Source organism: Pseudomonas sp. B20(2017) (assembly GCF_002113125.1).
Classification (GTDB): Bacteria; Pseudomonadota; Gammaproteobacteria; order Pseudomonadales; family Pseudomonadaceae; genus Aquipseudomonas.
Genome location: NZ_NEJP01000024.1, coordinates 1 through 57671 on the forward strand (window position 1 = coordinate 1; position 57671 = coordinate 57671).

A 57671-nucleotide genomic window follows, 5' to 3' on the forward strand; every position below is an offset into this window, starting at 1 on the left:
CTCCTTGTATGTAGGCCATAACGAAAAATGCTCCGTATCTTTCGATACGGAGCATTTTCTTAAAGGGCCGGACAGATTGCTAGGTTTTCACACAGTCTGTTTCGGCGCCCTTCTTCCCGGTCGACTTATTGCAGGACCGGCTTCTCCGCCCCGTTGATCGGGATGCGCTTGGCTTTCGCCTCTTCCGGGATCACTCGCAGCAGATCAATGCTCAACAGACCGTTACGCAGGTCGGCAGCCTTGATCTCGATGTGATCGGCCAGGCGGAAGGACAGCTTGAATGCACGTTGGGCGATGCCCTGGTGCAGGAAAGTGACGCCTTCGTTCGCGTCACGCTTGCCGCCACTGATGGTCAGCACACCTTTCTCGACTTGCAGTTCCAGGTCTTCTTCCTGGAAACCGGCCGCCGCCACGACAATGCGGTATTGATCGTCACCGTGTTTTTCGACGTTGTAAGGAGGATAGCTGCTGCCTGGCTCGTTGCGCAGGGCGGTTTCGAACAGGTCATTGAAACGGTCGAAACCTACCGAGGAACGGAACAGTGGAGCGAGGGAAAATGCAGTACTCATGGTTCAAATCTCCTGAAAACAATCAGCAAGTTTTTTTGTCTCCGCGACCCGAATTCGGCATCGCGTAACCCTTAGATAGGGACCTGCATTTTGTTTTCAAGAGACGACTTGAAGATTTTTTTCAGGCCGCTTCGGCGACCGGCAAGCCCAGCAAACGCGAGACCTGATCCGGTTCGGTTTCGCGGCGAAGCACGGTAAACAGCTCGGTGGCTTCGGAGTAATTGCGGGTCAGCATCGCCAGCCATTGCTTCAGGCGGCCCGGCGATTGACGCGCGGTCATCTGTGCCTTGGCTTGCAGCCAGAAGTCCTTGATCAGCGGCAGCAGCTCGGCCCAGGTCATCTCGACGACTTCCTCGCCGGCACGGGCGGCGGCGATCTGACGGGCCAGATCCGGACGCGACACAAGGCCACGACCGAGCATGATGTCTTCGACGCCGCTGATTTCCCGGCAGCGACGCCAGTCTTCGACGCTCCAGATGTCACCGTTGGCGAACACCGGCACTTTGACCACGTCCTGCACACGCGGAATCCACTCCCAATGGGCCGGTGGCTTGTAGCCGTCCATCTTGGTCCGGGCGTGAACCACGATGTGCTCGGCACCGCCTTCGGCCAGCGCGGTGGCGCACACCAGCGAGCCGTCCGGACTGTCGAAACCCAGGCGCATCTTGGCGGTGACCGGAATGTGTGCGGGTACGGCGCGACGCACGTGCTCGACGATCTTGTTGAGCAGCTCCGGCTCCTTGAGCAGTACCGCACCGCCACGGGATTTGTTGACGGTCTTTGCCGGGCAGCCGAAGTTCAGGTCGATCACTTCAGAACCCAGCTCGCAGGCCAGCGCCGCGTTTTCCGCCAGGCACACCGGATCGGAACCCAGCAACTGCACACGCAATGGCACGCCGGAAGCCGTGCGCGCACCGTTGAGCAGTTCAGGGCCGAACTTGTGGAAATAGGCCGGGGTCAGCAACTGATCGTTGACCCGAATGAACTCGGTCACGCACCAGTCAATACCGCCGACACGGGTCAGGACATCGCGCAGGATGTCGTCGACCAACCCTTCCATCGGCGCCAGAGCAATTTGCATGGGAAACACACACTCAAGGAAAAACGTGCGGCAGTTTACTGGGTTTCGCGGGTTAAACCCATGTCCGCCGTCTGTATGGCCGGGCCGTAGCCTTCGATGAACTCGGCAGGCATGCGCTTGGGCCTGCCGGTGGACAGCTCGATACAGACGAAGGTGGTCTGGGCGCGCAGCAGCGTGGCGTTGTCGCTGGGGCGAATCAGCTGGAAGTGACGGGTCATTTTCAGGCGCTGATCCCAATCGACGATCCACGTCGCCAATTGCAGCTCGTCGCCTTCGTAGGCGGCGGCCAGGTAATCTATTTCGTGTCGCACAACGGCCATCGCCCGGTCCAGACGACGATACTCGACCAGATCCAGACCCAGGCGCTGCGAGTGGCGCCAGGCGCAGCGTTCGAGCCAGGTCACATAGACCGCGTTGTTCGCGTGGCCCAGCCCGTCGATGTCCTCGGCGCCCACTTGCAGATCAATGGTAAACGGCGTTGCCCGATCCCAGCCCATGCCCTACTCCCGGTCAGATAATTCAACCGGGGCAGTGTAACGGATGACTAGGCCGATTGCCGCGCCTGAAGGCTGCGCCCGGCCAGCAGTGATAGCACGCCATCAATCACCCGAGGGTCGGCCAGCACGCGCTGGTGACCGCCGGCTTCCAGGCGCAACAGGCGACTATCGAACCAGGATTCGTGGATCAGCTGGGATTCCTTGACCGAGACGAAGGTGTCGTCTTCGGCATGCACGATCAGGCCTGGCATATCCAGTTGATAGTGGGCGACATCGAGGGTGGCGGCGCGCATACCGACGTCCTGCTCGACCTGGCGAATGAACGCGGAACGCGCTCTGGGCGGCATGCCGACGTAGCGGGCAAATCCGCGCAACACACCCAGAATGCGAGCTGGTGCGGCAATGCTCACCAGGGTTTCGGTGCGCAATCCCAGTTGTACGGCGAGCATGGCGCTGGCTCCGCCCATGGAGTGGCCGATGACCGCTTGCAACGGTGGCAACTCGGCAGCGGCTTCGAGCATCGCTCGGGCGAACAGCACCACGTTAGCCTCACGCCCCGGCGAGCGACCATGAGCCGGGCCGTCAAGCGCGACAACGGTGTAGCCCGCTTCGACCAGCGCCGTGATCAGCGAGGCAAACTGAGTCGGCCGCCCTTCCCAACCGTGCATCAACAAAATGGTCGGGCCTTGCCCCCAGCGCAGCGCAGAGAGGCCGAAGCGCAAAGTGATCCGCTCGGATTTCGCCAGCAGCGGCAATTCCCAGTCCCGCGGTGCATTCGCGCGCGGCGTCATGAACGCCAGCCGCATTTTGCTCGCCACCAGTTTCGGTGCGAACCAGCCCAAGGTGCCATTAACGCCGCGAACCCACTTCAACGTGCTCATCGCTCTCTCCTCGGGCTTGTAGCCTTCAGGTCAACGCACCGCCGACTTGGCAGCGCGCAGCAATCGATCGGATAAATCCCCAGGGCCCAACGCCCTCGCGAGCGCCAGACCACCTACCATCAAGGCCACGTCGGCCAACGCTTTATCGGTGTCTTCCGGCGTTGCGGCCAACTGCGCAATCATCAATTCCAGGTGTTCGTTCAATGCGATCCGGAACGCTTCTGGCAGACGGCCCAGCTCACCAATGGAGGCTGGAATCGGGCAGGCCGAATCGCTGGAATCGCGATGCTTGCGCGACAGGTAGAACGCGGCCACCAGGGCGCGGCGCTCTTCACCGGTCAGCTCGCTGTCCATGTCGGCAATCAGGTCGCGACGGCGACCGAGCAATTGCTTGAACGCCTCAAGCATCATTGCGTCCTTGCTTTCGAAGTGGGCGTAGAAGCCACCGACGGTCAGGCCGGCCGCCCCCATCACTTCGCCCACGCTCGGTTCAGCCGGGCCGCGCTGGATCAGTGCAGCACTGGCGGCCTTGAGAATGCGTTCGCGGGTTTGAGCTTTCTTGTCGTTCATCGTCGCCTCCGAATATTACGATAGCAATATTATTCTCATAATAATATTCCGCAAGTCACAGATGTGACCGCTGGTCTGAAGCACAGTGTTAAGGAAAAAGAGGATTTGGCCAAACGCCAGACAAACAAAAGGGCCATTCAATAATTGAATGACCCTTATAAAATCCCGCAGAGCGGGTAATCGTGGCGTCCCCTAGGGGACTCGAACCCCTGTTACCGCCGTGAAAGGGCGGTGTCCTAGGCCACTAGACGAAGGGGACACAAACCTTCTATACAACTGATCAGTGCTGAGATCTGATCGATTCAAGGCCGGTGTGGCCAGACCTTGAACTGTAAATTGGTGGAGCTAAGCGGGATCGAACCGCTGACCTCCTGCATGCCATGCAGGCGCTCTCCCAGCTGAGCTATAGCCCCGGATTTTTCGCCTCTCGGCGGAGCGACATTTTGCAACATCGCTTCTGTAAAACTGGCGTCCCCTAGGGGACTCGAACCCCTGTTACCGCCGTGAAAGGGCGGTGTCCTAGGCCACTAGACGAAGGGGACGCAAACCCTTCTATACAACTGATCAACGCTGAGTGTTGATCGCTTCGAAGCCGGTGTGGCCAGGCTTCGAAGTGTAAATTGGTGGAGCTAGACGGGATCGAACCGTCGACCTCTTGCATGCCATGCAAGCGCTCTCCCAGCTGAGCTATAGCCCCTCATCGTTGATGTCATCGCTGAGGACGGGGCGAATCTTAAGGGCGTATCGAAAGGCTGTCAAACTTATTTTTGAAAAAATTCAAAATTTTTTGTCGGCATTACAATCACTTACCGCCCTCCCCCCGGAAATTCGGGGGAAAACGCCGAAGGAAGGGATCAAATGATCCTGGCCTTCGGCGCGTCCTGCAGAGTCAAACGCAATCAGGCGATGGCGCCCAACAGCTTTTCCCACTCTTTGTTTTCTTTCTTCGACACGCCGCCCAGCAGGTCAATTGCCTGGCGCAGACGGAAACGGGTCAGGTCCGGCCCGAGGATTTCCATCGCATCGAGTACCGACACCGAACTCGCCTGCCCGGTGATCGCGGCAAACATCAGCGGCATCGCGTCACGCAGCTTGAGCTCAAGCGATTCGACAACCGCCTGAATCGTCGCGGTGATGCTGTCCTTCTCCCACTGACGCAGGCTTTCCAGCTTCCACAGGATCAATTGCATCAACTGACGAACCTGATCGCCCGAAAGTTTTTTCGACTCGAACAGCTTGGCATCCGGACTCACGCCACCGGCGAAGAAGAACCCGGCCAGCGGTGCAACCTGGCTGAAGGTCTCTACGCGGCCCTGAACGTGCGGCGCGATCTTCATCATGTATTCGGAATTGAACGCCCACTTTTGCACGCGAGCGGCGAACTCTTCCACCGGCAGATCACGCAGCCACTGGCCGTTGAGCCACGACAGTTTCTCGATGTCGAAAATCGGCCCGCCCAGCGACACGCGCTTGAGGTCGAAGTTGTCGACCATTTCCTGCAGCGAGAACTTCTCCCGCTCGTCCGGCATCGACCAGCCCATGCGGCCCAGGTAGTTGAGCATCGCTTCCGGCATGAAGCCCATGCGCTTGTAGAACGTCACCGACGTCGGGTTCTTGCGCTTGGACAGTTTGCTCTTGTCCGGGTTACGCAGCAGCGGCATGTAGCACAGCTCCGGTTGTTCCCAGCCGAAATACTCGTAGAGCAGGATCAGTTTCGGCGCCGACGGCAGCCATTCTTCACCACGCAGAACGTGAGTGATGCCCATCAGGTGGTCGTCGACCACGTTGGCCAGGAAGTACGTCGGCAGGCCGTCGGTCTTCATCAGCACTTGCATGTCCATGCGATCCCACGGGATCTCGACGTCGCCACGCAGCATGTCCGGCACCACGCAGACGCCTTCGCTCGGCACCTTCATGCGGATCACGTGCGGCTCACCAGCAGCCAGGCGACGGGCGACCTCCTCCTTGGACAACAGCAGCGCCCGGCCGTCGTAGCGCGGGGTTTCGCCGCGAGCCATTTGCTCGGCGCGCATCTGGTCCAGCTCTTCAGCGGTGCAGAAGCACGGGAAGGCGTGGCCCATGTCGACCAGTTGCTGGCAGTACTTCTGGTAGATATCGCCGCGCTCGCTTTGACGGTAAGGACCGTGCGGGCCGCCAACGTCAGGGCCTTCGCTCCAGTCGATACCCAGCCAGCGCAGGGCGTCGAAAATCTGTTGTTCGGACTCGCGGGTCGAACGCAACTGATCGGTGTCTTCGATCCGCAGGATGAACTCACCGCCGTGCTGCTTGGCAAAGCAGTAGTTGAACAGTGCGATGTAAGCGGTACCTACGTGGGGATCCCCGGTAGGCGATGGCGCGATGCGAGTGCGGACGGTGGTCATGGCATGTCTCGAAAAGAATGAAAAGCAAAGAACGATCAAGCGGCGAATGGTAACAGGCGACACCCGCCCCGCTCCAGCGGGCAGGGCATTTAAGCCAAGGTTGCGTCTGGAACGCCCGTTGGCCGTGGTGAATGGCCGAATATCAACAGACGGCATTTACCGCTCATCGGCTGTATGCCAGATTCGCCTGCTGATAACTTTCCTTACAATTCCTCGACTACAGTTTGCCCATGCCTGCCCAACTCAAGCATCGCCTGTTCATATTCCTGTTGCTGGTCCTGTTGATTGCCGGGGGCTTTTTCGCCCATTGGTTTTTCAAGGGACGCTTTTATGAAAGCACCGACAACGCCTATGTCCAGGGTGAAATCACCCGCGTGTCGAGCCAGTTGAGCGCACGCATCGACGAAGTGCTGGTACAGGACAACCAGCATGTGGAAAAAGGCCAGTTGCTGATTCGTCTCGAAGGCGATGACTTTCGCCTCGCCGTGGATCGCGCCAACGCCGCCCTCGCCACCCGCGAGGCCGAGCGCCTGCAAGCCCAGAGCAAACTGACCCAGCAAGCCAGCCTGATCGCCGCCAGCGACGCACAAGTGGCCACCACCCAGGCGACACTCGGCCGCTCGCAGGTGGATTTGTCGCGGGCAGAAACCCTGCGCAAACCCGGCTACGTTTCCGAGGAGCGGGTCACCACCCTTGCTGCCGAAGCCCATATCGCCCGCTCGCAAGTGGCCAAGGCGCAAGCCGATGCCCAGAGCCAGCGCCAGCAGGTCAATGCACTGACCGCCGAAATCAAACGCCTCGACGCGCAGATCGCCAACGCCCGCGCCGACCTCGCCCAGGCCGAGCTGAACCTGACCCGCAGCGAAATCCACGCACCGATCAGCGGCCTGATCGGCCAGCGTGCCGCGCGCAATGGTCAAGTGGTACAGGCCGGCGCCTATCTTTTGTCGATCGTTCCGGAAGAAGACATCTGGGTCCAGGCCAACTTCAAGGAAACCCAGATCGGCCACATGCAGCCGGGCCAGAAGGCCGAGCTGCTCTTCGACGCCTATGGCGACACGCCGATCGAAGCACGGGTAGACAGCCTGTTCGCAGCCTCCGGTGCGCAGTTCAGCCTGTTGCCGCCGGACAACGCCACCGGCAACTTCACCAAGGTCGTGCAGCGGATTCCGGTGAAACTGACGTTCAAGGCCGATAACCCGCTGCACGGCAAGATCCGTCCGGGCATGTCCGTCACCGCCACCGTGAACATCAAAGACGCCCCTGACAATGGCCGGTGATTCACTGATCCGCCCGGTCGGCGAACCGACCCGGCGGGACTGGATCGCGGTGATGAGCGTGATGCTCGGCGCCTTCATGGCGGTGCTCGACATCCAGATCACCAACTCCTCGCTCAAGGATATTCAGGGCGCCCTGTCGGCGACGCTGGAAGAAGGCTCGTGGATTTCAACGTCCTATCTGGTGGCGGAAATCATCATGATTCCGCTGACCGCCTGGCTGGTGCAGCTGCTGTCGGCACGGCGGCTGGCGGTGTGGGTGTCGTTGGGGTTTCTGATTTCCTCGCTGCTGTGCTCGATGGCATGGAGCCTGGAGAGCATGATCGTGTTTCGCGCCATGCAGGGTTTCACTGGCGGCGCGCTGATCCCGCTGGCGTTCACCCTGACCCTGATCAAACTCCCCGAACACCACCGCGCCAAAGGCATGGCGATGTTTGCCATGACCGCCACTTTCGCCCCGTCCATCGGACCGACCCTCGGTGGCTGGCTCACGGAAAACTGGGGCTGGGAGTACATCTTCTATATCAATATTCCGCCGGGGCTGATCATGATCGCCGGGCTGATGTACGGGCTGGAGAAGAAAGAAGCGCACTGGGAACTGCTGAAGAGCACCGATTACACCGGCATTCTCACGCTGGGCATCGGCCTCGGTTGCTTGCAGGTTTTTCTTGAGGAAGGCCATCGCAAGGACTGGCTGGAATCGAGCCTGATCGTGACGCTGGGCAGCATCGCTTTGCTGAGCCTGATCACTTTCGTCATTGTGCAGATCTCAAAGCCCAATCCGCTGATCAACCTGGGGATCCTGCGCAATCGAAACTTCGGGCTGTCGAGCATTTCCAGCCTGGGCATGGGCGTCGGGCTGTACGGTTCGATCTATCTGCTACCGCTGTATCTGGCGCAGATCCAGAATTACAACGCCCTGCAGATCGGCGAAGTGATCATGTGGATGGGCGTGCCGCAGCTGTTTCTGATTCCGCTGGTGCCGAAACTGATGAAATTCGTCTCGCCGAAATGGCTGTGCACGATCGGTTTCGGCTTGTTCGGGCTGGCGAGTTTTTCATCCGGCGTACTCAACCCGGATTTCGCCGGGCCGCAGTTCAATCAGATCCAGATTATCCGCGCCTTGGGTCAGCCGCTGATCATGGTGACCATTTCGCTGATCGCCACGGCTTATATCCTGCCGCAGGACGCGGGCTCGGCGTCGAGTCTCTTCAACATCTTGCGCAACCTCGGCGGCGCCATCGGCATCGCCCTGCTCGCCACCCTGCTGGACGCGCGCACCAAGATCTACTTCGATTACCTGCGTGAAGCCGTGGTGCCGACCAATCCGCAGGTGGCCGAACGTCTGGCGTCGATGACTGATCGGTTCGGCAGTGACACGGCGGCGCTGGGCAAATTGAGTGAGATCGTTCATCAGCAGGCGCTGATCATGGCCTACAACGATGCGTTTCATTTTGTCGGGATTGCGTTGGGGATCAGCATGTTGGCGATTTTGCTGACCAAGAAATTGCCCGCCGGACTGAAGGCCGGCGAGGCACATTAACCTTGAGCGGACGCAGAGCGTCCAGGGCTGCATTCCCACGCAGAGCGTGGGAACGATCCATTAAACGGCCAACAGCCGCTCACGCAGCTTGGCGATTTCGTCGCGCATCTGCGCAGCCGCTTCGAATTCCAGGTCGCGGGCCAACTGGTACATTTTCTCTTCCAGTTGGCGAATGCGCTTGGTGATCTCGCTCGGCGAGCGCAGTTCGGCTTCGTACTTGGCGTTTTCTTCAGCGGCCTTGGCCATGCCCTTGCGCTTCTTGCTGCGCGAACCGGGCACAGTGGCGCCTTCCATGATGTCGGCAACGTCCTTGAACACGCCCTTCGGCGTGATGCCGTTGGCGAGGTTGAAGGCGATCTGCTTGTCGCGACGGCGCTCGGTCTCGCCAATCGCCCGCTCCATCGAACCGGTGATGCGATCCGCGTAGAGAATCGCCCGACCATTGAGGTTACGCGCCGCGCGGCCGATGGTCTGGATCAGCGAGCGCTCGGAACGCAGGAAACCCTCCTTGTCCGCGTCGAGAATCGCCACCAGTGACACTTCCGGCATGTCCAGGCCTTCACGCAGCAGGTTGATCCCCACCAGCACATCGAACGTGCCGAGACGCAGGTCGCGGATGATTTCGACCCGTTCGACGGTGTCGATGTCCGAGTGCAAATAACGCACACGAATGCCGTGGTCGGCCAGGTAATCGGTCAGGTCTTCGGCCATGCGCTTGGTCAGCGTGGTGACCAGCACCCGCTCCTCCAACGCCACCCGCTTGGTGATTTCCGACAAAAGATCGTCTACCTGAGTCAGCGCCGGGCGTACTTCAACCTGCGGATCGACCAGACCGGTCGGTCGCACCACTTGCTCGATCACCCGACCGGCGTGCTCGGCTTCGTAGTTGCCGGGCGTGGCCGAAACGAAGATCGTCTGCGGGCTCACCCCTTCCCACTCGTCGAAACGCATCGGCCGGTTATCCAGCGCCGATGGCAGGCGGAAACCGTATTCCACGAGGGTTTCCTTGCGCGAACGGTCGCCCTTATACATCGCGCCGACCTGCGGCACGCTGACGTGGGATTCGTCGATCACCAGCAACGCGTCGGCCGGCAGGTAATCGTAGAGGGTCGGCGGCGGCGCGCCAGCCGGACGGCCCGACAGGTAGCGCGAGTAGTTCTCGATGCCGTTGCAGTAGCCGAGTTCGAGGATCATCTCCAGGTCGAACCGGGTACGCTGCTCCAGCCGCTGGGCTTCGACCAGTTTGTTGTTGTTGCGCAAGTATTCCAGGCGCTCCTGCAACTCGACCTTGATGCCCTCGATGGCGTCGAGCAGGGTTTCCCGGGGCGTCACGTAGTGGCTCTTCGGGTAGAACGTGAAGCGCGGCAGCTTGCGGATGACCTCACCGGTCAGCGGGTCGAACGCGGAAATGCTCTCCACTTCGTCATCGAACAGCTCGATGCGGATCGCTTCGAGATCAGACTCCGCCGGGAAGATGTCGATCACATCGCCGCGCACCCGGAAGGTCGCCCGGGCGAAATCCATGTCGTTGCGGGTGTATTGCAGGTCGGCCAGACGCCGCACCAGTGCACGCTGGTCGAGCTTGTCGCCGCGATCAACGTGCAAAACCATTTTCAAATAGGTTTCCGGGCTGCCCAGACCGTAGATGCACGACACCGTGGTGACGATGATCGCGTCCTTGCGCTCGAGCAATGCCTTGGTCGCCGACAGACGCATCTGCTCGATGTGGTCGTTGATCGACGCATCCTTCTCGATGAAGGTGTCGGACGACGGCACATAGGCTTCGGGCTGGTAGTAGTCGTAGTAGGAAACGAAGTACTCGACGGCGTTGTTCGGGAAGAACGACTTGAACTCGCCGTACAACTGCGCGGCCAGAGTCTTGTTCGGCGCCAGCACCAAGGTCGGACGCTGCACCTGGGCGATCACGTTGGCGATGCTGAAGGTCTTGCCCGACCCGGTCACTCCGAGAAGCGTCTGGTGCGCCAGCCCGGCTTCGATGCCCTCAACCATCTGGCGAATGGCTTCGGGTTGATCGCCGGCGGGGTCGAAACGGGTGACGAGCTGGAATTCAGACATAAACACCTCTGGAATCGCGACGCGTCGGTCAACCGAAGCACCACGAGAAAGACCGCAAACGACCGATGTCGCGCAAGGAAAAACGAAGATTGTGCTGAATGTGGAGCCGATTGCCTCGCCTTTCAAGGCAAACGTCCTACATCCGGTAAAGTCTCCGACAGATCCATTCGACTAACGGTCGAGAAATAATCGGAAAAACTTACCTTAAAAGCTGATTCGCCTGTCGCCATTGGTCGATGATGGCCTCTATACTAGCTCCCCGTTTGTGCACCGCTCTAGTGCATTCGGCTGGAGCGCGACACGTCCCTCCACTCTCCATTCAGAGCCGCCGTAAAAATGAGCCTGTTCTCCGCTGTCGAAATGGCACCCCGCGATCCAATCCTGGGCCTCAACGAAGCATTCAACGCCGATACCCGGACCAATAAGGTCAACCTCGGGGTGGGTGTGTACTGCAACGAAGAGGGGCGAATTCCACTCCTGCGCGCCGTCATCGAAGCCGAAACCATTCGCGCCGCTCAGCACGCCTCGCGCGGCTACCTGCCGATCGACGGCATCGCGGCCTACGACCAGGCCGTGCAAAAGCTGCTGTTCGGCAATGATTCGCCATTGCTGGCGGCTGGCCGCGTTGTCACCACTCAGGCCGTCGGCGGAACCGGCGCACTGAAAATCGGTGCCGACTTCCTCAAGCAACTGCTGCCGAATGCTGTTGTGGCAATCAGCGACCCGAGCTGGGAAAACCACCGCGCGCTGTTCGAAACCGCCGGTTTCCCGGTGCAGAACTACCGTTACTACGACGCCGCCACCCACGACGTGAACCGTGCCGGCCTGCTCGAAGACCTCAACGCCCTGCCGAACGGCTCGATCATTGTGCTGCACGCTTGCTGCCACAACCCGACCGGCGTCGACCTGAGCCCGGCGGACTGGAACAACGTGCTGGAAGCGGTCAAGGCCAAAGGTCACGTGCCTTTCCTCGACATGGCTTACCAGGGTTTCGGTGACGGCATCGCCGAAGACGCCGCTGCCGTGCGTCTGTTCGCCGAATCCGGCCTGACCTTCTTCGTGTCGAGCTCGTTCTCCAAGTCGTTCTCGCTGTACGGCGAGCGTGTCGGTGCGCTGTCGATCGTCAGCGAATCGAAAGAAGAAAGCGCCCGCGTACTGTCGCAAGTCAAACGCGTGATCCGCACCAACTACTCCAACCCGCCGACCCACGGCGCAAGCGTCGTCGCCGCGGTGCTGAACAGCCCGGAACTGCGCGCCCAGTGGGAAGCCGAACTGGCTGAAATGCGCCTGCGCATTCGCGGCATGCGCGAGCAAATGGTTGCTCTGCTGGCGAAGAAAGCCCCGCAGCGTGACTTCAGCTTCGTCGGTCGTCAGCGCGGCATGTTCTCCTACTCCGGCCTGACCACCGAACAGGTTCACCGCCTGCGCAACGAGTTCGGCATCTACGCCCTGGACACCGGCCGCATCTGCGTCGCCGCGCTGAACCAGAGCAACATCGAAGCCGTGACGGACGCCATCGTACAGGTCATCTGATCCGGCGCTGCACTGAAAACGGGAAGCCTGCGGGCTTCCCGTTTTTTATTTGTCTGAAGAAAACCCGCTACACCCTCTAGACTGCACACAGACGATATTTCAGAGAACCGACATGAAAAACGATGACCTGCGCGCCGACCGCGATGAGCTGGACTACTATCCACCCCGCACCTCGGGCAAACGCGAAAAGAGCCTGGTATTGCAAGTGGCGGCCGGGGTGTTTCTCGGCGGACTGGCCCTGTGGCTAGTGCAACTGGCGGCCACGGCGCTGTACGCCCGACTGCTGATGGGCACTTTTACATTTGGCGGCTGAAACCGTTCGGCAAAAATATTCCGTGAAAGCTTGACTAGTCTTTTTAAATCAGTAAGATACGCACCAATTCCGCAATAGCTCAGTTGGTAGAGCAAGTGACTGTTAATCACTGGGTCCCTGGTTCGAGTCCAGGTTGTGGAGCCAAATACAGAGCCCCTGAATCGAAAGATTGAGGGGCTTTTTTGTGGGCGCTGAAAAAAGCGGCGCCATAGAAAAAGGGCCGATCAGTTTCGCAACTGATCGGCCCTTTTCTGTTCAGATACAGAGGTCAGACGTGTTCGCTGCTCTTGGCATGTGCCTTCGGCGCGCCATGACCGTGATCCGAATCCGGATCAATCACCGGCACTTCGTTGCCGTCGCAGTCATGCAGCTTGCCGTCGCTGAAGTAGTCGCCTTCACGCAACGCTGCCAGATCGCGATAGCGCAGGGTCCGCTCTTCTGCCGCCGCAAACACCGACTGCTGATCCGAGTTGCCCGCCGTGAAGTGGTTGAACGCCAGGTTCAGCAGGATCGCCATGATCGCCGACGAACTGATGCCCGAATGGAAAATGGTCGCGAACCAGCTCGGGAAGTGATCGTAGAAGTTCGGTGCGGCAATCGGGATCATGCCGAAGCCGATCGAGGTAGCGACGATGATCAGGTTGACGTTGTTGCGGTAATCGACCTTGGACAGCGTACGGATGCCGCTCGCCGCCACGGTGCCGAACAGCACGATACCGGCGCCGCCAAGCACCGAGGTCGGTACGGCTGCGATGACCCGGCCCATGAACGGCAGCAGGCCGAGGATCACCAGGAAGATACCGCCGGTTGCCACCACATAGCGGCTCTTGATCCCGGTCACCGCCACCAGCCCGACGTTCTGAGCGAAGGCGCTTTGGGTGAACGAGCCGAAGATCGGCGCAAACATGCTCGACAGCATGTCCGCCCGCAGGCCGTTGCCCAGGCGTTTGGAGTCGACCTTGGTGCCGATGATTTCACCGACCGCCAGGATGTCCGCCGAGGTTTCCACCAAGGTCACCATGACCACGATGCACATCGACAGGATCGCCGCGAAGTGGAAGGTCGGCATGCCGAAATGGAACGGTGTCGGGAAGCCGAACATCGGGCCCTGGGTGACGTTGGAGAAGTCCGCCATGCCGAGGAACACCGCCAGCACCGTGCCGATCACCATGGCCAACAGGATCGACAGACGCGAGATGGTGGAACTGCCAACCTTGCTCAGCAGCAACACCAGCACCAGCGTGACCGCCGCCAGACCGATGTTCTGCATGCTGCCGAAGTCAGGCGCGTGACTGTTGCCGCCCATGGCCCAGCGTGCGGCCACCGGCATCAGCGTCAGGCCGATGGTGGTAATCACGATGCCCGTGACCAGCGGCGGGAAGAACTTGGTGATTCGCGAGAACACCGGGGTGATCAGCAAGCCGATCAGCGACGCGGCAATCACCGCGCCGAGCACCGACTGGAAGCCGCCCTCCCCGCCACTGCTGACAATCGCCACCATGGTGGCAACGCCGGAGAACGACACGCCCTGCACCAGCGGCAACTGACAGCCGAAAAACGGTAAACCCAGGGTTTGCAGCAACGTGGCCAGCCCCCCCGCAAACAATGAAGCAGCAATCAACAGACCGATGTCCGCCGGTGAAAGCCCGGCGGCCTGACCGATGATCAGTGGCACCGCGACGATACCGCCATACATGGTCAGAACGTGTTGCAGGCCGTAAGCCATATTCGCGCCGACCCCGAGATTCTCGTCCTCGGGCCGTTGGTGTGAAACATGGGGCGTTTTCATGGTGGGGGAGTTCCCTGGTTTTTGTTATGCGCACACTGTATGCAAGAGTCAGGACAAATGTCCATAGACTTGTATACAACTTGTCAGTCACATAATGGTTAGCTAGCCACCCAACCTTCTATCTCGCTGCTTTAGCCCCCCACAAATCCGGCAACACATCGTTGACTGCTCCCCCGTTTTATCCACCTAGGCTGAAGTGTTCATGGCGACCGACGGCGCGGCCGCTCTCTTTTTTATACATATAAAGTATGCATAATGAAGCCATTCAAGATTCAGTTCGACAAAAGCAAGAATGCTGCCAACAAACTCAAACACAGAGGGATCAGCCTCGCCGAGGCCGAACCGGTCTTCTACGACGACCGAGCACTGACCATTGAAGACAACGACCATGACGAGCAACGCTGGATCACACTGGGCAACGACGGCAAAGGGCGTTTATTGGTTGTTGCATACAGTTACCGCGAACCGAATTTCGTTCGAATCATTTCCGCACGTATCGCTACACCGAGCGAACGTCGCGAATTTTTTCTGGAGGCTTGACCCATGAAAGACGAGTACGACTTTTCTCAGGGAAAACGCGGCGCATTGGCGCCCAACAAGGGTAAAACGCGCATCACCATCATGCTTGATGATGCGGTCATCGAAGCGGCACGTACGGTCGCCGAAGAGGAAGGGTTTGGCTATCAGACGGTAATCAACAACACCCTGCGCCACGCATTGCTTAACAGCCGTGGCGAAACCGATGAACTCGAACATTCCAGCGGGCAATTCAAGCAAGGCATCACCGCCACCGACCTCAAGAGCCTTGAGAAAAAACTGTCGGCGGCCGTCAACGAGATCCGGCGGGTGCTGGAGCCGGAGGCAAAACCTTAGGTTTCAGACTGGCTGAATCAAGCGCGCCAGCGCCAGACGTGCACCGGGTTGGTGCGGCAAGCGCAGACCGAATTCCCGTTCCAGCAATTCGATCAGTTCATCGACGTCCGTCACTTCACGCCGCTCGCTCTCGGCGCCCATGCGGTGGATCGCGAAACTGCCGTTGTTCAATGTGCGCCGCCAGCCGTCACCGGTACGCGCGACCATCAGGCGCTGGGCAAATGGCGAGTCTGGGTGGGTCGAGACGTACCAGTTGCCGAGGGTGTAATCGATGTCCTCCTGGCGTTGCAGGTCAAACAGGTACATCGGCCGCCATTCGCCAGCAACCCTGGCTCGCAGCATGTAGCCATCGGCCTGCACTTCGATACGATAAGGTTCGTGCGGGGTGGATTGCTCGGCGTCGGTATCGAGCACCAGCGGCGCGGTCGGCACCATGCCGCCGAAGCCGACGTCGGTGATGTAGCGCACCCCGTCAATGGTCACCAGGCTCAGGCGGTGGGTGCGTGCCGTCCAGCTGCCTTCGGGCTGATTCATCACCACTCGCCCGCTGATGCCCCGCGCATCGAACCCCAACTCCAGCAGCAAGGCCAGAAACAGGTTGTTCAGCTCGTAGCAGTAACCGCCACGGGCGTCGTTAAAGACCTTGCGTTCGATCGAGGGCAGATCGATCAGGACGGGCTCGCCACTGAGCGTCGACAGGTTTTCGAAGGGAAAGGCGCCGGTATGACGCAGTTGCAACAGCCGCAGGGTTTCAAGGGTCGGTGCCGGGGGCGCATCGAATCCCAGACGTTGCAGGTACGTTTTCAGGTTCGTCAGGCGTGGCTCGCTCATTGCTGGGTCCTTTTGCATGGGGGCGCGGATCGTTCCGCCGATGGTCGCCATGTATACGGGATCCGGGCATCGAATCGACAATTGAATTAACCAATCACCTGCTAGCGTCTTTTACGCGAATCGATGCGAATCCACGTCGGCGCGTGGTCGCTGGCATGCGGTTCGTTGCGCACCCAGGCATCCACACCGGCCTCGCACAAATAAGGGCTCAGCTTTGGATTGAGCAGCAGATGGTCGATCCGCAGCCCGGAATTCTTCTGCCAGTGCTGACGGAAGTAATCCCAGAACGTGTACAGCCGATCTTCGGGATACAGATGCCGCAACGAATCGGTCCAGCCCTGATCCAGCAGGCGCTGGTAGCACTCGCGGCTTTCCGGCTGCAACAGCGCATCCTTGAGCCAGGATCGGGTGTTGTAGATATCCAGATCCGTGGGCACCACGTTGTAATCGCCCGCCAGCACCACCGGGTGATCGCTGCTTTGCAGATCCCGGGCGTATTTGATCAACCGCTCGAACCAGGCCAGTTTGTAGTCGAACTTCGGCCCCGGTTGCGGATTGCCATTGGGCAGGTACAGGCACCCCACCAACACCCCGTGAACCGCCGCTTCGAGGTATCGACTGTGTTTATCGTCGGGATCGCCGGGCAGACCGCGCCGGCTCTCCAGCGGTTGCGTATCGCGGGCCAGAATCGCCACGCCGTTCCATGACGCCTGACCGTGCCAGATGGCGCCGTAACCGGCGGCCGCAAGCTCAGCAGCAGGAAATGCGCTGTCCACCAGTTTCAGCTCCTGCAAGCAGACGATGTCCGGCTGCTCGCGCCTCAACCATTCCAGCAGGTTCGGCAGTCGGGCTCGCAGGCCGTTGACGTTGAACGTGGCAATGCGCATTTTTTTCATCGTCCGGACTCCTGCCATTGACCGATAAAAACTGTGACATCCGCCCACCGCGACGGTTGCGTCGGATCGTTCCCGTACGGCGTAATAAGCACTCGCCCGATCCGCCGAGAATCCCCACATGCAAACCACGCTGCAAGGCCAGGGAATTATCCTGCGCCCGCTTCAATACACCGATGCCGATGCCCTGCTCCGTGCCGCCGCCGACGGTGAACTGTGGAACCTCACAGTCACCGTAGTGCCGTCGGCAACCACCGTCGACGCTTACCTGAAAAAAGCCCTCGACGGTCGTGAGGCCGGCACGGTCATGCCGTTTGTCATCGCGCTGAAGGAAACCGGTGAAGTGATCGGCTCGACCCGGTTCTGGAAGATCGACCCGCTCAATCGCAAGCTGGAGATCGGCAGCAGCTGGATTTCGGCGCGCTTTCAGAAGACCTTCGTCAACACCGAGGCCAAGTACCTGATGCTGCGCCACGCGTTCGAAGTGCTGAATTGCGTACGCGTGCAGTTCACGACTGACGAGAACAACCAGAAATCGCGCGCTGCGATTCTGCGTCTCGGCGCACAGCAGGAAGGCATCGTGCGCCATGAGCGAATCATGCCGGACGGCCGCAAGCGCAACTCGGTGCGCTTCAGCATCATCGATGATGAATGGCCACAGGTGCGCCTGAACCTGGAACGCAAACTGGCGGACTACGGTTTGCGCTAAGGAGTCAGACGCGGTTGCGCAGCCAGTGCAGGAAACCTTTCTTCGGCGCTGCCACCGGTGTTTCCTCCGTCAGGGATTGCGCCTTGTGCAAACGGAAATCGAGCAGCGCCTGCATGGCGTCGTTGATGTCGTGTCGGGCATCCAGGCAAGGCTTCAGATAAGACTTCTCGATGCGATACAGCGCGCAGAAGGTTTTCGCGGAAAAGTCGGCCGGCAACGAGGTATCGGAAAGAATCCCCGCCTCGCCGATCACTTCGCCAGGCCCCATACGCCCTGACTCGAACGGTGTACCGTGTCGATTCAACGTCACCGACACCACACCGGATTCAATGATGAACAAATGATCGCTGACCGCCCCGCCCGCTAGAATGATCTCGCCGGCACGGAACGTTTGCAGCGTCATGTTCTGGCTGAAGGTTTCTTTCTCTTCCTGACGCAGCGTGGAGAATATCGGCGAGCTGTCGAGCAGCGCCCGGGGGCGCGACAGATTGGTTGCCGGGATGGGTTCAACACTCGACAACAGGTTGATTCCCGATGCCTGCAAATGCCGGTACGCCAGATCGAACAGTTGATTGCGCGCCGCGCGTTTTTCATTCATCGCCGCAACGAATCCGCTGATCTCGTACTCCATCCCGCTGCTGCCGGCACTTTTCAAGGACACGCTCGGCGCCGGATTATCCAGCAGCAAACGACAGCCCTGCATGGCCCGTTCCAACGCTTCGATGACGGTGGTCGGCCGCGCATGCGGGCTCACTTGCAGCGAAACGGCCAGGCCGAACATATTGCTCGGCCGGCTGAAGTTGATGATCTTGGCCTTGGCCGCCAGCGAGTTGGGAATCACCGCCATGCTGCCCTGACTGGTTTGCAGGCGCGTGGCGCGCCAGTCGATGTCGGTGACCCGGCCTTCGGTGCCGTCGATGGAGATCCAGTCATCCAGTTGATAAGGCTTGGTGGTGTTGAGCACGATCCCGGAAAACACGTCGCTCAAGGTGCTTTGCAACGCCAGACCGACGATGATCGCCAGCGCACCGGACGTTGCCAGCACCCCTTTGACCGGCAGATCCAGCACGTAGGCCAGCGCCGCAATGATCGCAATCAGGAAGATCACCGCGCCCAGCAGATCCTGCAACAGCCGCCCGGTGTGCCCGACCCGCTGCATCATCACCGCGCCGATCAATACCGTCAGGGTGCGCGCCCCGAACAGCCACCAGCCGATCTGCAACCCGGTCGCCGCCAGATGCAACGGCACGTTGTCGGCCCAAGGCGCGGCCTCCATCGGGTTGAGGCCTTCGTTGAACAACAGGATGCTGAACAGGGCAAAAATCAGCACCCGCACCAACAGTTTCCACGCGCTGCCGTGGGAACTGATGAGACGCCACAGGCCCAGATCGATCAGGATCAGGATCAAAGCGCAAAACAACGGATGATCGGTGAGCAGGGACAGCATCAAACAACTCCGACAGGGGCCAGTCGCGAGAAGATCGCACAGATTGGGCTCAGTGTAGGAGTAATTGATCTGGCGGGATGAGTGCCACGGCGCACGCTCAAAAAAAACGGCAGGCGCACGTGGCGCCTGCCGGTTTTTTCAGCCGTGCATCTGGCCGAAACGGCCGGACTGGAAGTCGGCGAAGGCCTGGTGGATTTCCTGCTCGGTATTCATCACGAACGGGCCGTGACCGACGATCGGCTCGTCGATCGGCTCGCCGCTGAGCAGCAGCACCACCGCGTCCTGGCTGGCTTCAAGAGTGATGCGGTTGCCATCACGCTCGAACAGCGCCAGTTGCCCTGTGCTTGCCGACTCCGAACCGTTGATCTTCACCGAGCCTTTCAGCACCACCAACGCCGTGTTGCGGCCTTCGTGCAGATCCAGCGTGAGCAACTTGTCGGAGTTCAGTCGCAGATCCCACACATCGATAGGTGTGAACGTGCGGGACGGGCCCTTCTGTTCGTCGAACTCACCGGCGATCAGGCGCAGGCTGCCGGCGTTATCCTTGAGTGCGATGTTCGGGATATCACTGTCCAGAATGGTCTGGTAACCCGGCGCGGCCATTTTGTCCTTGGCTGGCAGGTTGACCCACAGTTGCACCATTTCCAGATTGCCGCCGGTTCGGGCGAAGTTTTCCGAATGGAACTCTTCATGCAGGATTCCGGAAGCCGCCGTCATCCACTGTACATCGCCCGGGCCGATGGTGCCGCCACTGCCGGTGGAGTCGCGGTGCTGCACTTCGCCTTCGTACACAATTGTCACGGTTTCGAAGCCACGGTGCGGATGCTGGCCAACACCGCGGCGTTCAGTGGTCGGGGTGAACTGTGCGGGCCCGGCGTGATCCAGCAGCAGGAACGGGCTGATGTGCTTGCCCAGGTTGTCGTAGGAAAACAGGGTACGCACCGGAAACCCATCGCCGACCCAGTGGCCGCGAGGACTGGTGTAGATACCGATAAGGTTTTTCATGGTGGACTCCGTAATCAGGTTGAACATGAACTGATCATAAATTCACCACACAATTAGCACTAGTCAGCCAAAACCGTCTTCATCGTTCTACCTGTAGAACAGTGATCGATCGCATCGATTCGTGACTTTCAGTCAACAGTACTTTGCCCCGACAACGGTTTTTCCCAAGGAACCAGACGCGGATACTCCTGCCCATTCCCACTGCAACCCTGGAGTTTCTGCATGTCTGTTCCCGCTTTCGGTCTTGGTACGTTTCGCCTGCAAGGTCAGGTGGTCATCGATTCGGTGAGCACTGCCCTTGAGCTCGGTTACCGGGTCATCGACACCGCACAGATCTACGAAAACGAAGCCGACGTCGGTCAGGCCATCGCCGCCAGCGGCATCGCCCGCGACGAGCTGTTCATCACCAGCAAGATCTGGATCGCCAACTTCGCCAAGGATCGTTTGATCGAAAGCCTCAAGGAGAGCCTGCAAAAGTTGCAGACTGACTACCTCGACCTGACGCTGATCCACTGGCCGTCGCCGGAAGATCAGGTGCCGGTCGAAGAGTTCATGGGCGCGCTTCTGGAAGCCAAACGCCTGGGCCTGACCCGGCAGATCGGTGTTTCCAACTTCACCATCGATCTGATGAAACAGGCAATTGCTGCGGTCGGTGCGGAAAACATCGCCACCAACCAGATTGAACTGCACCCGTACCTGCAAAACCGCAAGGTCGTCGAGTTCGCGCAAAGTCAGGGCATCCAGATTACGTCGTACATGACCCTGGCCTATGGCGAAGTGCTGAAGGACCCGCTGATCGTGCAGATCGCCGAGCGCCTGCAAGCCACACCGGCGCAAGTCGCCCTGGCGTGGGCGATGCAGTCGGGTTACGCGGTGATTCCGTCGTCGACCAAGCGTGCCAACCTGCAAGGCAACCTCGGCGCCACGGCGCTGACCTTGAACGACGCTGACATGGCGCTGATCGCCACACTGGATCGCGGCCATCGCCTGACCAGCCCCAAAGGCATCGCGCCGCAGTGGGACTGACCGATCAGGCCTGAAGCTGCTGCGCGAGGTCTTGCATGGCCACGCGCAGCAGCTCGATAGCGGTCGTCAATGCCGCTTCGGGCTCATCGTCACGACAGGCTTGCTCGAGTACTCGACACGCCGAGACCACGCGCTCGGCACCGATCATGTGCGCCCCACCCGTGACGTGATGGGCCAGATCACGCAGATCGACACGATCACCCTTGCGGCCTGACTCGTCCAGCCGCTTCAGATCGATGCGCAGATTGCTCAGTACCTCCCCACGTAATTGCTCGATCAACGGGTTGTCCGCGCCGACCAGTTGCATCAGCACACTCAGGTCGAAATCGGCCACTCCCTTATCATTCACGCTCTCGACCTGGATGACCCCGGGTTCTGCAGCCATCAAGGCCTGGCTCAGATCGCGCAACAGAACCGGTTTGAACAGACAATCGTCCATCCCGGCCGCTCGGCATCGCTGCTTTTCTTCCATCTGCGCATTGGCGGTGAATCCGAGGATCAGACAGGGCGTCCTGCCCGTCGCAACTTCTTCCTGACGCACCGCCCGTGCCAGTTCATACCCGTTGAGCACCGGCATGTTGCAGTCGGTGATCAGCACCTCGAACGATTGCTTGCGCCAGAGCGTCAGCCCCTGCTTCGCGTCCCCGGTGTCGACAGCACGATGCCCGAGCTCACTCAACTGTCGGCACAACAGCAGGCGATTCACGGAATGGTCATCCACCACCAGGACGCTCAGCGACTTTACCGTCGCCGTCGCGGGAGCGGTTGCAACGGCCTGCACAAGTGGCTCCAGCACCGGCACTTCCAGTTGCAACATGACCTGCGTACCCTTTCCCGGTTCGCTGCTCATCCACAACTCTCCGCCCATCATCCGGCACAGGTTGCGGCTGATCACCAGCCCCAGACCAGAACCGCCATGCGCCACAGACTGGTGATCGCCGACCTGCACAAACGGGCGGAACAATCGCTGCTGATCCTCGGCGCTGATGCCCCGGCCACTGTCCTCGATAGTCACGCCCACCTCAATCTTCCCGTCCAGCTCGCTGATCATGCGCAAGCGCACACTCACCTGCCCGTCATCGGTGAACTTGATCGCGTTACTCAGCAGGTTCGACAGCACTTGTTTGAAACGCAGGGGATCGAGCATGACTTCAATGTCGGTGCGCTCATCCAGCTCCAGATACCACAACAAATGCTTCTGCCGGGCAAGGCCTTCGAAAATCCGACACACCGACGCGACCACTTCATGCAGATTGGCGCGCTCTGGAGCGAGCGACAAATGCCCGGACTCAATGCGGGCGATGTCGAGAATATCGCCGATCAATGCCAGCAGTTGCTGCCCGGCGCTGGATGCCACCGCAATCGCCTGACGATCGGTAACACCTTCATCGGCACGTTTCAGGGCCAGTTCGAGCATGCCGATCAGGGCATTCATCGGTGTACGGATTTCATGGCTCATGGTCGCCAGAAACGTACTCTTGGCACGATTGGCTTCATCGGCCGCTTCCTTGGCTTCCTGCAACTGCTGCAGCCATTGCTGACGCTGGCGGATCTGCCGACGCTGAAAGCCGATCCAGCCCAATGCCGACAGCAACAGCCCTGCCGCCACTGCAAACCCGCGCAGTATTTGCGTTTGATGACGCTGCCAATAGCTGTCTTGCCGAACCACATCACGACTCCAGCCCGCGACCAGACCGTCGATTTCCTGGGGTGAGATGCCCAGCAGTGCCTTGTTCAGAATCGATTGCAACTGCGGAGCATCGAGCCTTGTGGCCATGGCAATCCGGGCCGGTTGATCGCCCAGCGTGGAAACAATACGCAAGCGGTCGCGGTACTGGTGATCGATCTGGTAGCGCGCCACCAGCAACGAACTCACTGTCGCATCGGCCTGTCCGTCGAGCAGCACCCGCATGCCATCTGCCGGACTCGGCAACTCGATCAGACGGATCCGGGGCACATGCTCCAACAGAGAGTCGCGCAACAGATTGCCGCGATAGAGCGCCAGGCGCTTGCCCGCCATCTCGTCCAGGTTGCGAGGCGCCTGTGTCTTTGAATCGGTAATCAAGACAAAGGGGCTGTTGGCGTAAGAGCGGGTGAACAGCATTTCAAGTTCACGCTCGCGGCTCGGTGTCAGCACCGGCAACAGATCCATCTCCCCGGCCCTGAGTTGCTCGAGCAGGCGATCCTGAGACTGCCCGCGCACCACCTCGAAAGTGAGGCCGCTACGCTGACTGATCAGGTTGAGCAGTTGCGCCGCCAGGCCACTGAACCGGCCATCGGCGTCAAAAAATGACAGCGGCGCAAAGTCATCGATAGCGCCGACCCGCACCACCGGATGCAGATCCAGCCATTGTTGCTCACTGTCGCTCAGACTTACCCGCGACTGCGCCGCCATGTCGGCGCGACCGGCGCTCCAGCGCAGCTCCATCGCCAGGCGCTGTTCCATGGGAATCGCCAGCAGAGCCCTGTCAACCAGACGTTTCAGACGCGTGTTGTTGCGGGTCAGGGCAAAGCCGAACGGGTTTGCGTCAAGGCCCGCAGGCCCGGCCAGTTGCAGGTCGTTATGAAAGATGGTGTTGAGCAAATAGCTGGAACTGATGAAGTCGCCAATGAAAACCGCATCCGGACCGTACGCCACGGCGCCGAGGGCATCGAAAATCGATCGATAGAGCTGCAAGGAAGCTTGCGGGTAAGCCTCTTCGATGGTCGAGGCTGGCAGGTAGTCGTCCACCATGGCAATGCGCTTGCCTGCGAGATCACCCGGTAACGCCTCATTGAGCCGGGTCACCCACATCGGCTGATCCTCGGCGTAAGCGCGCGACAGCATCAAGTCCGGGTCGGCGAGCTCGAAGTTGTTCGATGTCCCCAGCAGGTCCACCTCACCAGCCTCGAGCGCCGCCATGGCGCTTGCGCGGTCGGGATAGCACCAGACTTCAACGCCGATGTTCAAAATCTGTGCAATTGCGTCGGCGTAATCGGCCGTAAGGCCTTCCAGTTCATGACGCTTGCGGGTCAGCTCAAAGGGCGGATAATCCGGCCAGGAGGCACCGATGCGCAATACCGGGTGCGCGCTCAGCCACTGTTTATCCTGCTCATCCAGGCGAACCTGCACCCCCTCGAGACGGGTGCGGGAGACGATTTCCAGCCTTTGTGGCTCGGTCGCGTGCGCTGCGCTTGCAAGCATCAGTATCGACAGAAGCACAAACCGCAGAGACCATATCATAGGCAGCCTGTCACAACAGGCCGTTGCGTTTGACAAACTCTCGCAATACCACCAGCGAGCTTACTCCGAGCTTCAGCAGCAAGCGGGTCTTGTAGGTGCTGATGGTCTTGTGACTAAGGTTCATCGCCAGAGCAATGTGCTTGTTGGACTCGCCTCTGGCCAGCTTCAGCATGATCTCCATTTCGCGGGTGGACAGAAGTGCAATCAGCTCTCGCTCATCGCGGTGTGCTTCGGATTGCCCGGCATTGACCGCAGGCATTTCGGGGAAGTAGGTATAACCCGAACGGACGGCCTTGATTGCATTTTGCAGATGTTGCATCGAGGCGGACTTGGCGACAAACGCCATCGCCCCTGCCCGTCGACAGCGCATCAGATAGTGATCAGGGTCGGCCGAGGTGAAAATCAACACCTTGCAGACCAGCCCGATGGCCCTGATGCGCGCCAATACCTCCAGGCCGCCGAAGCCATTGAGCTTCAGGTCGAGCACGACCAGTTCCGGCGCATGTTCTCGTAACATCGGCACAACGTCGACACCGCTGGTAGTCACATGAATCGGTTTGTAACCTGCCGACTCCAGAATCATACGAACGGCACCCACCACCACCGGATGATCATCGACGATCAATGCTGAACCCATGACCACTCCCGGGGCAAATACCTGACATGGCGCCACCGATCTTGCATGAACGGGACTATTGGTAGCTGCGCTACAACTGTTGCACGCTGTGCACGCTGAATCACCTGTCAGATCTGACAGTTGTGCGATTGACCGATCTGTGATCGAACACGCGATGCACGCTCAAGCGAAGCCTCGACCGAGGTCATCAACTGTTCGATTGCGCAGATTGAAGGCAATGCTTCCGGGCTGGTGATGAGCTTTGCCCCAAAAAGCCCGGAAACACTTGATGCATTCGCCGGCTCACCATAGACCAGCGCCTGCCGGATTTGCGGATGATCAAACAGAAAACCGCGCAGATCCGCGATCCCGGTCGCCAGTTCGGCATTGATCACCAGAACATCGAACGGCTGACAGCCGTAATCGACCAGCGTCAGCAACTCGGCAAGGCTTTGTACCGGTGCAATACGGTAGTAATCGAGACCATTGAACATCCGCTCGATCTTCATCCGGTGAAAATGCTGCAAATCGGCGATCAGGATTCGCAGGGTCTTGTCGTTCAATGTGGAAGTCCGGGTAGTCGCCTCAAGTGGCGGCAAGACTACCCAACCATCGGGATACACTCTGTAGGACTTTTCCGAAAAATACCGTCACTCATCCGGAATAAAAAAGTTACTCCGTGGTGCTCGGACTCCAGAACGCCTGCACTACCAGCGCCGAGGTCGATATGCGCGCCACCAGTGCATCCAGTTCATCACCGTCCACCGAGGTGGTCGCCAGCGTTGCCTCGATCTCGATTTCATCAGCACCGAAGGCATGTACATCGACATCGCTGGCCGGGTAGTTGCTGCGTTCGAGCTCGGCTTCAAGCAACGCGAACACGGCGGTCTGCTGCGAACGCCGGGCGATGACGTAGACGATGTTGGTGACTTCCGCCGAGACCACATCGAGCGGCTGACGGTTGATGTTGTTGACGATCGGCCGCAGCAAGGTATTGGCGGCGAGCACGAACAAGGTCCCCAGCACTGCTTCGGCCAGCAGGTCGGCACCGGCGCAGGCACCAACGGCCGCCGAGGTCCAGAGCGTGGCGGCGGTGTTGAGACCGCGCACGTTGCCCTCTTCGCGCATGATCACCCCGGCACCGAGAAAACCGATGCCGGAGACCACATACGCGACCACCCGCACCGCGCCTTCGGCACCGGCGAGACGGTTGGCCATGTCGACGAAAATCGCCGCGCCGACCGCCACCAGCACATTGGTGCGCAAACCCGCCGTGCGTTGCCGGTACTGGCGCTCGAAGCCGATCAGACCGCCGAGGATGAACGCCGCGCTGAGGCTGACCAGCGTGTCGAGCAATGAGGTGAGGTTGAGATTGTTGATCGCTTGCATGTCGAATTCCTTGAAACCGCCCCCCTTGCTCCCACAAGGGGGGAATCTTGCCTGTTACTGCCAGCCGAACCGGCGGAGGTAGAAACCTTTCACGGCCTGGGTCAGCGCCATGTACGCCAGCAGGATCACCGGCAGGAACACGAAGTACATCGATGGCAGCGCCTGCAATTTGAAGTAGTGCGCCAGCGGCCCCATCGGCAGGAAGATGCCCACGGCCATGATGATTGCGGTCATCACCAGCAGCGGCATGGCCGCGCGGCTTTGCAGGAACGGAATCTTCGGCGTGCGGATCATGTGCACGATCAGCGTCTGGGTCAGCAGCCCCACCACGAACCAGCCGGACTGGAACAGGGTCTGGTGATCCGGGGTGTTGGCATCGAACACGTACCACATCAAGGCGAACGTTGTGATGTCGAAGATCGAACTGATCGGGCCGAAGAACAGCATGAAGCGCCCGACGTCCCCTGGCTGCCAGCGTTGTGGCTGTTTCAGCATCTCGTCGTCGACGTTGTCGAACGGGATCGCGATCTGCGAAATGTCATAGAGCAGGTTCTGCACCAGCAGGTGCATCGGCAGCATCGGCAGGAACGGAATGAACGCACTGGCCACCAGCACCGAGAACACGTTGCCGAAGTTCGAGCTGGCGGTCATCTTGATGTACTTGAGCATGTTGGCGAAGGTCCGGCGTCCTTCCAGCACGCCCTCCTCCAGCACCATCAGGCTCTTTTCCAGCAGGATGATGTCGGCCGCTTCCTTGGCGATGTCCACCGCGCTGTCCACGGAAATCCCGATGTCTGCGGTGCGCAGCGCCGGTGCGTCGTTGATGCCGTCGCCCATGAACCCGACCACGTGGCCGTTGCCCTTGAGGATGCGCACGATGCGTTCCTTGTGCGACGGCGTGAGCTTGGCGAACACGTTGGTGGTTTCCGCCGCCACGGCCAGTTCAGCATCGCTCATGCGCTCGATATCGTTGCCCATCAGCAGGCCTTGCTGGGCCAGGCCCACTTCGCGGCAGATCTTGGCGGTCACCAGCTCGTTGTCGCCAGTCAGCACCTTCACCGCCACGCCGTGTTCGGCCAGGGCCTTGAGCGCTGGCGCAGTGCTTTCCTTCGGTGGATCGAGGAACGCCACGTAACCGATCAGCGTCAGTTCCTGCTCGTCGCCCAGGCTGTAAGTGTCGCGACCTTCAGGCATTGACCGTGCCGCCACCGCTACCACGCGCAAGCCTTCAGCGTTGAATGCTGCTGTGACCTGACGGATTTTCGCCAGCAATTCATCGCTCAAGGCTTCGTCGACTTCACCGTGACGAACCCGGCTGCACACCGCCAGAACCTCCTCCACCGCGCCTTTGCAGATCAGTTGATGTGGCTGACCGCGCCCTTCTACCACCACCGACATGCGCCGGCGATTGAAGTCGAACGGGATCTCGTCGACCTTGCGAAACGCCGTGCCGACCTTCAGCTCACGGTGGATTTCCACGTGTTCCAGCACCGCCACGTCGAGCAGGTTTTTCAGGCCGGTCTGGTAGTAGCTGTTGAGGTAGGCCATTTCCAGCACGTCGTCAGAATCTTCGCCCCAGACATCGACGTTACGCGCCAGGAAGATCTTGTCCTGAGTCAAAGTGCCGGTCTTGTCGGTGCACAGCACGTCCATGGCGCCGAAGTTCTGGATCGCATCCAGGCGTTTGACGATGACTTTCTTGCGCGACAGGAACACCGCACCCTTGGCCAGGGTCGAGGTGACAATCATCGGCAGCATTTCCGGGGTCAGGCCCACGGCGATCGACAGCGCGAACAACAGTGCTTCGGTCCAGTCGCCCTTGGTGAAACCGTTGATGAACAACACCAGCGGCGCCATGACGAACATGAAGCGGATCAACAGCCAGCTGACTTTGTTCACGCCTTGCTGGAACGACGTCACCGCACGATCAGTCGCCCCGACCCGCTGTGCCAGCGCACCGAAATAGGTGCTGTTGCCGGTGGTGAGAATCACCGCCACCGCCGTGCCGGACACCACGTTGGTGCCCATGAACAGGATGTTGTCCAGCTCCAGCGGGTTGCGCGTGTCACGGTCGGCCTGACGCGGGAATTTCTCCACCGGCATCGATTCACCGGTCATCGCCGCCTGGCTGACAAACAGATCCTTGGCGCTGAGCACCCGGCAATCGGCAGGAATCATGTCGCCGGCCGAGAGCACGATCAGATCGCCGGGCACCAGTTGCTTGATCGGCAGTTCAGCACGCGGCGCATCCCGACGCAACACGGTGGCGGTGTTGCTGACCATCGCTTTGAGCGCATCGGCGGCCTGGTTGGATTTGCTTTCCTGCCAGAAGCGCAGCAGCGTCGACAGCACCACCATCGAGAAAATCACGATGGCGGCCTTGAGGTCTTCGGTCAGCCACGAGATCACCGCCAGCAGGGTCAGCAGCAGGTTGAACGGGTTTTTGTAGCAGTGCCACAGGTGGGTCCACCACGGCAGCGGTTGCTCGTGTTCGACTTCGTTGAGGCCATGCTGCGCACGCAGCACATCGACTTCGAAATCGGTGAGGCCGTCGGTGTGGGTGCCGAGGTTCGACAGCAGCACGCCGCTGTCGCAATGGGCGGCGTCCACCAGTGTATTGGCGAGAGTCGGCGGCACTTCACGGCTGACCGTGGTGTCGCTGAGGGTTTCCAGCAAGGCCAGGCGACGGAAGTGCCGGGCGATGTGACGGGTCCGCAGGAAGCCTGCGAAAAATTCCTTGAGCGTAAGTTTCATGGCTGTTGCCCCTATGGTCAGCCGGGAAACCGTCGAGCAGGTACGTCCTCGTCCTGGGCACCGCAAAACCGGTACGGCAAGGCGTGGCGCGCCGGTCAGAAAAGACAGGCGTGTCGATAGGCATGCGGTAGCGACAATAATGTCGAAATCACAGGCTTTTCAGTGTCGATGAGAAGGACGTCGGGACATGACCGGGACCGGTCATGATCGGGATGCCGCTGCTCGCTGTTCGGCGAGACAACGGCACAAAGGAATGCGCGTTATCTTGCCGAGAATCTGCCGGTTACAAGGACCGGCCGACAACTGTCACTCGAACAAGTACCCACTGTGGGTCTCCGCTATTGATGAAAACGCGCGAAGCTTACGCCCCGATATCCGGAGAGTAAACCCGCAAAAGGAAGTGTGTCGGGGAATGTGGCGGGTGTTCAGGAAGGGTTCAGGATTGCCCCAGAGATCGCCGAGATCGTTCCCACGCTCCGCGTGGGAATGTCTCAAGGGACGCTCCGCGTTCCAATGGGACGCAGAGCGTCCCCGGCTGCATTCCCACGCAGAGCGTGGGAACGATCAAAGCGCTGAAGATCTTAGCTGGCAGTCGCCAACAACAGATCCATCACCGAACGGCTGTGCCCACGGTTCTTGCCATGCTCATACAGCGAGCCGGCAATCTCGTCCGCGCGGATCGGCAGGATCGACAGCAGCGTATCGCTCAGACCATGGCTGGCCTGGCAGAAGCCCTGCATGTACAGACCGGCCTTGCAGCGCTCGTCGGTGATCAGTTTGTAGTTGCGATCGACCTCGAAGTCGCCCAGGTACTCCTCCAGCGGCGCCAGCAATTTGCGGTGCATCTGACGCTCGTAACCGGTGGCCAGCACGACCGCGTCGTAGGCACGCACGGTGACTTCGCCGGTGGCGTTGTTGCGCACGGTCAGTTCGATACCGCGTTCGGTGGCAGTGGCTTTCTCGACAGTGGTCAGGGTGCGGAACGCATGGCGTGCGACACCGGAAACCTTCTGGCGATAGAAGATGCCGTAGATGCGCTCGATCAGGTCGATGTCGACCACCGAGTAGTTGGTGTTGTGATACTCGTTGACCAGACGCTCACGCTCGCTGCTCTTCTGCTGGAAGATCAGGTCGGTGAATTCCGGCGAGAACACTTCGTTGACGAACGGGCTGTCGTCCGCCGGCTTCAGGGCCGAGCCACGCAGGATCATGTCGACCTGCACCGACGGGAACGAGTCGTTCAAGTCGATGAAAGCTTCCGCCGCGCTCTGGCCGCCACCGATGATTGCGATGCTCATCGGCTGGTTGTTGATGCACGGTTGTTTGGCCATCTCGGCCAGGTATTGCGAGTGATGGAACACCCGACCATCACCCTTCAACGCCTTGAAGGCCTCGGGAATGCGTGGCGTGCCGCCGGCGCTGACCACCACCGAACGCGCAGTGCGCACGAATTGCTGGCCTTCGGTATCACGGGAAATCACCCGCAGGGCTTCGACCTGGTGGTTGTGCAGCACCGGTTCGATGGCCAGCACTTCTTCACCGTAACGGCTCTGCTCGGTGAATTGCGCGGCGACCCAGCGCAGGTAGTCGTTGTACTCCATGCGGCATGGATAAAACGTGCCGAGGTTGATGAAGTCGACCAGGCGACCGTGGTGCTTGAGGTAGTTGACGAACGAGTACGGGCTGGTCGGATTGCGTAGGGTCACCAGATCCTTGAGGAAGGAAATCTGCAACTCGCTCTGGGTCGACAGGGTGTTGCCGTGCCAGCTGTAGTTGGGTTGTTTGTCGAGAAACAGAACATCCAGTTCCCCCTGGGTCGGGCCGCGCTCTTGCAGAGCGATGGCCAGCGCCAGGTTCGAAGGGCCGAAACCGACGCCGATCAGGTCGTGAACGATGGGCGATGCAATTGCCTGTGTCATTTCCAGTGTCCTCTGGACGAAAAGCCTGAGTGACCTGACCGGCCTTGAGCAGGACAGCAGATCGTCTGTTGAGTAGGAACGAGGACAGTGAAATAAAATTTAACGACGACGGCTCAATGGGCATCCCATTGTTTGATGCGCAGGCGGCAATGTTTCATCGCGTTGACGATGTGTTTTTCCACCAGAGCCTTGGAAATCCCGAGGTGTTCGGCAATCTCGGGGTGCGACAGACCTTCGATCTTGCGCAGCAGAAAACTTTCGCGACACAGCGGCGAGAGTTCAGCGAGGGCACGCTGGAGCATCTCCAGTCGCTGGCCGTGATCGAAGGTGTTATGGGGAGATGGAGTGAAGTAGCGCTCTTCGCTGTCGAGCACTTCCAGCGACTCGGCCTGACGCAGGGCATTGCGCCGATGGTCGTCGATCACCAGGTTCAGGGCGGTGCGATAAAGAAATGCGCGAGGCTGCTCGATCGGCGTTTCGCTGGATCGCTCCAGCACCCGCAGATAAGCGTCATGCACCACATCTTCGGCCACCTGACGGTTGCCGAGTCTGGCGTTCAGGAAACACACCAACTCGCGATAGTAGTTTTCCAACATGATTCCCCGCCGCAGCGTGCGGTTTCGATCCTTGAGCCAGATCCGCGACTGTCGAAAAAGACAATGGCAGGATAGTGGCAAATTCAGGTGCGTAATTTATAGTAATTCTCATATAGATTTAAAGCGCTGTTTCGGTTTGCCCGACAAATTGTTCGTGTCTATACCTGATACCGCGCTTTTCATCGCTTAAATTCCCCGCCTCACTCCTCGTTTAACCATCAGCTCCCCGTGTCTGTCGCGCCCCGCGACAGCGTCAGGTCGTGTCCCGCTTGCGGTGCCCGACGGACGACGGGCCGACTCACACTGGCCGGAACCCTGCATGAAACGTCCACGTCCCGCCCGACGCGCCCTGCTCGCTGCTCTTTGTCTGATCCCCGTGATTGCCGTTGCTGCCTGGCAGGTTCTGCCACCCGGTCGTGACAAGTTCGCCACCGTTCAGGTCGGCCGTGGCGATATCGAGAGCAGCGTCACGGCTCTGGGCACCCTGCAACCGCGCCGCTATGTGGATGTTGGCGCACAGGCATCCGGGCAGATCCAGAAAATCCACGTCGAAGTCGGCGACGTGGTCAAGGAAGGCCAGTTGCTGGTGGAGATCGACCCTTCCACGCAGAAGGCCAAACTCGACGCCGGGCGCTACTCCATCGAAAACCTCAAGGCGCAATTGCAGGAACAAAAAGCCCAGCACGAACTGGCGCAACAGAAATACCAACGCCAGCAGAATCTCGCCGCCGGCGGCGCGACCCGCGAAGAAGACGTGCAGACCGCCCGCGCCGAACTGAAAGCCACCCAGGCGCGGATCGACATGTACCAGGCGCAGATCCGTCAGGCCGAGGCCAGCCTGCGCAGCGATCAGGCCGAACTCGGCTACACCCGCATTTACGCCCCGATGACCGGCACCGTGGTCGCTCTCGACGCGCGTGAAGGCCAGACCCTCAATGCCCAGCAGCAGACGCCGCTGATTCTGCGTATCGCCAAGCTGTCACCGATGACGGTGTGGGCCGAGGTGTCCGAGGCTGACATTGGTCATGTCAAACCAGGCATGACCGCCTACTTCACCACCCTCAGCGGCGGCAACCGGCGCTGGAGCAGCACCGTGCGGCAGATCCTGCCAGTGCCGCCCAAACCGCTGGACCAGACCAGCCAGGGCGGCGGCAGCCCTGCCAGCTCGAGCAAAAGCGGGAGTGCCCGGGTGGTGTTGTACACCGTGCTGCTCGACGTGGATAACGCCGACAACGCCTTGATGGCAGAAATGACCACGCAAGTATTCTTCGTCGCCAACCAGGCAAAAAATGTCCTGACGGCACCGGTGGCCGCCCTGCAAGGCAGCGCCGTGGCCAATGTGCAGACCGCGCAGGTCATCGCTGCCAATGGCGACGTACAGACCCGCGAAGTACGCACCGGCATCAGTGATCGCCTGAAAGTGCAGATCCTCGAAGGCCTGAATGAAGGTGACCATTTGTTGATCGGCCCGGCCGATAGCAACGGAGGCTGAATGCAAACGCCTCTGATCGACCTGCAGGACATCCGCAAGTCCTACGGTGGCGGCGACGCGCCTGAAGTTCACGTCCTGCGCGGTATCGACCTGTCGATTCACGCCGGCGAGTTCGTGGCGATCGTCGGCGCCTCCGGCTCCGGCAAGTCGACGCTGATGAATATCCTTGGCTGCCTCGACCGCCCGACCACCGGCGAATACCGCTTCGCCGGTGAAAACGTCGCGGGCCTGGACACCGACGAGCTGGCCTGGCTGCGTCGCGAAGCCTTTGGTTTCGTGTTCCAGGGCTACCACCTGATCCCGTCCGGTTCGGCTCAGGAAAACGTCGAGATGCCGGCGATCTACGCCGGCACACCGGCCGCCGAGCGCCATGCCCGGGCCGCTGCCCTGCTCGACCGCCTGGGCCTTGCCTCGCGCACCGGCAACCGTCCGCACCAACTCTCCGGCGGCCAACAGCAACGGGTATCGATTGCCCGGGCGCTGATGAACGGCGGACACATCATTCTTGCCGACGAACCCACTGGCGCCCTCGACAGTCACAGCGGCAAGGAGGTCATGGCGCTGCTCGACGAACTGGCGAGCCAAGGCCACGTGGTGATTCTCATCACCCATGATCGCGAAGTGGCGGCACGGGCCAAGCGCATTATCGAGATCCGTGACGGCCTGATCATCAGCGACAGTGCCCGGGACAACCCCGAAGCCCAGACCACGGCCAACCCCGGCGCACTACAGGCCGTGGATCTGCGCAAACGTCTGAGCGAAGGTGCCGAGGCCACCGGAGCCTGGAAAGGCGAACTGGTGGACGCCCTGCATGCTGCCTGGCGGGTGATGTGGATCAACCGTTTTCGCACGGCGCTGACCCTGCTCGGGATCATCATCGGCGTGGCGTCGGTGGTGGTGATGCTCGCGGTCGGCGAAGGCAGCAAGCGTCAGGTCATGGCGCAGATGGGCGCGTTCGGCTCGAACATCATTTACCTCAGCGGCTCGGCGCCCAACCCGCGCACCCCGCCCGGCATCGTCACCCTCGACGACGTCGCCGCGCTGGCCAGCCTGCCGCAGGTCATGCGGATCATGCCGGTCAACGGTTCCGAGGCCGGCGTGCGGTTCGGCAACGCCGACTACCTGAGCTACGTGGGCGGCAACGACACCAACTTCCCGGCGATCTTCAACTGGCCGGTGGTACAGGGCAGCTACTTCACCGAGGCGGACGAGCAGAGTGCGGCGGCCGTCGCGGTGATCGGGCACAAGGTGCGCACGCGGTTGCTCAAGGATGTCGCCAACCCCATCGGCCAATACATCCTGATCGAGAACGTGCCGTTCCAGGTGGTCGGCGTGCTGGCGGAAAAAGGCGCCAGTTCCGGCGACTCCGACAGCGACAATCGCATTGCCGTGCCCTACTCCGCCGCCAGCGTCCGGCTGTTCGGTACGCGCAATCCGGAATACGTGGCCATCGCCGCTGCCGATGCGCGCAAGGTGAAGGAAGCCGAGCACGCTATCGAACAACTGATGCTGCGCCTGCACAACGGCAAGAAAGATTTCGAGCTGACCAACAACGCCGCGATGATTCAGGCCGAGGCTCGCACGCAGAACACTTTGTCGCTGATGCTCGGTTCGATTGCCGCGATTTCGCTATTGGTCGGCGGCATCGGCGTGATGAACATCATGCTGATGACGGTACGCGAACGCACCCGCGAGATCGGCATCCGCATGGCCACCGGCGCCCGCCAGCGCGACATCCTGCGCCAGTTCCTCACTGAAGCGGTGACGCTCTCGGTGGTCGGCGGTATTGCCGGCATCGCCCTGGCACTGATCGTCGGCGGCGTGCTGATCCTCAGCGAGGTCGCCGTGGCGTTTTCCTTGATGGCGGTGCTCGGTGCCTTTGGCTGCGCCCTTGTGACCGGTGTTGTCTTCGGCTTCATGCCGGCCCGCAAAGCCGCCCGACTCGACCCGGTGACGGCCCTTACCAGTGAATGATCGACCTATGAAATCGCGCCTCAGCCTGTTGACCGTGTGCCTGTTACTCAGCGCCTGCGGCAGTCCCGTCCAGCGTCCGGACAGCGGCGTGCAGCCGCCCGCGACCTGGCAATCGCCTCACCTCGACAACCGCGCGCGCGACGAAGCGCGCTGGTGGACCCGGTTCTCCAGTCCGCAACTCAATCAACTGATCGAACAGGCCCAGGTCGGCAGCTACGATCTGGCCGCCGCCATTGCCCGGGTGCGCCAGGCCCGCGCGGACACCGTCATCGCCGGCGGTTCGCAACTGCCCGAGGTGCAAGCCACAGCCAACGCCAATCGACAGAAACTGTTGCGTGGCAACGGCTACAGCCAGCTCGATGCGAGCAGCAGCAACAAAGCCGTGGATTACTTCGACGCCGGCCTGAGTGCCAGTTACGAAATCGATTTCTGGGGCGGTAACCGGGCCTCCCGGGATAGCGCCCGGTTCAGCTTGCAGGCCAGCGAATTCGACCGGGCCACGGTGGAACTGACCTTGCTCAGCGGCGTGGCCAACAGTTACGCGCAAGTCCTGTCGTTGCGCGAACAGAGCCGCATCGCCGAACTCAATCTGGCCAACGCGCAAAACGTCCTGCAACTGGTGCAGACCCGCTTCAATGCCGGCTCCGCGACCGCGCTGGAACTGGCCCAGCAAAAAAGCCTGGTGGCGGCGCAACAACGGCAGCTACCCACCGTGCAGCAACAGGCCGAAGACGCGCGGATCAGCCTCGCCGCCCTGCTCGGCCGTCCCGTGCAGCAATTACCAGCCAGTGTCGAATCGTTCGAGCAGATGCAATGGCCGGAGATTGCCGCCGGCGTACCGAGCGATCTACTGACCCGTCGGCCGGACATCGCCCGCGCCGAAGCACAGTTGGCGGCAGCCCAGGCCGATGTAACCGTGGCCCGTGCGGCGATGTTTCCCAAGCTGACCCTGACCGCCAACCTCGGCTCGGGCGCCAACCAGATCGGCGACGTGCTGCGCAGCCCGTTCTATAACCTGACCGGCGGCCTCATCGCCCCGATCTTCAACAACGGCCGCCTCGGCGCCGAGCGCGACAAGGCCACGGCCCGGCAGGACGAGCTGCTGCAGACCTATCGCGGTGCGATCATCAACGGTTTTGCCGACGTGGAAAAAGCCCTCAACAGCATTCGCGGCCTCGATGAGCAACGGCAGTGGCAAACCGAAGAGCTGAATCAGGCACAGACCGCTTTCAACATCGCCCAGAGCCGCTACCAGGCCGGCGCCGAAGACTTGCTGACAGTCCTGGAAACCCAGCGCACGCTGTATGCGGCGCAGGATCAGAACGTGCAACTGCGCCTGTCGCGGATGCAAGCGAGCATCGCGCTGTACAAGGCGCTGGGAGGCAGTTGGGAGATTCGCTGAAACACTGATTCGAACAAACGGGAAAGGATCGCAGCCTGACACAGACTGCGATCCTTTTTTTATGCCTTGGCTTTCAGGTTGCGCGCATACCACGGCCGTTGCGGCACGCGGCGGAACAGCGCGGCGAGTTTTTTCTCGTCGTTGAGGAAGGTGATGCGCAGCGCCAGCTTCATGGTTTCCGGGTCCATTTCCACGGTCTTGCCGACCTGCAGGCCTGGCGTGGTGCTGCAACCATGAGTCACCGGCCCCAGCCACGGATCATCGACTTCCACCCAACGGCCGGGGGCAAACCACGGCACGCCATTGACCACCAGACGCGAGACTTCGCCCGGATGGAAACGCTCGTGAGCGCGGAACCAGTCTTCGATCCGGTCATCGATCCAGCCATGGAAATGCCAGAACGCCGGGTTGACGTGGGAAGAGAACGGATCGCCGAGAAAATCATTCTCCGGGCCAAACCAGCGCTGCGCGAAATCCGCCGGATCACGGGCGAACGGCACCGGCTGACCGTTGGACGGATCACGCGGCACCGAAGCCCAGCGCATGTGCAACCAGTCGTGCAGGCCGAGCTCCACCTCGGAACCGAACTGGCCCAGGGTGAGTTTGGCCAGATACGCCGGATCGCGGTACTGCGACTCCCAGACCTGGAAATTACTTTCATAGGTTTCGGCAGTCTTGATGTCGCTGACCCACTGGCTGTATTCGTTGTCACCGTCGGCCAGCCAGGTCGGTGGCAATGCCGTGCCGTCATGGTTGTCGAAGTAACGGGCGAAGCCGGCGCGGTCGCGGATCAGCTCCGGCTGCGGCAACGGAAAGTACTCCCAGGACGGCAGATCCTGCATCGATCTCGCGGTGCGCAGCATGTGCCGGTGCATGAAGAAAAAATCGACACCCGAGCCATTGCGATCCTTGCGAGGCCCACGGGCATCGCGCTCCTTGTCCCGCGGCCCCGGCTGCCAGCCGATGCCGCGCAGGGCTTCACGCTTGTCCTCGGGCAAGGTGTGCCACTTGTCCCGGGTCGCATGCCACAGCTGATGGAACAGACGATGCTCGGGCGAGATCAGCCAGGCCAGCAACGTCGGGTTCAGCGGCGTGCGCTCGCGGGCTTCGGGAAACAGCCGCTTGACCGCAACGAAGCCGTTGTCCTGCGCCGGCAAGGCCAATGGCCGATCCAGACGCAAGGCCTTGCCGCTGAGGGTGCCGCTGCCGGCATTGCCGAAGTCGGCCCAGACCTCGTCGAGGATCATTTCCAGTTCATAGTCGATCCGGCCATCGGCACTGATCAGACGCCAGCTCAGTTTCGCAGCGTCGGCGCCGGCAAGATCGCCAAGAATTCGGTAACGAGGTGTTTCGTCGGAGCGCAGGCGCGCCGGCGTGTCGAGAAATCCGCAGACACCGCGGCCCTTCTGGCCAATGTCGAGAAACACCTGCAGGCCGTTCGCCGGCAGCCCTTCGAGGCCCGCGTCACGTCCTTCGAAACGGATATCCCAGATTCCGCGCAAGGCGTTCGCCAGGCGCTGTCCGGCCACGTCGGCGACGTCGAAAGACGCTTCGCCCGGGGTGATCGTCGGATCCGGCTTCGTCCATTCACGATGCCCAAAATAAGCCGCCGGCACAGCAGCGCCGGTCAGCGCCAGGCCTGCCATGAACCATCGTCGAGAAATCTTCATTGCCCTACCTGTGTCAGCCATGAAGCAGGCTTTATCCAAGCTAGAACGTTTGTTGCCATGGCAAATTTAAGCGCCCGTCACGACGCACGTTTACCCCCTCTCCCGCCGCACTAAATTTCCACGGCTGCCAGTCGTTCTTCCCAGATAGCAAAGGCCCCTGCGCCTGCACTTTGATGGCGAACCTGACTGAGATTGGCAATGACAAAACCACGTTCGAAAAAGGCTCTTTTCATCGGCCTGCCACTGGCTCTGGCGATCACCGCCGGCGCCGGCTTCGCCGTCTGGGAACACTGGTTCAAGGATGATCTGGGCTATCCGGTCAAAGTCGTCAAACAGGCCGCCGAACTGCACGAGCGCATGCTGTCCTTCGACAGCCACATCAGTCTGATGCAGAACTTCGGCACCGACGGAAACGAGGCGGACAAGGACGGCAAGGGCCAGTTCGACCTGGCCAAGGTCAACCGTGGCCAGCTCTCCGGCGCGGCGCTGACAATCTTCGGCTGGCCGGAAATGTGGAACGGCCCCGACGCGCCGCACAAACCCACCGCCGGGTTCATCGACGAAGCGCGCAACCAGCAGGAAATCCGCTACAAAATCATCTCTGGCATGGTGCGCGACTTCCCCAACCAGGTCGCTATCGCCTATACCCCTGACGACATGCGACGCCTGCACGGCGAAGGCAAGTTCGCCATCTTCATCAGCATGCTCAACGCCTACCCGCTGGGGCACGACCTGAACCTGCTGGACCTGTGGACCGCACGCGGCATGCGCATGTTCGGCTTCAGCTACATCGGCAACAACGACTGGGCCGATTCGTCGCGCCCGCTGCCGTTCCTCAATGATTCGCCGGACGCCCTCGATGGCCTGTCGGACCTGGGCAAGCAAGCGGTCAAACGCCTGAACGACCTGGGCGTGATCATCGACGTGTCGCAGATGTCGACCAAAGCGCTTGAGCAGGTTGCGCAACTGAGCCGCACACCGCTGGTGGCTTCGCATTCGGCACCACGGGCCATGGTGGATATCCCGCGCAACCTCAGCGACAAGGAAATGCAACTGATCAAGAACAGCGGCGGCGTGGTGCAGATCGTGGCGTTCTCGCAATACCTGCGCCCCCTGACCCAGACCACCCAGGACCGGCTCAACGAACTGCGCAAGGAGTTCGACCTGCCGCCCCTGCCGAACCTGGCCATGGCCCTGATGCCGGGCGATCCGATCATCTCCGCCTGGTCCGAGCAGAAGTTCGGCCTGTACGCCAGCCGCCTCTACGCGATCCTCGAAGACGAACCGAAAGCCAGCCTGAAAGACCTGGGCGACGCCATCGAATACGCGGTGCGCAAGATCGGCATCGACCACGTCGGCATCAGCTCCGACTTCAATGAAGGTGGCGGCGTAAAAGGCTTTGAAAACGTCGGCGAGATCCGCAACGTCACCGCCGAGCTGCTGTCGCGCGGCTACTCCGAAGCGGACATCGCCAAGCTGTGGGGCGGCAACTTCCTGCGGGTCTGGGATCAGGTCGAAAAAGCCGCAAAACCGGCCCTGGCCACTGCAAAGGAAGCGACCAAGCCATGAGCAATCGTCGCGAGTTTCTGAAACAGGCCGGGGTGCTGGCTGCCGCATTGCCGCTGGGCGCCAGCCTGCCAGCGATCGCCGAAGCTACGCCCGCCCCGGTTGCGTCCGGAGACAAATGGACGCAATTGCGCCAGTTGTTCGACCAGGACCCGGCGTACCTGCACTTCTCCAACTTCCTGATCACCACCCACCCCAGACCGGTGCGCGAAGCCATCGAACGGCATCGCGCCGCCCTCGACAAAAACCCTGGCCTGGCCATGGACTGGGACCTGGGCGTGATCGAAGAGCGCGAAGAAAACGTGCGGGTCTGGGCCGGCCGTTACCTGCAGGCCAACCCGAAGCAGATTGCCCTGACCGGCAGCACCACCGAAGGCCTGACCATGATCTACGGCGGCGTGCATGTGCGCCCCGATCAGGAAATCCTCACCACTGCTCACGAGCACTACGCCACCCACACAATCCTCGCCCTGCGCAAGGAACGTGAAGGCACCCAAGTGCGCAAGATCCGCCTGTTCAAGGATCCGCACACGGCGACCAAAGCCGAGATTCTCACCGCCATCGACAGCAGCATCCGCCCCGAAACCCGGGTGCTGGGCATGTGCTGGGTGCATTCGGGCAGCGGCATGAAACTGCCCATCGGCGAGATCGGCGCCATCGTCGACAAACACAACCGCGGGCGCAGCGATGCCGACCGGATCATTTATGTGGTGGACGGCGTGCACGGCTTCGGCGTGGACAATCTGAATTTCCCGGAAATGAACTGCGACTTCTTCGTTGCCGGCACCCACAAATGGATGTTCGGCCCACGGGGCACCGGCATCGTTTGCAGTCGTTTTGAAGAGGTGAAATACGTCACGCCGATCACCCCGACCTTCTCCGAGGCTACGGCGTTTTCCACCACCATGACGCCCGGCGGCTACCACTCCTTCGAGCACCGCTGGGCGCTGGACGAAGCTTTCAAGCTGCACTTGCAGCTGGGCAAGGCCGAAGTCGAGGCGCGCATTCACGCCCTCAACAGTTACCTGAAAAAACGCCTGCTGGAACACCCGCAGATCGAACTCGTCACGCCTCTGAGCCCGCAGCTGTCCGCCGGTTTCACCTTCTTCCGGGTCAAGGGCAAGGACTGCGACAAGATCGCCGCGTTCCTGATGCAAAACCGGGTGGTCGCCGATGCCGTGGAGCGGGATGTCGGGCCGGTGGTGCGTAGCGCGCCGGGCCTGCTCAACGACGAAGGTCAGATCGACCGCTTCATGAAACTGCTGGTGACCCAGTTGTAGGCACCCGACGCCACGAATTCCTTTCCACCTGTTTACGAGAGAACCGATGAACAGTGAGCTGCGTAGTTTTTCCTTGAAGTCGCTCCCCGCGCTGTCCCTCGCCGCACTGCTCGCCAGTCTGATGCCGGGTCTGGCACAGGCCGCCGAACCGAGCAAACCGGGGACCGTGTTCAAGGACTGCAAGGACTGCCCGGAAATGGTCGTCCTGCCCACCGGCACGTTCACCATGGGCACCCCGGATGACGAAGTCGGTCGTGAGCCGGACGAAGACCCGATGCACCCCGTGACCTTCGACAAACCGCTGGCCATCAGTCGCTTCCAGGTGCTCAAGGGGCAATGGGACGCTTACCTCAGCGACACCGGTTACAAGATGCCGGACGGCGACAAACGCCCCGGCCGTGCGTGCAAGGCCGGGATCCCGGACTACCAGGGCAGCGACCCGAAGAAGCAGTACACCGACCGCCATCCAGCGGTGTGCATGGACTTCAACGAAGCCAACGACTATGTGGCGTGGCTGTCGAAGAAAACCGGCAAGAGCTACCGCCTGGTCAGTGAATCCCTGCGTGAATACGCAGCACGCGCCGGCAGCACCGGGCCGTTCCCGTTCCCCTTCGACGAGGGCAAGGAATACAGCATCGCCAAACATGCCAATACCTACGGCGCCGCTGACGGCTACAACTTCACCGCCCCGGCCGGCAGCTTCCCAGCCAACGCCTTTGGCGTCTATGACATGCACGGCAACATCTACGAATGGACGGCCGACTGCTACAACGAAGACTACGTCGGCGCTCCGAGCGACGGCAGCGCCATCACGACCGGCAACTGCAAGGTCCGCCGTATCCGTGGCAACGACTGGGGTGAAGCGCCAGTGTTTTCCCGCTCCGGCAACCGCAACGCGACCTACAGCGACACGCGTGGCGACTGGATCGGTTTTCGCGTGGCGCGGGATCTGTAACAGCCCGGGCAGAGCCCTCTCGCTCGTCGCCTGAGTCCTCGATAAACCCGTGGGTGGCTAAATCGCTGCCCGCGGGTTTCGTCTTTTAACCAGCCCAATCCTTGAAACGTTGCCCTTGCGGGCACTAGAAGCGGAAACCTCCATGACCACAAAATCCCGCGGAGCCATCAGTGAAGTCCTCGGCCTGCTCAAGCCTTACCGGCTCGTCGTGGTGGTGTCGATCCTCCTCGGCATGCTCGGCGGAGTCAGCGTTACCGCCCTGTTGGCGACCATCAACAAAGCCTTGAACGGTGCGACCACGCCGTCGACGGACGTGCTGCTCACCTTCGCCGGGCTCTGCGTCGCCGCCCTGCTGTGCTCGATCCTGTCGGACATCGGCACCAACCACGTCGGCCAGCACATCATTGCCGGCCTGCGCAAAGCCCTGGGCGAGAAAGTGCTGCTGGCCCCTATCGAACAGATCGAGCGGTTTCGCAGCCATCGCCTGATTCCGGTGCTGACCCACGATGTCGATACGGTCAGTGATTTCGCCTTTTCCTTCGCACCGCTGGCCATCGCCTTCACGGTCACGCTGGGTTGTCTGGGGTATCTGGCGTACCTGTCGCTGCCCATGTTCGCCCTGTTGCTGGTGGCGATCGTGATCGGCACCGTGGTTCAGTACATCGCCCGTGCCCGTGGCATCAAAGGCTTCGAACAGGCCCGAGAGGCCGAGGACGAATTGCAGAAGCACTACAGCGCCATCGCCGCCGGCGCCAAGGAACTGCGGATTCACCGCCCGCGCCGCCAGCGCATGTTCAGCCAGCGCATCGAAGGCACGGCGGACTCGATCTGCAACACCCACATTCGCTCGATCAACACCTTTGTCGTCGCCAAGACCTTCGGCTCGATGCTGTTCTTCGTGGTGATCGGCCTGGCCCTGGCCCTGCAATCGTTCTGGCTGGGCACCGACAAGGCGGTGCTCAGCGGTTTCGTGCTGGTGTTGCTGTACATGAAAGGCCCGCTGGAATACCTGGTCACCACCCTGCCGGTAGTCAGCCGCGCCAACATCGCCTTCAAGCGCATTGCCGAACTGGCGGAACAGTTCTCCTCACCGGAACCGCACCTGTTGCTGCGCGAATCTGCACCTGCGAGCAAAACCGCCGTGCAGCAATTGCAAATGCACAATGTCCACTACGCGTTCCCGCCGATCAAAGGCAGCGCTGCGTTCGAACTGGGCCCGGTCAACCTGAACATCGCCCAGGGCGACATCGTGTTCATCGTCGGTGAAAACGGCGGTGGCAAAACCACCCTGATCAAACTGTTGCTGGGCCTCTACGCCCCGCAGCGCGGCGAAGTGCTGCTCAATGGCCAGGTGGTCGACGCCAAGGCCCGTGACGACTACCGCCAACTGTTCACCACCATTTTTGCCGACTACTACCTGTTCGACGAACTGGTGCAAGGCGATCAGCAAGTGCCGGCGGACACCAGCCGCTACCTCGAGCGTCTGGAGATTGCTCACAAGGTGAGTATCCAGGACGGCGTGTTCAGCACCACCGACCTGTCCACCGGACAACGCAAGCGCCTGGCCTTGATCAATGCCTGGCTGGAGGAACGCCCGGTGCTGGTGTTCGACGAATGGGCGGCGGATCAGGACCCGGTGTTCCGCCGGATCTTCTACACCGAACTGCTGCCCGAGCTGAAAAGCCTGGGCAAGACCATCATCGTGATCTCCCACGACGACCGTTATTTCGACATCGCCGATCAACTGGTGCGCATGGAGGGTGGCCGGGTCGTGACCCAGAAAAAGCCGCTCGCCACCGCCTGAGGTTAATCCGCCGAACACCTTCAGCCGCCCGGACGTCGCGTCCCGGCGGCTTTCACCTGAATGCCCGGCGCCGTGCTCGCGACGGCTGACAACACCGTCAGCGACCACCGCGCCGTCCACCCCCGAGAGCCCGATGAACGACTTACTCGATGATGAGGTACTGGCACTGCTGATGGCAGATGCCGGCGAACACTCCCAAGGCATTCCTGCCCGTGCCCGTCCGGCCCCGGCGCCGCTGTCTTTCGCTCAGCAGCGATTGTGGTTCGTGCAGCAACTGACCCCCGACAGTGCCGCCTACAACCTGCCGCGCGCGGTGCGCATCACAGGCGAGCTGCAACTCTCGCGTCTGGAAGCGGCGCTGAACAAGGTCATCGAGCGCCATGACATCTTGCGCAGCGCCATCGTCGAGATCGACGGCATCGCCATGCAGGTGCTCGACGAACAGGCCACGCTGACCCTGGGTCATGAAGACTTGCGCGATCTGAACGCCGAGCAACGGGAACAACAGGTCACCCGCCGCATTCACAACGAAGCCGGCCGTCCATTCGATCTGGGCCAGGCCCCGTTGATGCGGGCGACGCTGTTGCAGGTCGCGGACGATGAACACGTGCTGCTGCTGAACATGCACCACATCGCGTCGGACGCCTGGTCCAATGCGATTCTGCTGCAGGATCTGGGACAGGCCTATGCACGCGCCGGCGCCGGCGACTTTTCACCGCTGCGCCGTCCGGGCATTCAATACGCTGACTACGCCACATGGCAGCGCGGCGAATACCTCGACAGTGCCGCTTGCCGCACCAGCGCCGAGTACTGGCAGAACTACCTCGGACAGGCCTTGCCGCCCCTCGACATGCCCGTGGACTTCCCCCGCAGCGAGCAGCACAGCCATCCGGCGGGCAAGCATGATTTCAGTCTGCCGGCGCCTCTGGCCCAGGCTCTCAACCGGTTCTGCCAGCAGCACGGCCTGACGCCGTTCGTGGTAGCGCTGGGTGCCTGGCAACTGCTGCTCGCGCGCTACAGCGGCCAGCACGATTTCACCGTGGGCGTGCCCAACGCCACGCGCAATCGCAGCGAAACCCAGGAATTGGTGGGCTTCTTTGTCAGCACCCAGGTCTACCGCGTCCGCATCGACCCGCAAATGTCGACCAAGGATTTTCTCCAGCGCCTACGTCAGGAAACCCTGGCGGCGCTGGATCATGCCGACTACCCGCTGGAGCTGAGCTTCGACGACTTGCAGTTGCAAAGTAGCCAGCAGATCAATCCGCTGTTTCAAGTGCTGTTCAACTGGCGCACCGACGCCGCCAGCGCGGTGCCGCTGACGCTGGGCGATCTGGCGCTGGACTTCCTCGAAAGCGGCACCCGTCAGGCGAAATTCGACCTGTCGCTGGACGTCAGCTATTCGTTGCGCGGAATCGACGCCAACATCGAATACAGCAGCGATTTGTACACCCCGGAGACTATCGAGCGACTGGCCGGGCACTGGCAAAACCTGCTGCTGGCCCTCACCGAAGACTCGACCCGCGCCCTTGGCGAACTGCCGCTGCTGAGCAAGGACGAACAACGCACGCAGCTTGAGCAATGGAACCCGCCAGCCGTGCCGTTACCCGCCGAAGGCGTGCACCAGTTGTTCGAACATCAGGCCGCGAACACACCGGACGCAATCGCGCTGATCTGCGACGACGTGCAACTGAGCTACGCCCGACTCAACTCGGCAGCCAACGCACTCGCACACATATTGATCGAGCGTGAAGTCGGCCCGGAAGTTCGGGTGGGCATCGCTGTGGAACGTTCGGCACAGATGATCATCAGCCTGCTGGCGGTGCTCAAGGCCGGCGGCGTGTATGTACCGCTCGACCCCGATTACCCGCAGGATCGCCTGACGTGGATGATCGAAGACAGCGGCTTGAGCGTCCTGCTGACCCAGCGCTCGCTGCTCGAACGCCTGCCTGCGGTGCCGGCGGTCAGCGTCCTGTGCGTCGATGAACTCGACCTGCTGGAGGCGCAGTCCATCGACAACCCGGCCTGCCGCACACAGAGCGATAACCTCGCCTACGTGATGTTCACCTCCGGCTCCACCGGTCGCCCAAAAGGCGTGGGCATCACGCAGGGTGCACTGACCCGCCATGCTCAGGTCGCCCTGGAATTTCTCGGCCTGACGCCACAGGATCGCTCCCTGCAATTTGCCACCTTCAATTTCGACGCCTTTGTCGAACAGCTTTACCCGGCCCTGATCTGCGGCGCTTCGGTGGTATTGCGCGGACCGGACATCTGGGACAGCGAAACCTGGTATCGCCAGTTGCTCGACAAGCGATTCACCGTCAGCGACCTGACGACCACCTACTGGAACATGCTGGCCAAGGACTTTGCCGCCGCTGGCGAACGTGACTATGCCGATCTGCGGATGGTGATCGTCGGCGGTGAAGCCATGCCGCCGGAAGGTGTTGCGGCCTGGGGCCAGGCCGGTCTCGGCCATGTGCGCCTGCTCAACACCTACGGGCCGACGGAAACCACCGTCAGCTCGACCGTGCTTGATTGCAGCGACTACGTCACCGGGCGCACCGCCCTGCCGCGCAGCATGCCGATCGGGCGTCCGCTGGGCGGGCGCGCCATCTATCTGCTGGACGCCGGAGGTCAACCGGTGCCGGTGGGCGTCGTCGGCGAGCTGGTGATCAGTGGCGAACTGTTGGCCCGTGGCTACTTCAAACGCCCGGATCTGACGGCCGAACGGTTCATGCCCGATCCGTTCAGTCGCGAAGGTGGGCGCCTCTATCGCACCGGCGATCTGGCCCGACATCGCGCCGACGGCGTCATCGAGTACGTCGGCCGCCTCGACCATCAGGTGAAGATCCGTGGGTTCCGCATCGAACTCGGAGAAATCGAATCGTGCCTGCTGCAATCCCCGGCCGTACGCGAAGCGCTGGTGATCGCGCGGGAAGGTTCCGCCGGCCTGCAACTGACCGGTTACGTCGTGGCCAGCGCCGGCGCCTTGAGCGACACCCAGCGCCTTGAACTGCGCGACACCCTCAAGGCCGAACTCAGAAGCCGTTTACCCGCGTACATGGTGCCCAGCCATCTGATGGTGCTGGACGCAATGCCCGTCAGCCCGAATGGCAAGCTGGATCGCAAAGCCCTGCCGTTGCCGGACACCAACCAGGCACAAGCCGCGTTCAAGGCGCCCGAAACGGCGCTGGAAAAAGCCCTCGCCGAACTCTGGCAAGAGTCGCTGAAGGTCGAGCGAGTGGGCCTCGACGACAACTTCTTCGAACTGGGCGGGCATTCGATTCTGGCCATTCAGTTCATCGCCGCACTCAATGCACGGCTCGGCATCAAACTGGCGCTGCAACAGATGCTCGCTCACCCGACAATCGAGGCGCTCGCGCGATTCATCGCCATGGAGCACCAGCAACAGGCGCAATGCGTGGTCGAACTCAGCACCGCCGGTTCGTCCGCCCCGCCGCTGTTCTGCCTGCACCCCAGCGGCGGCATCGTGTTCTGCTATCAGCCACTGGCCAAACGCCTGAGTCCCCATGCCCGCACTTACGGGGTCATGCACAAGGGGTTTGCCGACAAGGATTCGAACGCCCAGACCTGGGCCGAAATGGTCGCTGAATACACCCAGCAAATCGTTGAAAGACAACCGGTCGGCCCGTACCGACTGATGGGCTGGTCGCTGGGCGGCGCGATTGCCATGGACGTGGCCGCCGAGCTGGAGCGCCAGGGCAAGGCCGTGACGTTCCTCGGTCTGGTCGACACCACGCTGCCGGACAGCGCACTGCCGGCGGATGTGCCGCGCAAACCGCTGGAGGAAGACAACCCGGACCACTTCAGTGCACGCAACGAACTGTCGGTCGCCGTGGAAATGTTCAGCCTGATGTTCGCCCACCTGGAGGAGCCGGCGGCACGTTTCATCGCCGATCACCCGGAAGTCGACCTCAAGGGCTTCTACCACTGGGCCAGCCAGCAAGCGTCCACCCGCGAGGAAGACATGGTGGCGACCCTCGAAGCGATCCGTCAGGAAATCATGAACGCCCAGGCATTCTCCATCCATGATCGGCTGGTGAAATCCTTTGATGCTTTTGTGCTGCCGACCCTCAAGGTCGAGGCCAGTTGCTGGTGGTCGCTGTCCCACAAGACGCTGGAACAGGTGCTGCATTCGGAACAGGTCTTGCGCGAACACACGGTCAGCGGCCAAATACAGGGTTCGGTGCATTCTCCCCTGCCGCACCGCAGCATGATCTATGGCGAGTCCTTGCTGGAGTCCTTCGAAGCGGTGTTCCTTGCCTGCGAGGCCGCGCGGCGCGACTGATTATCCAGAGCCGTAAACAAAAACGCAGAAGCCGTGGCTTCTGCGTTTTTTTATGTCCGCTGCCCGGTGCGCGCCGGTTCGCGCAATGTCTTTGTCGCAGCCAATAAAAAACCGGCCTGCGCACAAGGCTCAGGCCGGTTCGGTCCAGCAGTTGTCAGTGCATCAGAACTGCGGGGTGTACTTCACGGTGAACATCAGGTTGCGAGGGTCACCGAAGTTGTTGTTGCCATCGAGCTGGTTGTAGCCGGCCGAGATGTACTTCTTGTCGAACAGGTTGTTGGCGTTCACCGCCAGACCGATTTCCGGCGTCAGCTGGTAGCCGACACGGGCGTTCCACACGGTATAGCCCGCCACGTCGTAGGTGCCTTCGTAACCCAGCGTGTGGCTCTGGGTGGTGAAGCCCAGGCCGGTGCTGACACGGCTCCAGTCGCCAGGCAACTGGTAGTTGGCCCACATGCGCAGCATGTGTTTAGGCGTCCAGGTGCTGAACACACGACCTTCGTTGGTCGGATCTTCCAGGTACTTGGTGGTGTTGTAGGTATAGCCCGCGAACAACTGCAGGTTCTCCACGACTTCGCCGCTGATTTCCGCGTCGATACCCTGGCTGCGAACCTTGCCCGAGGCCTTCGAGCAGTACCAGCCATCACACTCCATGCCACCGGCGATGTCGTTGACGGCACGGTTTTCCTGGTCGTAGCGGAAGACGGCCAGGGAGGTGTTGACCCGCCCGTCCATCAGCTCGCCCTTGAGGCCGATTTCGTAGTTGCTGCCGATCACTGGCTTGAGCACGGTGCCGCCGGAATCGCGGTTGGTCTGCGGCTGGAACACATCGGTGTAGCTCGCATACACCGCCCACTCGCGGCTCAGGTCATAAACGATACCGGCGTAAGGCGTGACTTCCCCGGTTTCGTTCGAGGTGCTTGGATCGTTGGGGGTAATGCCGCTGCTCGTCTGGGTTTTCGATTTGTAGCTGTAGTCGTACCAGCTGACACGGGAACCGAGCACCAGCGTCAGGTCGTCGACCGGCTTGACTCGCCAGGTGCCGTACAGACCTTTCTGGCGAATGTCGTACTTGCTCAGCGTGCCGCGACCACCTGTGGCGCTGATCAGGCTTTCGTAGCTGATGTCCGGACGGTTGTGATTGAGGTCGAAGATCGAGTCGCTGCTGTTGTTGAACGTACGGGCGAGCTGGTCGTCGGTTTCGATCTGGGAAAAGTTGCCCCCCAGCATGACTTCCTGCTGCATCGAGAAGGCTTCGAACTTGCCGTTCAGGTTCATGTCCAGGCCGACCTTGGTGGAGTCAAAATCGGTCACGAAGTCGGCGTACTGCACGCCGGTGCCATCCGCCTCGAGGCCGTCACCGGCGCTTTGTACGCGCTGGTTTTTCGCCTTGTTGCTTTCGGTCATCTGCACCGCGCCGACCTTGAACGCCCAGTCGTCGTTGAAGCGGTGTTCAAGATCCGCATACACCGTGGTGACGTCGATGTCCGAGCTGTTCCAGCTCGAGCCGGTGTAGGTGGAACGCTTGATATCCGGCATCTTGCCGTCGGCGTAGCGTGGCAGGCCGCGAATGGTCGGACGCGAATCGCCATCGGAACGGCTGACTGCCAGGCCCAGGGTGGTGTCATCGCGCAGGTCGATGTCCAGTGCGCCATACAGCGAGAGGGTGCGGCTCCACTCGTAATCGATGAAGGAGTTGCTCTGGTCCTGGTCGGCGACGACTCGGCCGCGAATCGTGCCGGCCTGGTTCAGCGGGCCGCCTGCGTCCACTTGCATGCCGTAGTGGTCCCAGGAGCCGGCCTTGCCGGTCACGGTGACGGTCGGCGCGTTCTGGCCACGCTTGCGCACCAGGTTGATCGCGCCACCCGGGCTGCCGGTGCCTTGCAGCAGGCCGGAGGCACCGCGCAGGATTTCCAGGCGATCGAAGAAGATCAGGTCCTGAGTCGCCCAGTTGCCCAGCGAGTAGGTGTTACGCGGGATCGGCACACCGTCGTATTGCCAGTCGTCGATCTGGAAACCGCGCGAAGACACGATCAGGCCCTTGCCGACGCCTTGCAGGCCTACCACACCGGTGGTCTGGTTGAGCGCGTCCTTGAGGTCGACCAGATCCTGATCGTCCATTTGTTTGCGGGTCATCACCGTGACCGACTGCGGAATCTCCTTCAGGGTGTGGGTGCCCTTGCCGATGGTCACGGCGTTGGAGGTGTACGAGTTGCTGCCTTCGGTGGTCGCATTCGCATGCTGCGCGCTGATGGTGGTCGCGCCCAGTTCCAGGCCTTCGGTGGCCGTGCCGCGCACCAGCATCAAGGTATTGCCTTCGAAGCTGTAGCGCACGCCGGTGCCCTTGAGCAATTCGGTGATGGCCGCCTGTGGGCTCATCTTGCCGCTGACACGGGTGCTTTTCAGACCGGCCATGTCATCGGCGTTGTAGATCACTTGCTGGTTGGTCTGCTGACCGAACGCCTGCAGAGCTTGTGGCAGCGATTGCGCAGGAATGTTGATGGTGAAATCTTCAGCCATCACCTGCGAGCTGAGCGGCAACACGCAAACCAGTCCCAGCCCGGTCAGCACTCGGCGCGAACGCAGGCTGCGGGACATGACGAGTGCCTTGAACAGAGGTTTCAACTCATGAATTGCTGACATCGTGCTCTCTATTATTGGTCGAAGTGGATAGTCCGATGGGCCGACGGGCCCACCGCTGCCTGCACAGTTGAACCGCTTGCTGTCGACGGCCTCGAAGCCGTGTTTCAGTGCGCGGCCGACCGGCCCCTCCCCGGGCGCGGTCCACTGGCGGGACAACGGAAAATTCTTTTTTGCCAAACAAACCTGGTGCCTTTGGCTACCCTGCCCCAACCCGATTTGCTCACATACCTAAGTAAGACGTGGCACCTCCGAAAAACCGGAATGAGTTTATTTATCATTAACGCAAAAGATTAAAAAAAAGGCCGACGCTTCAGGCGCCGGCCTTTTTGTTACCTGTTACGTCAACCGTTCTGAGCCGCCTTAGCGGCCTGCAACTGGCGCGCCTGCTCAGCCAGCCGCGCCTTGTCTTCCGGGCTCATGGCATCCATGCGCAAGCGCACCTGGGCGAGTTTCTCCAGTTGCCCGGGGCTGCTTTCCACCGCCCGCAAGGCGAGCGCCAGTGACGCCACGGTCGGATGATCGAACACCAGACCCGGATGAACATCGCACTGCAACAGCTTGCGAATCCCCGCCACCAGTTTGATCACCAGCAACGAATGGCCGCCGGCTGCAAAAAAGTCGCGATCGATTCCCAGCCGTTCAAGCCCGAGCAATTGCCCCATGCGCGCAGCAAGCAATTGTTCCAGCGCATCACGCGGCGCCTGACCCTCATCATCCGCCGCACTCGCGGCCAACTGCTGCAAGGCCTTGCGATCGATCTTGCCGTTGGCCAGTCGCGGGAAGCGTTCGAGCAGTTGCAGATGTTGCGGCACCATCACGCCCGGCAGGCGCGCCGCCAGTTCATTGCGCAGCGTCTGCGGCAGATCGCTCGTGACACCCTGCGCCACGGCAAAGGCCAGCAGCCCTTGCTCGGCAGAAGCCGCCGGCAATACCAGGGCTTCGCTCACCTGCGGCAGACGCAGCAGTTCAGCTTCGATCTCCGCCAGCTCGATGCGGAACCCGCGCACCTTGACCTGCTGATCGCGACGACCGTGCAACTGGATCGACAGATCCGGGCGATAGCGCGCCAGGTCACCGGTGCGATACAGGCGCTGCGCCGGATCGAACGGACTCTGAATGAAAGTCTGTGCATCGGCCGGAGCATTGAGATAACCCCGGCACAACTGCGCACCGCCCAGATACAGCTCACCGATGACACCCACCGGGGCCAGCCGCAAGTCGGCGTCCAGCACGTAAACCTGATTGTTACCCAGCACCTGACTCAGCGCCGCGCAGTCCGCAATGTCACCGGACAAGGACAGCGGATGAACCAGCACGCCCACCGTGGATTCGGTCGGGCCATAGTGGTTGAACACCCGGCAGTCACTGCGCAGACGAGCAATGCGCTCGATCAGCGGCGCGGCAATCGGTTCGCCACCCAGAATCAGCGTGCCCGGCACCGTCGCCCGCTCACCGTCAAGCAACGCTGCCAGATGCGAAGGTACGATTTTCAGGCAGTCGATCTGCTGTTGTTGCAGGTAGTCGGCAAACAAGGCGCCATCCTGCATCTGCTCATCACTGGCAACATGCAGCGTCGCACCGTTGAACAGGGCACCGAACAACGCGGTGTTGCCCAGGTCCGCCGCCACCGTGGAGCTGAAACCGACGTGACGGCACGACGCCAGACCCAGCGCTTCACTGGCCTGCGCCGTGTAGTTGAGCAGTTGCCGGTGTTCGATCACTACACCTTTGGGCACGCCGGTCGAGCCGGAGGTGAACAGCACATAAGCGATGTCGTTACCACGGGTTTCCAGCGCCGACAGCGGCGCATCTGCCGCCCCGGACACTTCGGCCAACGTGCTCGCCTTCAGCGGTTGACCTTCCCAGCCGCCCGGATGCGCGGCATCGGTGAGCAACAAGGCAGCGCCCGCCTGTTCCAGCATCAACGCCTGTCGGGCCTGCGGCCATTGCACATCGAGCGGCAGATACGCCGCGCCGATGCGCCACGCCGCGAGCATCGCAATCACCAGATCCGCCGAACGCGGCAGCGCCAACGCGACAATGGCGTCACGCCCCAGGCCTTGCGCAATCAAACCTTTCGCCAGTTGCTCGACCTGCGCCTGCAACTGGCTGTAACTCAGCTGTTGCTGGTTGTCGGTCAAGGCGATGGCCTCCGGAGTCCGGCTCGCAAAATCGGCGATGCGTTGTGGCAGATAACGGTTGTCGGCCAGCGCCTGCATCGGGGGATTGATCGCCAGCAGTCGCCGGGTTTCGGCGGCGCCCAACAGGTTGAGCTGCGCCAGCTCGGCTTGCGGTTGAGCGACGATGGACGCGAGCAGCACACCGAACTGTTCCAGCACGGTACGTGCCACTGCCGTCGGATAACGGTCGCCGGCAAAGTTCAAGCGCAACGCTTCCAGACCGTCAGCGTCGTTCAGTTCGACCTGCAGCGACCACTCGAAAGCATCTCGTTGAACGAGCGCAACAGGATCCGGCGTCCAGCGCAGGCCATCGACCGTTTCCGTCCTGATCGTGCGACCGAGGGCAAAACCATAAGCCGGACGCGCCGCTTCGGCAGCCAGCTCCGGTGCCCAGTATTCCTGCCACGTGCGTTGTTCTTCCAGCGTGGCGTTCAGCTCGACCAGCCACTGGCTGAACGTTGTTGTACCCGGCAGCGTCACTTGCAACGGCAGGGTCCGCTCGAACACCCCGGTGGCGCGGGCAAAATAGTCATAGTCGGCACGGCTGTCATGACGCACGCCGACCAACATCTGATCACGCCCGCTCAAGCGTGCGAGCAACACCCACCACGCACCTTGCAGCAGTGTGGCGAGAGGTTGTTCAAGGGTCTCGGCCAGGCGCTGCAAGCCGTCACGCAGCGCGGGTTCCAGCGTCAACGATTGCCGTGCGTCAGCCGCCGAAGCACCGCCGCTGATCCGCGAAGCCAGCCATGGCGTGGCCGTGTCAGCCTGCACGCCGTGCAGGTGGTTCTGCCAATAAGAGCGCGCGGTGGCCGCGTCTTCATCGAGCACCACTTCGCTGCGCCATTCCAGGTACTGAGCGAATTCACCCGCCTCGTCCTCTTCCGTCGCCGGCGCCTGACCACAGGCCTGCTGCAGGTGTTGGCGGATCAGGTTGAGCGTCGGTTCATCGGCACTGTGCCGGGCGACACCCAGCACCAGTTGCCATTGCTGTGGCGCCAGGCGGTACAGCACGGCCTGGGTGTTCTGCGATTCACCGATCACGAATGCCCGGGCCGCCCATTCCTCGATCTTCGCCCGGACCTCATCCGCCGACTGCTCACCGCTCTGCACCGTCAGAGGAAAGCGTTCGGCCCCCTCGGCCCGTTGCCGCCAGCCATGGAAACCCGCCACCTTGACCAGCCGCGCCAGCAGCATCGACTGTTGCACCAGCAGCGTGTCCAGCGCCGCTTGCAGACGCTGCGGGTCGAGGTCACCGTCGATGACCAGACTCAGCCAGCGCAGCGCCTCGCCGCAGGTCGCCGTGGTCGACAAGCGTTCAACCACCGCCTGCTGCTCGGGGGTCAGGGCGAAACCCGGATCCTGCGTGTCCATCGATACGTCGTTCATGCTCCGGTTTCCTCGGTATTCAATGCGTCCTGGGCGTTCGGTTCGGTCGACGCCGGGCGTGCAAGGCTGCTGTGGTCATACATGTCACCCATGGCGACGACGATTTTGCGCGGCCCCTCGAAAGGATCGCGGGCATGGGCCACCAGCATGTTGTCGAGCAGGATCACATCGCCCTTCTGCCAGTCGAAGCGCACCGCGCACTCTTCGTACAGATCACCGATGCGCTGCATCACTTCGTCCTCGATCGGTGTGCCGTCGCCGTAGAACACATGACGCGGCATGCGCTCCAGACCGAACATCGACAGCAGGTCTTCACGCACATCTGGCTCCAGCCAGTAGATGTGGTGCAGTTGCACCTGGTTGAAGAACGATTTCGCGCCAGTGATTGGGTGACGGATCACCGCCGGCCCAGGGGTGCGGGTCTGTAACTCGTTGTTGTCGAGCCAGCGCCACTGGATACCGCCGGCCCGGCAACGGGCCTCGACTTCGGCGCGGTCTTCGGTCTTGAAGAAGTGCTGCCACGACACATCGAGGTTGTCGGTAAAAGTGCGCACGTACAGCAAGCCCTTGGACTCGAACTTGTCGCGCAGGTCCGCCGGCAGTTTTTCGTACATCAACCGGCAATCCACCACCGGCGTCGCACCACCGACCGGCGCGGCCACTTCGCAATAGAACATCTGCTTGCGCGGCCAGCGATCCTGATGGGAGCTCTCGTTGTGGAACAGGATCATCTTGCGTTCCGGGTACGGCGTGGAGCGGTAGGTGTTCTTGCCGCCCTCTTTCTTCGGCAGGTCGCCGTACTGGCCGTACAGCCCCGGCTGGACCGCTTCGGCGAAGGCTTCGAAACCCTGGATGCCATCCAGCTCGAAACCGCGGAACAGGATGCCGGCGTGTTCGGCCAGCTTCTGCTCGATCAAGGGCCGGTTGTGGTGGATCCACTCGACCAGATCCAGATGCGGCTCGTTCGGCTCCATCAGCAGCGGGAACGGCTGTGGCGCGCACAGCAGCGATTCACGCACAGGTTGCGGGCGAACCTTGGCGACCGGGGTGGCGGAACGTTTGAGGAACTTGCCGAGCTTGTCGGCCTTGGCTCCGGGGGCGGCGGTGGACGCGGTGGCCACTGCGCGGTTGTCGACTGGCATGCTGATAGCTCCCAATTGAATGTCCTGATCAGCGACGATCTGTTCCAACAGGGCTATCCAGGCCTTGACCAGGTACTGAATGCGCTCGTGTCCGAACAAGGTTGTGGCGAATTGCCAATTACCCAGCAATTGCCCTTCTTCTTCGTCAACGAACAATGCCATGTCGAATTTAGAATGCGTCTGCAGTGCCGCCAGCGGCTCGACGCTCAGGTCACCCATCGATTGCGTGCGTCCCGGCAGGTTGTTCATCACGAACAACACCTGCACCAGCGGGTTCATGCCCTTGTGCCGAGGCACGCCACAGGACTCGACGATCATGTCCAGCGGCAGGTCCTGATGCTCCAGCGCACCCAGCAGGTTGTCCTGGGTGCCGGCGAGGAATGCCGAGAAGCGTGCTTGCGCATCGAAGCGTGAGCGCAGCGGCAGCACGTTGACGAAAAACCCGATCAGGCGCTCCAGCTCCGGCTGCTCACGCCCGGCGACGTCGGCGCCGACCAACACATCGTCACGGCCGCCGAACCGATGCAACAACACCTGAAACGACGCCAACAGCGTGCTGTACAGGGTCACACCGGCTTCACCCGACAATTTGCGCAGTGCCTGGCTCAAGTCCGGTGTCAGGCGGAACTGCACCGCATCGCCATCGTAGGACGCGGACTGCCCGCGCGGCTTGTCCAGCGGCAGATCGAGCTGGCCGCTGTAGCCATCCAGCCGCTCCTTCCAGTACGCCGCCTGCTGGCCGAGAATCCCGCGTTGTTCGAGTTCCTGCTGCCACAGGGCAAAGTCGGAGTACTGCACTTCCAGCGCCGGCAGTGGCGTCGCGTCGCCCGCCTTGCCCAGTTCGTAGATCTGCACCAGTTCATTGATCAGCACCCCCATCGACCAGCCGTCAGAGATGATGTGGTGCATCGAGAACAGCAGCACATGCTCGGTCGCCGACAGATGCAGAATCCGTCCACGCCACAGCGGCGCCTGCTCCAGATCGATCGGTGTGCGGGCGTTGTCCAGCGCCGCTTGCGCCACATGTTCCTCCTGGGCGCTGCGGGACAGGCCGGACAAGTCGATGACCGGGAAGTCCACCTCGACCTGCTCGCAGATCACGGCAATCGGATCGCCTTCATCATCCTGTGAGTACGCCGTGCGCAGCACTTCATGCCGCTGCACGACCTCGGCAAAACTGCCCACGAACCGCTCGGCCGACAGCTCGCCGCGCAAGCGCAAGGCCAGCGGCATGCCGTAGGCGGAACTGCCGCCGGACAACTGCTCGGCCACCCACAGACGACGTTGCACCAGCGACAGCGGTGCCGTCTGCTTACTGCCAAAAGCCTTGAGCGGCACGCTCTGACTGCCGGCGCCGACGTCTTCTTGGGCCTGACTCATCCAGGCCGCCAGATCCTTCAGACGCGGATGGTTGAACAGATCCCGCAAACTCAACGGGCTGCTGCCCAGTTTGCGCAAGCGCGATATCGCCTGCGTCGCCAGCAGCGAGTGGCCACCCAGTTCGAAGAAATGATCCTCGCGGCCCACGCGGTCAAGCTCCAGAACGTTCTGCCAGATCGTCGCGATCTGCTGCTCCAGCGCCCCCACCGGCGCGACAAACTCACCACTCGCGGCGCCCGCTTCGACGCCAGGCAGTGCCTTGCGATCGATCTTGCCGTTGGGAGTCAGCGGCAGGCTGGCGAGGAACAAGACATGGGCCGGGATCATGTAGTCCGGCAAATGTTCCTTCAAACGAGCCTTGAGCTCGTCACGCAGCACACCCTGCGCAGTCGAATCACCGCCGGCCACAGCAGGATCGTCGTAAACCACATAAGCCACCAGTTGCGCACTCACCGCCCCCGGTTGCGCAATCACCAGCGACTGCTGCACACCCGGCACCTGCATCAGACGGGCCTCGATTTCTCCCAGCTCGATGCGGAATCCGCGGATCTTCACCTGATGGTCGATACGGCCGACGTACTGCAAGGTGCCGTCGGGCTGATAACGGGTCAGGTCACCGGTGCGGTACAGGCGCTCGCCATTGCCGGCGAACGGATTCGGCACAAACTTCTCGGCCGTCATCGCCGCGCGGCCTAGA

At 61.3% G+C, this 57671-nt stretch carries 39 protein-coding genes and 5 tRNA genes (1 of these 44 running past the window's edge); 17 read left to right on the forward strand and 27 right to left on the reverse strand.

Annotated features, from left to right (window positions below):
- Positions 1-125: 125 nt before the first annotated feature.
- The 10 genes from CAF63_RS26410 to gltX all read right to left on the reverse strand — a co-directional run bounded on the left by CAF63_RS26410 (position 126) and on the right by gltX (position 5979).
- The gene (locus tag CAF63_RS26410) at positions 126-569 is read right to left on the reverse strand and encodes an Hsp20 family protein (RefSeq protein WP_065261390.1); all 444 of its coding nucleotides are present in this window, start codon (positions 567-569) and stop codon (positions 126-128) included.
- A 121-nt stretch (positions 570-690) separates the two neighbouring features.
- Positions 691-1650 (reverse strand): tRNA-dihydrouridine synthase, encoded by a 960-nt coding sequence (locus tag CAF63_RS26415; RefSeq protein ID WP_085690400.1) that lies wholly within the window; start codon positions 1648-1650, stop codon positions 691-693.
- 35 nt (positions 1651-1685) lie between these two features.
- Positions 1686-2147, reverse strand: coding sequence for a thioesterase family protein (locus tag CAF63_RS26420; protein ID WP_011333342.1), 462 nt, complete (start codon positions 2145-2147; stop codon positions 1686-1688).
- Positions 2148-2194: 47 nt separating this feature from the next.
- Positions 2195-3028, reverse strand: a complete 834-nt coding sequence (locus CAF63_RS26425; protein ID WP_085690399.1) for an alpha/beta fold hydrolase — start codon at positions 3026-3028, stop codon at positions 2195-2197.
- 30 nt (positions 3029-3058) lie between these two features.
- A complete protein-coding gene (locus tag CAF63_RS26430; RefSeq protein WP_011333341.1) occupies positions 3059-3598 on the reverse strand; it encodes a TetR/AcrR family transcriptional regulator in 540 nt (179 codons plus the stop codon).
- A 183-nt stretch (positions 3599-3781) separates the two neighbouring features.
- Positions 3782-3857, reverse strand: a tRNA-Glu gene (locus CAF63_RS26435).
- A gap of 78 nt (positions 3858-3935) precedes the next feature.
- A tRNA-Ala gene (locus CAF63_RS26440) sits at positions 3936-4011 on the reverse strand.
- 53 nt (positions 4012-4064) lie between these two features.
- Positions 4065-4140 (reverse strand) — tRNA-Glu (locus tag CAF63_RS26445).
- Positions 4141-4219: 79 nt separating this feature from the next.
- Positions 4220-4295 (reverse strand) — tRNA-Ala (locus CAF63_RS26450).
- 202 nt (positions 4296-4497) lie between these two features.
- Positions 4498-5979 carry a glutamate--tRNA ligase gene (gene gltX, locus CAF63_RS26455; protein ID WP_085690398.1) on the reverse strand — a complete coding sequence of 494 codons (1482 nt, stop codon included), beginning with the start codon at positions 5977-5979 and terminating at the stop codon, positions 4498-4500.
- Between the two features lie 230 nt (positions 5980-6209).
- Here gltX and CAF63_RS26460 point away from each other — a divergent pair, with 230 nt between their 5' ends.
- Both CAF63_RS26460 and CAF63_RS26465 read left to right on the forward strand, forming a co-directional pair.
- Positions 6210-7259, forward strand: a complete 1050-nt coding sequence (locus CAF63_RS26460; RefSeq protein WP_085690397.1) for an HlyD family secretion protein — start codon at positions 6210-6212, stop codon at positions 7257-7259.
- A gap of 49 nt (positions 7260-7308) precedes the next feature.
- On the forward strand, positions 7309-8799 hold the full coding sequence (locus tag CAF63_RS26465; protein WP_178081329.1) for an MDR family MFS transporter: 1491 nt from the start codon (positions 7309-7311) through the stop codon (positions 8797-8799).
- 60 nt (positions 8800-8859) lie between these two features.
- Here CAF63_RS26465 and uvrB read toward each other — a convergent pair whose 3' ends face one another.
- Positions 8860-10875: an excinuclease ABC subunit UvrB gene (uvrB, locus tag CAF63_RS26470; protein ID WP_085690395.1), complete on the reverse strand. Its 2016-nt coding sequence runs from the start codon at positions 10873-10875 to the stop codon at positions 8860-8862.
- A gap of 336 nt (positions 10876-11211) precedes the next feature.
- Between uvrB and CAF63_RS26475 the strand changes: the two genes are divergently transcribed.
- From CAF63_RS26475 to CAF63_RS26485, 3 genes are all read left to right on the forward strand, one after another.
- Positions 11212-12408 (forward strand): amino acid aminotransferase, encoded by a 1197-nt coding sequence (locus tag CAF63_RS26475; RefSeq protein ID WP_007956422.1) that lies wholly within the window; start codon positions 11212-11214, stop codon positions 12406-12408.
- 112 nt (positions 12409-12520) lie between these two features.
- Entirely contained in the window at positions 12521-12721 is a 201-nt protein-coding gene (locus CAF63_RS26480; protein ID WP_085690394.1) for a hypothetical protein, read from the forward strand.
- A 68-nt stretch (positions 12722-12789) separates the two neighbouring features.
- Positions 12790-12865, forward strand: a tRNA-Asn gene (locus tag CAF63_RS26485).
- A gap of 124 nt (positions 12866-12989) precedes the next feature.
- Here CAF63_RS26485 and CAF63_RS26490 read toward each other — a convergent pair.
- Positions 12990-14510 (reverse strand): nucleobase:cation symporter-2 family protein, encoded by a 1521-nt coding sequence (locus CAF63_RS26490; protein WP_085690393.1) that lies wholly within the window; start codon positions 14508-14510, stop codon positions 12990-12992.
- A 255-nt stretch (positions 14511-14765) separates the two neighbouring features.
- Between CAF63_RS26490 and CAF63_RS26495 the strand changes: the two genes are divergently transcribed.
- Both CAF63_RS26495 and CAF63_RS26500 read left to right on the forward strand, forming a co-directional pair.
- Positions 14766-15050: a BrnT family toxin gene (locus tag CAF63_RS26495; protein WP_085690392.1), complete on the forward strand. Its 285-nt coding sequence runs from the start codon at positions 14766-14768 to the stop codon at positions 15048-15050.
- A gap of 3 nt (positions 15051-15053) precedes the next feature.
- Positions 15054-15383: a BrnA antitoxin family protein gene (locus CAF63_RS26500; RefSeq protein ID WP_085690391.1), complete on the forward strand. Its 330-nt coding sequence runs from the start codon at positions 15054-15056 to the stop codon at positions 15381-15383.
- 3 nt (positions 15384-15386) lie between these two features.
- Here CAF63_RS26500 and CAF63_RS26505 read toward each other — a convergent pair whose 3' ends face one another.
- Both CAF63_RS26505 and CAF63_RS26510 read right to left on the reverse strand, forming a co-directional pair.
- A complete protein-coding gene (locus tag CAF63_RS26505; RefSeq protein WP_085690390.1) occupies positions 15387-16214 on the reverse strand; it encodes an arylamine N-acetyltransferase in 828 nt (275 codons plus the stop codon).
- Positions 16215-16315: 101 nt separating this feature from the next.
- Positions 16316-17110: an exodeoxyribonuclease III gene (locus CAF63_RS26510; protein ID WP_085690389.1), complete on the reverse strand. Its 795-nt coding sequence runs from the start codon at positions 17108-17110 to the stop codon at positions 16316-16318.
- A 118-nt stretch (positions 17111-17228) separates the two neighbouring features.
- Between CAF63_RS26510 and CAF63_RS26515 the strand changes: the two genes are divergently transcribed.
- Complete coding sequence (locus tag CAF63_RS26515; RefSeq protein ID WP_085690388.1) at positions 17229-17816, forward strand: GNAT family N-acetyltransferase; 588 nt, start codon at positions 17229-17231, stop codon at positions 17814-17816.
- A 4-nt stretch (positions 17817-17820) separates the two neighbouring features.
- Here the strand turns inward: CAF63_RS26515 and CAF63_RS26520 are convergent, their stop codons facing one another.
- On the reverse strand, positions 17821-19263 hold the full coding sequence (locus CAF63_RS26520; RefSeq protein WP_085690387.1) for a mechanosensitive ion channel family protein: 1443 nt from the start codon (positions 19261-19263) through the stop codon (positions 17821-17823).
- A gap of 138 nt (positions 19264-19401) precedes the next feature.
- Positions 19402-20268, reverse strand: coding sequence for a pirin family protein (locus tag CAF63_RS26525; protein ID WP_085690401.1), 867 nt, complete (start codon positions 20266-20268; stop codon positions 19402-19404).
- Between the two features lie 222 nt (positions 20269-20490).
- Here CAF63_RS26525 and dkgB point away from each other — a divergent pair, with 222 nt between their 5' ends.
- Complete coding sequence (dkgB, locus tag CAF63_RS26530; protein WP_085690386.1) at positions 20491-21294, forward strand: 2,5-didehydrogluconate reductase DkgB; 804 nt, start codon at positions 20491-20493, stop codon at positions 21292-21294.
- Positions 21295-21298: 4 nt separating this feature from the next.
- Here the strand turns inward: dkgB and CAF63_RS26535 are convergent, their stop codons facing one another.
- The 7 genes from CAF63_RS26535 to CAF63_RS26565 form a co-directional block, all read right to left on the reverse strand.
- Positions 21299-24517 (reverse strand): ATP-binding protein, encoded by a 3219-nt coding sequence (locus CAF63_RS26535; protein ID WP_085690385.1) that lies wholly within the window; start codon positions 24515-24517, stop codon positions 21299-21301.
- Positions 24518-24527: 10 nt separating this feature from the next.
- Positions 24528-25154, reverse strand: coding sequence for a response regulator transcription factor (locus CAF63_RS26540; protein WP_085690384.1), 627 nt, complete (start codon positions 25152-25154; stop codon positions 24528-24530).
- Between the two features lie 107 nt (positions 25155-25261).
- Positions 25262-25696: a chemotaxis protein CheY gene (locus tag CAF63_RS26545; protein ID WP_085690383.1), complete on the reverse strand. Its 435-nt coding sequence runs from the start codon at positions 25694-25696 to the stop codon at positions 25262-25264.
- A gap of 109 nt (positions 25697-25805) precedes the next feature.
- On the reverse strand, positions 25806-26522 hold the full coding sequence (locus CAF63_RS26550) for an MgtC/SapB family protein (RefSeq protein ID WP_085690382.1): 717 nt from the start codon (positions 26520-26522) through the stop codon (positions 25806-25808).
- A gap of 54 nt (positions 26523-26576) precedes the next feature.
- Complete coding sequence (gene mgtA, locus CAF63_RS26555; protein ID WP_085690381.1) at positions 26577-29276, reverse strand: magnesium-translocating P-type ATPase; 2700 nt, start codon at positions 29274-29276, stop codon at positions 26577-26579.
- A 581-nt stretch (positions 29277-29857) separates the two neighbouring features.
- Positions 29858-31195, reverse strand: a complete 1338-nt coding sequence (locus CAF63_RS26560) for a lysine N(6)-hydroxylase/L-ornithine N(5)-oxygenase family protein (protein WP_085690380.1) — start codon at positions 31193-31195, stop codon at positions 29858-29860.
- Between the two features lie 113 nt (positions 31196-31308).
- Positions 31309-31791: a sigma-70 family RNA polymerase sigma factor gene (locus CAF63_RS26565; protein WP_085690379.1), complete on the reverse strand. Its 483-nt coding sequence runs from the start codon at positions 31789-31791 to the stop codon at positions 31309-31311.
- A 319-nt stretch (positions 31792-32110) separates the two neighbouring features.
- Here CAF63_RS26565 and CAF63_RS26570 point away from each other — a divergent pair, with 319 nt between their 5' ends.
- The 3 genes from CAF63_RS26570 to CAF63_RS26580 are packed head-to-tail and all read left to right on the forward strand — an operon-like array spanning position 32111 to position 36659.
- Positions 32111-33283: an efflux RND transporter periplasmic adaptor subunit gene (locus CAF63_RS26570; protein WP_085690378.1), complete on the forward strand. Its 1173-nt coding sequence runs from the start codon at positions 32111-32113 to the stop codon at positions 33281-33283.
- Complete coding sequence (locus CAF63_RS26575; protein ID WP_085690377.1) at positions 33284-35257, forward strand: MacB family efflux pump subunit; 1974 nt, start codon at positions 33284-33286, stop codon at positions 35255-35257.
- Positions 35258-35264: 7 nt separating this feature from the next.
- Positions 35265-36659 carry an efflux transporter outer membrane subunit gene (locus CAF63_RS26580; protein ID WP_085690376.1) on the forward strand — a complete coding sequence of 465 codons (1395 nt, stop codon included), beginning with the start codon at positions 35265-35267 and terminating at the stop codon, positions 36657-36659.
- Positions 36660-36718: 59 nt separating this feature from the next.
- Here CAF63_RS26580 and CAF63_RS26585 read toward each other — a convergent pair whose 3' ends face one another.
- The gene (locus tag CAF63_RS26585) at positions 36719-38329 is read right to left on the reverse strand and encodes a PvdJ/PvdD/PvdP-like protein (RefSeq protein ID WP_085690375.1); all 1611 of its coding nucleotides are present in this window, start codon (positions 38327-38329) and stop codon (positions 36719-36721) included.
- Between the two features lie 198 nt (positions 38330-38527).
- On the opposite strand from CAF63_RS26585, the gene pvdM reads away from it, so the two are divergent.
- The 5 genes from pvdM (at position 38528) to CAF63_RS26610 (ending at position 48240) form a co-directional block, all read left to right on the forward strand.
- Complete coding sequence (gene pvdM, locus CAF63_RS26590) at positions 38528-39898, forward strand: pyoverdine-tailoring dipeptidase-like protein PvdM (RefSeq protein WP_085690374.1); 1371 nt, start codon at positions 38528-38530, stop codon at positions 39896-39898.
- The gene (locus CAF63_RS26595; protein ID WP_085690373.1) at positions 39895-41175 is read left to right on the forward strand and encodes an aminotransferase class V-fold PLP-dependent enzyme; all 1281 of its coding nucleotides are present in this window, start codon (positions 39895-39897) and stop codon (positions 41173-41175) included. The genes pvdM and CAF63_RS26595 overlap by 4 nt, the downstream gene beginning before the upstream one ends.
- 46 nt (positions 41176-41221) lie before the next feature.
- Complete coding sequence (locus tag CAF63_RS26600; protein ID WP_085690372.1) at positions 41222-42130, forward strand: formylglycine-generating enzyme family protein; 909 nt, start codon at positions 41222-41224, stop codon at positions 42128-42130.
- A gap of 142 nt (positions 42131-42272) precedes the next feature.
- Complete coding sequence (locus tag CAF63_RS26605; protein WP_085690371.1) at positions 42273-43934, forward strand: cyclic peptide export ABC transporter; 1662 nt, start codon at positions 42273-42275, stop codon at positions 43932-43934.
- A 133-nt stretch (positions 43935-44067) separates the two neighbouring features.
- Positions 44068-48240 carry a non-ribosomal peptide synthetase gene (locus tag CAF63_RS26610; RefSeq protein ID WP_085690370.1) on the forward strand — a complete coding sequence of 1391 codons (4173 nt, stop codon included), beginning with the start codon at positions 44068-44070 and terminating at the stop codon, positions 48238-48240.
- Positions 48241-48402: 162 nt separating this feature from the next.
- Here the strand turns inward: CAF63_RS26610 and CAF63_RS26615 are convergent, their stop codons facing one another.
- From CAF63_RS26615 to CAF63_RS26625, 3 genes are all read right to left on the reverse strand, one after another.
- Complete coding sequence (locus CAF63_RS26615) at positions 48403-50883, reverse strand: TonB-dependent receptor (protein WP_085690369.1); 2481 nt, start codon at positions 50881-50883, stop codon at positions 48403-48405.
- A gap of 341 nt (positions 50884-51224) precedes the next feature.
- Positions 51225-54452 (reverse strand): amino acid adenylation domain-containing protein, encoded by a 3228-nt coding sequence (locus CAF63_RS26620; protein WP_085690368.1) that lies wholly within the window; start codon positions 54450-54452, stop codon positions 51225-51227.
- Positions 54449-57671, reverse strand: partial view of a non-ribosomal peptide synthetase gene (locus CAF63_RS26625; RefSeq protein WP_085690367.1) — the 3' portion only. The gene runs 10322 nt beyond the window's last position; the window shows 3223 of its 13545 coding nt (coding positions 10323-13545); the start codon falls outside the window, past its right edge — the gene reads right to left on this strand; its stop codon occupies positions 54449-54451. Before CAF63_RS26625 ends, CAF63_RS26620 begins: the two co-directional genes overlap by 4 nt.

Coding starts and splice junctions, on each gene's coding strand:
- CAF63_RS26410 (WP_065261390.1), bottom strand. CDS start 569: ATGAGTACTGCATTTTCCCTCGCTCCACTGTTCCGTTCCTCGGTAGGT.
- CAF63_RS26415 (WP_085690400.1), bottom strand. CDS start 1,650: ATGCAAATTGCTCTGGCGCCGATGGAAGGGTTGGTCGACGACATCCTG.
- CAF63_RS26420 (WP_011333342.1), bottom strand. CDS start 2,147: ATGGGCTGGGATCGGGCAACGCCGTTTACCATTGATCTGCAAGTGGGC.
- CAF63_RS26425 (WP_085690399.1), bottom strand. CDS start 3,028: ATGAGCACGTTGAAGTGGGTTCGCGGCGTTAATGGCACCTTGGGCTGG.
- CAF63_RS26430 (WP_011333341.1), bottom strand. CDS start 3,598: ATGAACGACAAGAAAGCTCAAACCCGCGAACGCATTCTCAAGGCCGCC.
- gltX (WP_085690398.1), bottom strand. CDS start 5,979: ATGACCACCGTCCGCACTCGCATCGCGCCATCGCCTACCGGGGATCCC.
- CAF63_RS26460 (WP_085690397.1), top strand. CDS start 6,210: ATGCCTGCCCAACTCAAGCATCGCCTGTTCATATTCCTGTTGCTGGTC.
- uvrB (WP_085690395.1), bottom strand. CDS start 10,875: ATGTCTGAATTCCAGCTCGTCACCCGTTTCGACCCCGCCGGCGATCAA.
- CAF63_RS26475 (WP_007956422.1), top strand. CDS start 11,212: ATGAGCCTGTTCTCCGCTGTCGAAATGGCACCCCGCGATCCAATCCTG.
- CAF63_RS26480 (WP_085690394.1), top strand. CDS start 12,521: ATGAAAAACGATGACCTGCGCGCCGACCGCGATGAGCTGGACTACTAT.
- CAF63_RS26490 (WP_085690393.1), bottom strand. CDS start 14,510: ATGAAAACGCCCCATGTTTCACACCAACGGCCCGAGGACGAGAATCTC.
- CAF63_RS26495 (WP_085690392.1), top strand. CDS start 14,766: ATGAAGCCATTCAAGATTCAGTTCGACAAAAGCAAGAATGCTGCCAAC.
- CAF63_RS26500 (WP_085690391.1), top strand. CDS start 15,054: ATGAAAGACGAGTACGACTTTTCTCAGGGAAAACGCGGCGCATTGGCG.
- CAF63_RS26505 (WP_085690390.1), bottom strand. CDS start 16,214: ATGAGCGAGCCACGCCTGACGAACCTGAAAACGTACCTGCAACGTCTG.
- CAF63_RS26510 (WP_085690389.1), bottom strand. CDS start 17,110: ATGAAAAAAATGCGCATTGCCACGTTCAACGTCAACGGCCTGCGAGCC.
- CAF63_RS26515 (WP_085690388.1), top strand. CDS start 17,229: ATGCAAACCACGCTGCAAGGCCAGGGAATTATCCTGCGCCCGCTTCAA.
- CAF63_RS26520 (WP_085690387.1), bottom strand. CDS start 19,263: ATGCTGTCCCTGCTCACCGATCATCCGTTGTTTTGCGCTTTGATCCTG.
- CAF63_RS26525 (WP_085690401.1), bottom strand. CDS start 20,268: ATGAAAAACCTTATCGGTATCTACACCAGTCCTCGCGGCCACTGGGTC.
- dkgB (WP_085690386.1), top strand. CDS start 20,491: ATGTCTGTTCCCGCTTTCGGTCTTGGTACGTTTCGCCTGCAAGGTCAG.
- CAF63_RS26535 (WP_085690385.1), bottom strand. CDS start 24,517: ATGATATGGTCTCTGCGGTTTGTGCTTCTGTCGATACTGATGCTTGCA.
- CAF63_RS26540 (WP_085690384.1), bottom strand. CDS start 25,154: ATGGGTTCAGCATTGATCGTCGATGATCATCCGGTGGTGGTGGGTGCC.
- CAF63_RS26550 (WP_085690382.1), bottom strand. CDS start 26,522: ATGCAAGCGATCAACAATCTCAACCTCACCTCATTGCTCGACACGCTG.
- mgtA (WP_085690381.1), bottom strand. CDS start 29,276: ATGAAACTTACGCTCAAGGAATTTTTCGCAGGCTTCCTGCGGACCCGT.
- CAF63_RS26560 (WP_085690380.1), bottom strand. CDS start 31,195: ATGACACAGGCAATTGCATCGCCCATCGTTCACGACCTGATCGGCGTC.
- CAF63_RS26565 (WP_085690379.1), bottom strand. CDS start 31,791: ATGTTGGAAAACTACTATCGCGAGTTGGTGTGTTTCCTGAACGCCAGA.
- CAF63_RS26570 (WP_085690378.1), top strand. CDS start 32,111: ATGAAACGTCCACGTCCCGCCCGACGCGCCCTGCTCGCTGCTCTTTGT.
- CAF63_RS26575 (WP_085690377.1), top strand. CDS start 33,284: ATGCAAACGCCTCTGATCGACCTGCAGGACATCCGCAAGTCCTACGGT.
- CAF63_RS26580 (WP_085690376.1), top strand. CDS start 35,265: ATGAAATCGCGCCTCAGCCTGTTGACCGTGTGCCTGTTACTCAGCGCC.
- CAF63_RS26585 (WP_085690375.1), bottom strand. CDS start 38,329: ATGAAGATTTCTCGACGATGGTTCATGGCAGGCCTGGCGCTGACCGGC.
- pvdM (WP_085690374.1), top strand. CDS start 38,528: ATGACAAAACCACGTTCGAAAAAGGCTCTTTTCATCGGCCTGCCACTG.
- CAF63_RS26595 (WP_085690373.1), top strand. CDS start 39,895: ATGAGCAATCGTCGCGAGTTTCTGAAACAGGCCGGGGTGCTGGCTGCC.
- CAF63_RS26600 (WP_085690372.1), top strand. CDS start 41,222: ATGAACAGTGAGCTGCGTAGTTTTTCCTTGAAGTCGCTCCCCGCGCTG.
- CAF63_RS26605 (WP_085690371.1), top strand. CDS start 42,273: ATGACCACAAAATCCCGCGGAGCCATCAGTGAAGTCCTCGGCCTGCTC.
- CAF63_RS26610 (WP_085690370.1), top strand. CDS start 44,068: ATGAACGACTTACTCGATGATGAGGTACTGGCACTGCTGATGGCAGAT.
- CAF63_RS26615 (WP_085690369.1), bottom strand. CDS start 50,883: ATGTCAGCAATTCATGAGTTGAAACCTCTGTTCAAGGCACTCGTCATG.
- CAF63_RS26620 (WP_085690368.1), bottom strand. CDS start 54,452: ATGAACGACGTATCGATGGACACGCAGGATCCGGGTTTCGCCCTGACC.